The sequence below is a fragment of the Brevibacillus sp. FSL L8-0520 genome, from assembly GCF_037963895.1.
GTDB lineage: Bacteria > Bacillota > Bacilli > Brevibacillales > Brevibacillaceae > Brevibacillus > Brevibacillus borstelensis.
Genome location: NZ_CP150171.1, coordinates 4,762,501 through 4,820,171, shown reverse-complemented (window position 1 = coordinate 4,820,171; position 57,671 = coordinate 4,762,501). Strand labels below are relative to the sequence as shown.

The following is a 57,671-nucleotide window of genomic DNA, read 5'->3' as shown; positions in this document are numbered from 1 at the left end:
TGGCGAAAAGACAATGGCCGAGCTTTCCGCACTGTCGGCAGGAGCCTGGTTCAGTCCCGAGTTCTCGGAACAAAAGGTTCCGGAGCTGGCAGACGTGTTGGCGCTTCTGCCCGAGGGAGCCACTGTGAATGTAGAGATAAAAAACGGTCCTGCATGGTACGAAGGAATCGGCACAGCAGTGGCCGAACAATTATGCATGTGGAAAAACAAGCTCTCGTTGATCGTATCCTCCTTTGACCATCAGGTTCTGGAAGAGGTGCATCGGCGGGAGCCTGCCTTGTATCTGGGGCTGCTGTACGAAGCGAGGCTGTACGACCCGGTTGCCTACGTGCGGTCGCTGCCGTACCCGGTATATTCGCTGCATCTCTGGCATGGTCTGATTACAGCGGAAATCGCCCGGCAGGCACACGCGGCTGGCCTTCGCGTTTTTGCCTACACCGTCGACGAGCCGGAGGATGTGGCCAGGCTGACGGCGTTCGGCATCGATGCGATCATGACCAACAAGCCTCGCGAGGTGCGGCAAATGAGCGGGCATCGGGTTTCACCTCGGATCTAATGCGCTTCTGCATGGAAAGAGACAAGCAAAAGGAAGAAGGAGAAAAAAATGCTCTACGTCGCTATGCTGTCCATCATCGATCAGGATTTGAACGCAAAAGTGCGTCCGGCCCACTTGGACTACATCAACGATTTGTACAAGCAGGGAAAAGTAGTGATGGCCGGCCCATTTACGGACAAGCAGGGAGGTCTGGTCATCTATAAAGCGGATACGCAGGAAGAAGCGCTTCGATTGGCTCAGGCTGATCCGGTGGTGAAGGAAGGAGCTCGAACGCTGGAATTGCGCGAATGGAGTCCTTTAAATTTTCCTCTGGGATAAGTTGACCAAATGGAGAATGAATAGAGCGCAGCAGAGGCATACTTAGCGAAGAAATATTCTTCAATAAGGAGGGAACAGCCATGAAGCGCTTCCCAATATCTGTCCTTACTGTTGCGCTTGTTCTATTTTTGAGTGCTTGTGGCGGAGGAGGCAACCAAGCCCAGCCGCCTGCCAATCAGCCAGCCGGAGAGACGACCCCAACCGCTCCTACTGGCGGGTACGATGCGGCGACGGCTGAAACGCTGTTTAAAAACAATTGCGCCAGCTGCCATGGACAGGATTTGTCCGGCTCAGTCGGTCCGAATTTGACCCAGGTTGGCGGCAAGTACACCAAGGAGCAGATTCTGGAGATCCTGAAAAACGGAAAAGGCGGCATGCCCGGCGGCCTAGTCAAGGATCAAGACGCCGAGACGGTGGCTGCTTGGCTCGCCGACAAGAAATAGCTGTCATATCAATCAGAACGTGCGCTTCACTCGGCACACGTTGTAGCGCTGCATGGCGGTAGTCGAACATATGCATCGCTCGGGACCTGCAAAAACATGCATGGAACAAAGCGTCCGATAAATTGTCGGGCGCTTTTTCTATGGCAAGGGTTGTTTTTTGGATGAATGTTTATTATTATTTTTGTATAAAAATACAGATAGGGAGAGGGACTATGATCCGGGTCGGAATTGTCGGGGCAACTGGTTACAGCGGTGTCGAGCTGATACGTCTTTTGGCCGGCCATCCTCACGTGAAGGTGGCCAATTTATATTCCAGCACGTCAGAAGGAGAATCGCTTGCAAGCGTGTTCCCCCACGTGCAGGCGCTTGAGCTTCCCGTCCTGGCAAAAATAGATGCCGGGCAAATGGGAGCGGACAACGATGTCATTTTTCTCGCTACCCCTGCGGGTGTCAGTGCTGAGCTTTCGCCAGAGCTGGTCAAGAACGGCGCGAAAGTGATTGACCTGTCCGGTGATTTCCGTTTGAAGGACGGTGCTGCCTATACGCAATGGTATAAGCGGCAGCCGGCGGCGGACGAATGGCTGCAGAAAGCAGTCTACGGCTTGTCCGAATGGAAAAAGGAAGAGATTGCGGGAGCAGAGCTGATCGCCAATCCGGGCTGCTATCCGACTGCTGCATTGCTGGGAATGATTCCGCTGGCAAAATCGGGCTGGGTCAACCCGAAAAGCTGGATCATCGACGCCAAATCAGGTGTTTCCGGGGCAGGACGGGGTGTTTCGCTCGGGGTTCACTACAGTGAAATCAATGAAAGCATCCATGCATACAAGGTCTCGTCCCACCAGCATACGCCCGAGATTGAGCAGGAGTTGACGGGGCAGGCAGAGCTGGAGCAGCTCATCCAGTTCACACCCCATCTCGTGCCGATGACGCGGGGAATCCTGGTGACGGCCTATGGACAACTGGAGAAGGCAGCCGCTCTTTCCGAGCTTCAGGAGCTTTACCAGTCCGCCTATGCGGGAAAGCCGTTTGTCCGCCTTCGTCAGCCGGGCAGTCATCCGCGCACCAAAGAGGTGTATGGTTCCAACTATTGCGACATCGCGCTGCATGTAGATGATAGAACCGGCCGGGTCATTGTGCTTTCCGTAATCGATAACGTCGTCAAAGGAGCGGCAGGTCAGGCGGTGCAAAACATGAACATCATGCTTGGGCTGCCGGAGACAGCCGGTTTGCCGCTCGTACCGCTTTTCCCGTAGAGGAGGTATAAAATGCAGGGCATTGTCGTCATAAAATGCGGGGGCAGCACGATGGAGCAGCTACCCGGGAGCTTTTTTCAAACAATTGCACGGCTTCAGAAAATGGGGAAGCAGCTCGTGATCGTCCATGGAGGGGGACCCGCCATCAACAGCATGCTGGAGCGGCTGGCGATATCTTCCGTATTCGTGGACGGCCTCCGCGTGACCTGCGAGGATACACTGGAGGTTGTGGAAATGGTGCTCTGTGGCCAGATCAACAAATGGCTGGTCAGACGCCTGACAGAACACGGAGCGAGAGCGTGGGGCGTGAGCGGGATGGATGGAAGCATGCTCACGGCGGTACGGACGGAAAAGCCGCTGGGCTGGGTAGGCGAAGTGAAGGCGGTAGATGCCGCGATCCCGCGGACCATTCTCGGTCAGGGGTACGTGCCGGTGATAGCTCCGCTTGCCGCAGGAATTGACGGGGCAGAGAGGTACAATGTAAACGCCGATGTGTCGGCAGGAGCGATTGCCGCTGCATTGAGAGCTGAAAGCCTGATCATGGTGACGGACGTTCCGGGCATTTTAAAGCCGGAGGCGGATGGCACCAAAGCGCTTGTTTCCAAAACGGATGAGGCTGAAATCGGACGCATGATCAGCGAGGGAATGATCACAGGCGGAATGATCCCCAAGGTGCAGGCTGCGCTCGATGCGCTTTCCGCCGGGGTAGCGCAGGTCGTCATATGCCGCGGCACAGCGGAAGATTTGCTTAAGGTTTGTCAGGGTGAACCGGCCGGCACGGCAATCGTGGCTGCCGCAGCCGAAAAAAATCAAGCAGCACGTTGAGGAGGAGAAACCATGAGTACGACGACTGCTCCACTCCATTTGATGAATAACTATGCAAGATGGCCGATACACCTCGTAAAAGGGAAGGGAAACCGGGTCTGGGACGAGGCGGGCAAGGAATATTTGGACTTCATCTCGGGGATTGCCGTTACGTCCTTGGGACATGTGCCGACAAAAGTAGCCGGCAAGCTGCATGAACAGCTGGATATGCTCTGGCATTGCTCCAATCTGTTCCACGTTCCCGGCCAGGAGAAGCTGGCGGCAAAGCTGAGCGAGCTGTCGGGTCTTTCACGGACACTATTTTGCAACAGCGGCGCCGAGGCGAACGAAGGCCTGATCAAGCTGGCACGCCGCTATGCACAGAAGGTGAAAGGGACAGACCGCTACGAAATCATTACGTTTGGCCAGTCGTTTCACGGGAGGACGCTGGCGACCCTGACCGCCACAGGCCAGGAGAAGGTAAAAGACGGCTTCCTGCCGCTTCCCGAGGGATTCGTAACTATTCCCTACAATGATCTGGCGGCGGTGCATGAAGCCGTAAATGAAAAGACATGCGCCATCATGCTTGAGCTGGTGCAAGGGGAAGGCGGCGTGCATCCTGCAGATGAGAAATTTGTCAAAGGGCTCCGCCAGATTTGCGACGAACACGGCCTGCTGCTTTTGATCGATGAGGTGCAGACCGGCATCGGACGGACCGGCACCTGGTTTGCTTTTCAGCAATACGGCATTTTGCCCGATGCGATTTCGCTTGCAAAGGGACTTGGCAGCGGATTCCCGATCGGCGCCGTTCTGGCTACCGAGGAAGCGGCTCAGGCATTTGCCCCCGGCACCCACGGGACGACCTTCGGCGGCAATCCGCTCGCTATGGCTGCAGGTTTGGCCACGCTGGAAACCATCGAGGAAGACGCAATGCTGGAGCGGGTGAACGAGCTGCATCAGCTGCTGGTAAGCAGCTTGCAGCAAATCAAGGCAGCCTTTCCGGACAAAGTGGTCGAAATCAGAGGCAAGGGCCTGCTTTTGGGGATGGAGCTTTCGATCCCGGCAGCTCCTGTACTGGATTACGCGCGGGAAAAAGGGCTGCTGCTGTTGCTCGCGGGACCTCAGGTCATACGGATGCTGCCGTCGTTTATTACAACGGAAAATGAAGTGGCACAGGCAGCAGCGGTGCTAAAGGAAGCGATCGCCCAAACGTAGCTTTCAAATAGAGGGGACGGTGGGTAAGACGTGTACGCGTGCCAGTGAAGAGAAGCTTTATGGCCACGCAAAAGACAGCAGGAAAATAGTTGCAACGAGTAGGAAAAGATAAAAAACTCGTTGCATTTTTATAATCATAAATGTATATTAATACAGTAAGTTGCATAAATTTTCGCAAGTGAGTGCCCTTTGGAGAGGAGTGGCTTTCATAGATGGATAAAGAGAAACAGGGATTGGGACCAGGTTATTTGACGCTGGAGACAGGTGAAGTATTCGCCGGAACGCTGTATGGAGCGCCGCTGGAAGGAATCGGGGAAGTGGTTTTTCATACAGGAATGACAGGGTATCAGGAAGTGATGAGCGACCCGTCCTTCGCCGGTCAGATCGTCACGTTTACGTATCCGCTGATCGGCAATTACGGAGTCAACGACAACGATTACGAGGCAGCCAAGCCCGCTTTGGCCGGGATGGTCGTCAGTGAGCTGTGCATGGAGCCCAGCCACTATCAATCGGTTCGCACACTGGCGGAAACGGCAGAGGATTTCGGCTTTCCGATCCTGGCGGGTATCGATACGCGGACGATTACGAAGCGAGTGCGCCAGGACGGGCCGCTGTGGGGAGCCATTTCCGATCAACCCCTGGCAGCGGAAGAAGTAGCCGCACTCAAGACCAAACACATCAAAAAGTCGCTGGTCGCAGAAGTATCCTGCCAAGAGATAAAACGCTACCCGGGCTCGCAGGAGCATGTGGTGCTGGTCGATTTGGGGATGAAGCAATCGATTCTGGACGCGCTGCTGGAGCTTGGCTGCCGGGTGACGGCGGTGCCGTTCGACACGCCGTACGCCCAGATTCAAGCGCTGCAGCCGGACGGACTGCTCTTTTCCAATGGACCCGGCGATCCGGAAGATCTGCTTGCCTATTGCAGTGAATGGAGAAAAGCGGCTGAGCAGTATCCGACGCTCGGTATCTGCCTTGGTCATCAGGTTCTCGCGCTGGCGTTCGGAGGAAAGACGGAGAAACTGAAATACGGCCACCGCGGAGGAAACCATCCGGTCAAGGAGCTTGCGACCGGCAAAGTATACATGACCTCGCAAAATCACGGCTATGTCGTAAAGGAAGAGTCGCTGGACAAACGGCTGCTCACGGTTACCTACCGCAATGTAAACGACGGATCGGTAGAGGGCATTCGCCATCAATTGCTGCCGGTCATGAGCGTCCAGTTCCATCCGGAAGCCCATCCGGGGCCAAGCGACACCTCACATATTTTTCAACAATTCTTGCAGTCGATGCGTGTAGTGGGAGCGAAGAGATATGCCTAAATTGCCGCACATTCAAAAAGTGTTAGTCATCGGGTCGGGACCGATCGTGATCGGTCAGGCGGCGGAGTTTGATTATGCCGGAGCACAGGCCTGCCTTTCCCTGAAGGAAGCGGGGGTCAAGGTCGTGCTTGTGAACAACAACCCGGCCACGATCATGACAGATGAACAAGTTGCCGACAAAGTCTATTTGGAGCCGCTGACGGTAGAGTCCGTGACAGCAATTATCGCCAAGGAGCGTCCGGACGGCCTTTTGCCAACGCTGGGCGGTCAGACGGGATTGAACCTAGCCGTGTCCCTGGCGGAAGCGGGCGTATTGGAAAAGTACGATGTAGAGCTGCTGGGAACTCCTTTGGAAGCGATCCAAAATGGTGAAGACCGCGAGCTGTTCAAGAAGCTGATGCAAAAAATCGGCGAGCCTGTGCCGGAGAGCGCCACTGTCGAATCTGTCGAGGCTGCGGTCGCCTTTGCCGACTCCATCGGCTATCCCGTTATCGTCCGTCCTGCCTATACGCTGGGTGGAGCGGGCGGCGGCATCGCGGACAGCGAGCAATCCCTCCGGACAGTAGCGGCAAACGGAATCGCCGCAAGCCCGATCGGTCAGGTGCTGATCGAACGCAGCGTCAAAGGCTGGAAAGAAATCGAATACGAAGTGATGCGGGATGCGAGCGATACGTGCATCATCGTCTGCAACATGGAAAATCTGGACCCGGTGGGTATCCACACGGGAGACAGCATCGTTGTCGCGCCTTCCCAGACGCTGACCGACAGGCAGTACCAGATGCTCCGCAGTGTATCCACCAAGGTGATCCGCTCGCTGGGCGTGGTAGGCGGCTGCAATATCCAGTTCGCCCTCGACCCGAACTCGGACAGCTACTACCTGATCGAGGTCAACCCGAGAGTGAGCCGCTCCAGTGCGCTCGCATCCAAAGCGACCGGCTATCCGATCGCCCGGATCGCGGCCAAACTGGCGCTTGGCTACAATCTCGACGAAGTGTTGAATCCGATTACCGGCTATACGTATGCCAGCTTTGAGCCGACGCTGGACTATATTGTAGTGAAAATCCCGCGCTGGCCGTTTGACAAATTTCCGCTGGCGGACCGGCAGCTGGGGACCCAGATGAAAGCGACCGGTGAAGTGATGTCGATCGCCCGCAATCTGGAAGCGGGACTGCTCAAGGCTGTGCGCTCCCTGGAGCAGGGCTGCACGCATCTGAGCCGTCCCGATCTGGCAGCGTGTGATCGGGAGACATTGGTCCAGCTCGTTCAGGAAGCGACCGATGTGCGGCTGTTTGCACTAGCCGAAGCGATCCGAAAAGGCTTTACGGAAAGCGAGCTGCATGGATTGACAGGGATTGATCCGTTTTTCCTGCGAAGCCTCGCAAAGATCGTGTCGTTGGAAAAAGAGCTGGCTGCATGCGAAACGCTGACCCCCGAACTGCTGACGGAAGCGAAGCGACGCGGATTTGCCGACGAGACGATCGCCGGGCTGATCGGCTGCACGGCAGCGGAAGTAAAGCAGCTCAGAGTGCAGTACAACATCAAGCCGACGTATAAAATCGTCGATACCTGCGCCGCAGAGTTCGATGCGCAAACGCCGTACTACTATTCTGATTGGCAGGGTGCCGATGAGGTCGAGGAGCTGACCGGCAAAAAAGTGCTGGTGCTCGGCTCAGGGCCGATCCGGATCGGACAGGGGATTGAATTTGACTACTGCTCGGTACACGCCGCAAAAGCACTGCAGGCAAAGGGGATCGCGGCCATCGTCGTCAACAACAACCCGGAGACGGTGAGCACCGATTACGAGACAGCGAACCATCTCTACTTCGAGCCGCTTCACGCGGAAGACGTGCTGCACGTAGCGGAGCGGGAGCAGGTGGACGGAGTCATGGTGCAGTTCGGCGGACAAACGGCGATCAATCTGGCCGCCAAGCTGGAAGCAGCAGGTTTGACTGTGATGGGAACGAAGCTCGAAGCGATTGAGCGGGCAGAGGATCGCGAGCTCTTTTACGCCATGCTCAGAGGGCTGGATATTCCGCATATCCCGGGGCAGGGTGTATCCACGCTGGAGGAAGCGGCTGCAGCAGCGTCTACCGTAGGGTACCCGGTCCTGCTGCGTCCTTCCTACGTCATCGGCGGGCAGGGCATGGTCGTGGCACATGACATCGATGAGCTATCCGCCACGATTGAGGGATGGTTGAGCCAGCCAAACAGCCAGGACTTTTTCCCGCTTCTCGTCGACAAATACGTACCGGGCATGGAAGCGGAAGTAGATGCCGTCTGTGACGGCCAATCGGTATTGATCCCGGGCGTCTACCAGCACGTGGAGAAGGCCGGGATTCACTCAGGCGACAGCGTTGCCCTTTTCCCGGCACCGTACCTGACTGACGAAGTCAAAGCCACGATCGCACGCTACACCGAAGCCATTGCCCGCGAGATGGGAGCGGTAGGCCTGATCAACATTCAATTTGTCATCAGCGGCGATACGGTATACGTGCTGGAGGTAAACCCTCGCGCTTCCCGTACCGTGCCGATTACGAGCAAGGTGACGGGCGTTCCGATGGTCGAGCTGGCCGTCCGCGCCCAGTTGGGAGAGAAGCTGGCGGAGATGGGGTACAAAGCAGGTCTTTTGCCTGACATTCCGTTTGCCGTAGTGAAAGCGCCTGTTTTCTCGACCGTAAAGCTGACCGGTGTGGACCCTGCGCTCGGCCCGGAAATGAAGTCGACGGGAGAGGTGCTCGGTCTGGGCCATAGTTTCGCTGAAGCGGCAGGAAAGGCGTTTGCTTATAAAGACAGCATTTTTTCAAGCTGGCAAGCAGGACAGATTTGCCTGGTATCTTTGGCGGACGGAGACAAAACGGCAGAGGTGCTGCCTGCGCTGAAGCGATTGCAGGAGCAAGGCGGCGTATTGGCAGGAACGCCAGGAACGGCCGCATGGCTCAAGGAAAACGGCTTGAGCGTCGCTCACGTGATCGGGGATGAGCAGGAGCTTGTGGAGCTGGTTCAGACCGAGGGTGTGGCCTTTGCCCTGATTACGGCGACCAAAGGAAACAGTCGCGGGCGCAGCGGTTTTGCCCTCCGCAGCCGGGCCGTCCAACAAGGATTACCGTTGTTTACTTCCAGTGAGACATTCGCTTTGTATGTGCAAGCCATTTCGGAGAAAAGAGGTGACGGGCATGCAGCCTGTGAAGATATTGGATCGCTTTCCAAACGCACAGTGGGCCAAATTTAAGGGGAAAGACCTTTTGCGGGTCGATGAATTCAGTGGAGAAGAGCTGATGCAGCTTTTGGAGCTGGCGGCTCACATCAAAAAGCTGCAGAAGAACGGTCAGCCGTACCAGCCCCTGCAAGGGAAAACGCTGGGAATGATTTTTGACAAGTCATCCACCCGCACCCGCGTTTCCTTTGAAGTCGGCATGTACCAGCTCGGCGGCATGGCGATGTTTTTGAGCGGCAAAGAACTGCAGCTCGGACGGGGGGAGCCGATCAGCGATACGGCGAAAGTCATGTCGCGCTATGTTGACGCGATCATGATTCGGACGTTTTCCCATGCCGGTGTGGAGGAATTGGCGGAGCACGCCTCGATCCCGATCATCAACGGACTCACGGATGACTTCCACCCGTGTCAGGCATTGGCCGACATGCTCACGATCTGGGAGCACAAGGGCAAGCTGAAGGGGATCAAGCTGGCTTACGTAGGAGACGGAAACAACGTGGCCAATTCGCTCGTGCTGGCGGCTGTGCTGCTGGGTATGGACGTTCGCGTCGCCACGCCGCCGGGATATGAAATGAATGCGGCCATCGTCGAGCAGGCAAAAGGATATGCGCAGGCAAACGGTGGAAAGCTGCTCGTGACCCACGATCCCGTCGAGGCAGTCAAAGACGCTGATGCCGTGTACACCGATGTCTGGACCAGCATGGGCTTCGAGGCGGAAAACGAGCAGCGGCTGCAAGCGTTCGCTGCTTATCAGGTGAACGAAAAGCTGGTCAGCCACGCCAGCCCGGAATACCTCTTCCTGCACTGCCTGCCTGCTCACAGAGGGGAAGAAGTATCTGCCGGCGTGATCGACGGTGCAAACTCCGTCGTCTTTGATCAGGCGGAAAACAGGCTGCATGCGCAGAAAGCAGTGTTGGCTGCTGTTGTGTGAATATAGTTCTAGGTACAAATTCCTATTTATAATTGAAGCTTATAGACTATGAATCTATTATTGCCGAATTTTGTCACTTATGTGTAAAATATAGGCATGAAAGCGCGAAGAAGTACAGACTGTATCTGGTCGCTTGGTCTGTATGGAGCCAGTAGCGAATCCGCCTTTTCCCTCGGGAAAAGGGAAGCTGTACAGGCTGTATTTGGTCGCTTGGCCTGTACGTTAGAGCTAAGTAGCGAAACTAGCTTTCTCCACTATTTATTTAAGGAGGGGAATGGCATGAAAAAATGGTTTGGAGCACTTCTGTTGGTAGCAGGTATCGTTGCTGCAACTTCTGCTAACTGGTACGTTGGCTAAAGGTAGGAAAACTAGAGAAACACCGCTTGTTCAAAGTGGTGTTTTTCATTGCTTTTTCGGAGGTAACGAAACATGCTGCTTGACGTGATAGCCTTCTCGTTTTTAATCGCTTTCCTCAGGGGCGGACGGGTAAAGAGCATTCCTGCCTTTAACGGATTGGCCTTTCTGGTGATTTGTATTTTGCTCCAGATTACATCAGGCTTTTTCCCGTCGATTGGTGGAATATTTGTATCCGTTGCCTATCTGGCACTGCTGCTCTTTTTTTACTTCAACAGGGAGCATGAAGACATCAGGATTTTTATGATCGGGTGGTTTTTGAACGCGCTGGTCATCTGGCTGAATGGAGGGCGCATGCCTGTCGATATCGAGCAGGCAAAACAGCTTCCTTACCCGATAGAGCCTTTGTTGAATGGCACGGATTTCAAGCACTCGCTTTTGACGGATCAAACGGTGTTCCCTTTCCTTGCAGATATTATGCATATGCCGTTCCCTATTCCGAGGCTGATCAGTATTGGCGACCTGTTTATTATGTTGGGGACGTTCCTTCTTGTTCAGCGCATTACAAACAAGCCTATCTCTTTAATACGATTGCGCGAAGGTAAAAATTATGCAGAAAAATATTGACCTCACCCGTTTTTTCAAACATCTGTTTATTCAGTTTTTTCTCCCTCTTGCAGCGATCGCCGTATTTGTTTCGGTGCTGCCGGATTGGGAGCCACGCAATCACTGGAGCGTCTTGTTCATCTTTACGCTTTTGACCATCGTAGGGGCTTTTGCCCCTATTAGCACATTTAACGCGAGACTGACTGTCAATAATGCATTGTTTTTTTCGGGAATTCTCTTGTATGGCACATGGGTTGCGGTCTGGGCCGCAGTCGTTGAATTATTGATTGTGACCGTACTGAGCCGTTCTTCCTTGAAGAAGGCCATGTTTAACTGCGGGCAAATCCTGCTGACTCTGTGGCTGGTAGGATTTTTACATCATGCCGCCGACTCGGCCGGTATCCCGTGGATGTTTTCGGACCTGTTGCTGATTCTTGTTTATTGGTTTGTCAACACGTCACTGGTGGCTTCGGGAATCTCCTATTTCTTTCATGTAAAGTGGCTGGACACCTTTGCGAGCATGGTCAAAGGTGGGTCAAACACGTACATTATGCTCATGATTATCGGCGGTATTGGAGCCAGGCTGGTAGCACAATACGGATGGCTTTCGCTCATTCCGTTGCTGGCTGCGTTTATCTCCTTGAATATTGTATTCCGCCAATATTTTCGCAACATTAACAAGCTCCAACAAAAAATGGACGAAATCCAAACCTTTAACCACAGCTTTCTGACGACAATGGCAGCTTCGATCGATGCCCGTGACCACTACACGAGCGGCCATTCGCAGCGTGTGGCCCACTGGGGACGGGAAATTGCGCGTGCTATCGGGATGCCACCGGATAAAGTGGATGAAGTCTATTTTGGCGGCATCTTGCATGACATCGGAAAAATCGGTATCGAGGATCACATTCTCAATAAAAAAGGAAAATTAACACCGGAAGAGTACGACAAGATCAAGCAGCATACGGTGATTGGATATGAAATTATCTTGCAGGCAGGGATGTTTCACGAACTGCTGCCCGCCATTCGCTCCCACCACGAACGGATCGACGGGAAGGGCTACCCGGATGGCTTGAAGGGGGACGAGATCCCGCTGATGGCCCGTATTTTGGCCATCTCCGACGCATTTGACGCCATGGTTGCGGATCGTCCCTACCGGAAAGGACTCCCGGTCGAAGACGCACTTCAGGAGATCAGGAAAGGGGCAGGGACACAGTTTGATGCAGAACTGGCCTACCAATTCATTCGCGTGGTCAGTCAGTTGTCCCGGGAAGAGCTTGAAAAAATAATCCAGCAAGATAACCAAACGCAGTTACAGGAGGTGCTTCAGTAAGAACACCTCGCTGTAACTGTTTTTATTTTCCCGCGTTGCCATCCGGTAACGGTCAGCCGGCAAGCTCGTTCCAGATTCGTTTGATCGTCCACACGCCTTCCTGGCAAGAAATCCGGTAGACGTCCGGGTTGGTCAGGGCTTCCCAGTCGGCAAAGCCGTATGTATCGTCGAGCTGCTTCAGGAGGAGGGCCATCAGACAGCCATGGGTGACCAGTACGGTATGAGAGAAGGGAGCGGAAAGCGCATCACGGAGCAAGGATAACCCGCGATTCATGGCTTCCTGGCTGCTTTCACCGCCTTCGTAGCACAGCGTCAGATCAGAAAACGTGTCTCGCAGGCGCTCGTACCAGTCAGGCATCGAATATGCGGAAAGGACTCTCTCTTCGAGCCGGCTGTCAGTCTCGATCTCCAGTCCGAAATGCCGGGCAAGCGGCTCCGCAGTAGCTTGTGCACGCAAATAAGGACTTGCGATGATCCGTTCAACCGGTATGTCCGTAAAAAAGGCAGCCAGCGCGGCAGCTTGCTGGCAGCCCAAAGGCGTGAGTGCCGCGTCAGGGTCCTGGCCCTCTGCTTTACAGTGTCTGACGAGGTAAAAATGTTTCATAGAGAAACCTCCCGTTGCGAGTGAAGTGGACAAAAGCGCAAAGCCGAGTGTAAAAAAGCTTGGACAAGAACATGTGTTTTCTAGATAATAGTGGGAATGGAAAATTCTTTTCCCCGAATCCAAACAGGAGTGTGAAAGTTGATGATTCCTACCTACCAGGACGCCGACATTATTTTGAAGCTGTACCAGCAGTACGAATCGGAGCGAATGCAAGAAGCGAAAAAGTGGTTCTCCCATACGATCGCAAATAAAGAATGGAGCTACGATACGTTCATCGGGCGCTATCCCCGCGGGAGCGAGGAATTTGCCCGTTTTGTCACGCTGTATGGCTTTTTCGAGATGATCGGTGTTCTCCACAAAAATGGTCTCGTCCACCCCGATCTGCTGTTTGACATGTGGTATATCAACGGTTTTTATGTGCCGATGTACCCGATCATCGCAGGGTGGAGAGCGGAGGGCGATATTCACATAGCTGAAAATTTCGAGCGCCTGGCCGCAGCCGAGCTGGCATGGATCAGAGAGCACAAGGGAGAGGAATACGTCCCGCAGGTTCCATACAAAATTCATGCATAACGATGTTGAAACAATTAACCGGAATAGTCTGGACCAGTTGGCGGAACCTCCTCCAGGGTGTATTTGACCTCGGAAAAGTTGCGGATCGCCAGTTCTTCTCTGGTCCGCTTTCCGGTTTTTTTGTCGATCACGAGCCTCCAGATTTCATTGCGTCTGTAATTTTTTCCACCCCGGCGCATAAACTTGTGATTCCGCTCTTCGAGATGATAGGAGAGCGGCCACTCGCGATCTGTGTAAATCGCTCCCTTGAGATGCTTATCTGTCAGATTGACGCGCAATTGAAAGGTTTGCTTTGTCGGGTTGTAGAGGCGAAGATCGACATAGTTGTAAAAAACGCTGGCACCGCTGCCAAAAGGCAGGACGCGCTGATCGTCCGGAAAAGGATCAAACTGATGGTGGTGCCGTTCCGCAATCTCGAGCGGCGTGTGAAGCGCCATCCAGAAGAGCAGGTTGGCAAGCTGGCACAGGCCGCCGCCAACACCTGTTCGCACCTCTCCTTGTGACAAAAGCAGTCCTTCCACGTAGCCTTTTTCCTTTGTCGTCTTGCCTACCCGGTTCCAGAAGGAGAAGGTTTCCCCGGGCCTGATCAGCAGTCCGTCAATGGACGGAATCGCAATCCGCAAATTGATGATTTTGTTTTCCTGCAGCTGCGGGTCGGAGCTCCCCAGCTTTCTCCGAAGCAAGGACTGATGCTTTTTGCACGTGAATGAAAAAGAGGGGGCTTGCTGCTGGCGGGCAAAGCGAACCCCGGAAACGCGGTCAGACAGCATTCGGCCGATTCTCTTTTGGCTGACCCGCAGGTGATAGAACAAGGGATGAAGGCGAGACAGTGTCAGGGAAGTCACATCCTTTACTCAAGAGATAGTCAAAGCGAGAAGGCAGGAGAGCAGGTAAATCCATTGCCAGCTTCAAACAGGCACCGCTTAGCGGGGCGCGGCGGGAGAGGCATGCGTTCAAACATCGGAAGCCGGTCAATTCAGAATCGTCTGATATGATCATACACGAGTGATTCACATTTTAAAAATGAACAGATAAAAACGGGCTGTACCTGGTCTTGCCCCTTGGTACAACCCGTTTTTCAGCCTTTCGCACTACCGCGGCATTCGGCTAAGTCTATTGTTTCATGCCTGTGGCACTTTTCAGCAGGTTTACTGTTTTATGCCTGTGGCACTTTTTGGCAAGACCTACTGTTTCATGCCTGTATAGATGTGGATCGCGTCTCTCAAAAATTCGGCCATGCCTGGCTGATTCTGATCGTAGTACGCTTTGAACCGCTCGTCATCTACATACATTTGAGCAAGCCCTGCATGTGCCTCTTTGCTGTACTCGCTCCAGGAGTGCATCAGCCACTGCTTATGCAAATCCGCCGCTTTTTGGGCGAGAGCGCTTCCCGGATCGCCGGTTTTGAACGCCTCAGCCAATGTGGTGGCAACTTCACTCTCCAGGCGCTTTACTTCCCCAAGCTGCTCCTGTGTCATGTTCTTCAGCTTTTGATTGGATTTGTCTACAACGTCGTCTCCGTACTTTTTGCGAATTTCTTCTCCGTACGTTTTCTCGTTATCGTCAATCAGCTTTTGTTTAAACCCTTCGAACTTCTCTTGATCGGTCATGGTCATTCTCCCTTCCATAGAAGCGATTGTCTTTTCAACATTTTTGATCAGCAGATCGAGCTGCTTTCTTCTGTCGAGGAGCTGCTCACGATGTTCTTTTAGCGCCTGGGCCCGGCTGAAGGACGGGGAGGTCACGATCTCCTTGATCACGTCCAGCGTAATCCCCAATTCTCTGTAAAACAGAATTTGCTGCAACCGATCGACCTCCGCCTGACCGTAAATCCGGTACCCTGACGAGTTGATTCTCGCCGGCTTAAGAATCCCGATCTCGTCATAATACCGCAGCGTTCTCGTACTGACTCCCGCCAATTGGCCCAGCTTCTGCACCGTATATTCCATGTGCTCACCTCCTGACACCATCACTGTACACCTTTACGTATGCGTCAAAGTCAACGGGATTTGTAAAAAAAATTTCCGGAAAAGCTTGTCTGCTTCTCAAAAACGTCAGGGCGACCTCCGCTTGCCTTGATATGGCTAGGGAGAGAAGCGAAAGGACCAGGCTCTGACGAACACGGAGTATCTTCTCGGATCGGCAAACCCCAACGGCCTGTATGCATTTTCATGAAAGGAAAAAGCATATCTATGCAATTGGCGGATCATGTACCTGTTATGAACGGAGTAGGCTAAGGCGGGGTACACTTCTTTGCCTCTTCTTTATATTCATTACTTCCAACAGGTTGGCATGCGTCTGCTTTATCTATAGTCCTCTCATTTGTTGAAGACCTCGCCTGACCGTGGCAGCAGCTTTGACCGTTTGGCTTCGCGGATGATAGACTCCGCTTCACCGAAGGAATCAAAGCTGTGCAGGTCCAGGCAGCCCGTGCTCGATCGCTTGAAGGCTTCGGGGAAACCTCTGCCTAGGATCGAGGCTGCTGCTCTAGTTGTAACATGAAAAAAAGAAGGAGGAAACAAAAAAGGCGTTGTATTTTTATAAGTTAGTATGTATAATTACTCATAAATAATTTTTCTACACGGGGAGAGAAAGAACGATGGCAAAAGATAAAATTGTTTTGGCCTATTCAGGCGGTTTAGATACATCTGTAGCGATCAAATGGCTGCAAGACACATACAATTACGACGTCATTGCGGTAGCGCTGGACGTAGGAGAAGGAAAGGACCTTGATTTTGTCCAGAAAAAAGCGCTGCAGGTCGGTGCACTGAAGTCGATCGTCGTCGACGCGAAAGAAGCTTTTGCCCAGGAATACGTGCTTCCGGCGCTGCAGGCAAACGCCATGTACGAAGGCAAATATCCGCTCGTGTCCGCTTTGTCCCGCTACCTGATCTCTCGCGTTCTGGTAGAGATTGCTGAAAAAGAAGGCGCTGTCGCTGTCGCGCACGGCTGCACAGGCAAAGGAAACGACCAGGTTCGCTTTGACGTTTCCTTTACGGCTCTGAATCCGAATCTCAAAATCGTAGCGCCTGTCCGCGAGTGGGGCTGGACGCGTGACGAAGAGATTGAATATGCGAAAAAGAACAACATCCCGATCCCGATCGATCTGGACAATCCATACAGCATCGACCAAAACCTGTGGGGCAGAAGCTGCGAGTGCGGCGTTCTGGAAGATCCTTGGGCCGCACCGCCGGAGGGCGCGTACGATCTGACCAAATCCATCGCCGATGCGCCTGATCAGCCGGAGGAAATCGAGATCACCTTTGTCAAAGGAGTGCCGACTGCGCTGAACGGCGAAGAGCTGCCACTCTCCGAGCTGATTCTGAAGCTGAACAAAATCGCCGGAAACCACGGCGTCGGCCGCATCGACCATGTGGAAAACCGTCTGGTCGGCATCAAGTCCCGGGAAGTGTATGAGACTCCTGCCGCGACGACATTGATCCTGGCGCACCGTGAGCTGGAGTTCCTGACCCAGCCGCGTGAGGTGGCCCAGTTCAAGCCGATCATCGAGCAAAAAGTAGCGCAGGTCATCTACGAAGGACTCTGGTATTCGCCGATCCGCAACGCCCTGCAAGCCTTCATCGAAGAAACCCAAAAATACGTCACCGGCGTAGTACGCGTGAAGCTGCACAAGGGGCATGCCATCGTCGTCGGCCGAAAATCGGATTCGACCCTCTATAGCCACGAGCTGGCTACGTATGCGGCGGGTGACCAATTCGATCACAAAGCGGCGATCGGCTTTATCAAGCTGTGGGGCCTGCCGACCAAGGTATACGCTCAGGTGAACGAGGGCGTGCTGCATGAAAATATGAAAACGCCGATCAAGATTTTGGACGAAAAGGATGCGATTGTGCAATGAAACTGTGGGGAGGACGCTTCACGAAGCCGACGAATCAGCTTGTAGAAGAATATACAGCTTCCATCTCTTTCGACCAGCAGATGTGGCGGCAAGATATCGTCGGCAGCCTGGCTCACGTGGCGATGCTGGGAAAGTGCGGCATCCTGCCGATGGATGAGGTCAGGCAGATTATTGCCGGCCTGAAGAAGGTAAAGGAAAAAATCGAACGGGGCCAGGTGCAATTTCTCGTGGCCCACGAAGATGTGCATATGAACATAGAAAAGATGCTGATCGAAGAGATCGGTCCGGTCGGCGGCAAGCTGCACACGGGACGGAGCCGCAATGATCAGGTAGCTCTCGATATGCACTTGTATTTGCGGGAAAAGCTGATGGAGATCATCCAGCTTTCCATGTATCTGCAAGAGGCGCTGTTGGAGCAGGCGAGCAGCCACCTGGATACGGTGATGCCGGGCTACACACATCTGCAGCGGGCCCAGCCGGTCCTCTTCGGCTACCATATGATGGCGTATGTGTCCATGCTGCAGCGCGACATCGAGCGGATGCGCGACTGCTGGAAACGGGTAAACGTGCTGCCGCTCGGGGCGGGTGCGCTGGCTGGCACCACATTCCCGATCGACCGCGCTTTCGTCGCCGAGCTGCTGCAGTTTGACGGCATTTACCTGAACAGCATGGACGCCGTGAGCGATCGCGACTTCATCGTGGAGTTCCTGGCAAGCGCCTCCCTTTTGATGGCGCATCTCTCCCGCTTGTGTGAGGAGCTGGTGATCTGGAGCAGCCAGGAATTTTCCTTTGTGGAGCTGGACGATGCATTCTGCACCGGCTCCAGCATCATGCCGCAGAAGAAGAACCCGGATGTGGCGGAGCTGGTCCGCGGAAAGACGGGGCGGGTGTACGGCAACCTGTTTGGTCTTTTGACCGTGCTGAAAGGACTGCCGCTCGCGTACAACAAAGACATGCAGGAAGACAAGGAAGGCATGTTCGATACGGTTGCGACTTTGCATGGTGCGCTGGCTCTGCTCACGCCGATGATCCAGACGATGCAGGTCAAGACGGACCGGATGCGCCAGGCCGTGACGCAGGACTTTTCCAACGCCACGGACCTCGCCGACTATTTGGTTCGCAAGGAAATGCCGTTCCGCCAGGCGCATGAAGTGGTGGGACGCGCCGTGCTCTACTGCATCGAGCAGCAGAAATACTTGTTGGACCTGTCGCTCGACGAGTTTCGGATGTTCTCCGCTGACATTGACAGCGACGTGTATGAAGCACTGGCAGTGGAGACTGTCGTCAATGCCCGCAATGTTCTCGGGGGAACAGCGCGTGGCCAGGTGGAAGCGCAAATCTCCGCATACCGCGAGCTGCTCAAGGAGACACACGCTTGGGTCGACAAGAACAGCCAAAAGGTTATGATCGAATCATTGATTGATGTAGGGTCGCCGGCGTAAGTCCGGATGAACAACCTCCAAGTCCGCTATTACAGTGGCACTTGGAGGTTTTTTGACGTTTCCGTCAAGGCTTCCAACAGTTTTTCCGGATTGTCCGAGCTGACTACGGCCTGCTCTTGCAGCTTCCTATAAAATAGCAGGGAAGGATGCGTTATACAAATTGAAAAAAACACAAATTTTTTTTGAACCAAATTTGGTTGAGCGGTGAATATAGAGCAAAAGAACCTGCGAGGAGGACAAGTTGTGAAGGAAGCGGAGTTATCCGTCAAGTACCGAAAAGGCGATAGTGCCGGCTTCGAAGAGCTGGTACGGCCTCACTTGGCGATGGCATATCGTACAGCCTTGCTGATCATCCACGATCGGCAGCTGGCTCAGGATGCTGTACAGGAGGCCTTGTTTGAGCTGTATCAGTCTCTGGATCGCTTTGATCCCGACAGAGGCGTGTCGTTTCGGACCTGGTTTGCCAAAATCGTCACGCATCGGGCACTCAACGCCGTTCGCAGACACAAACCTGTCAGCGAATATCAGGAATGGGCCGATGAGTCGACCAATCCTCTGAATAGCGTGATCGAAAGAGAGGAGCAGCAGCAGATTTGGAAGGCCATTTGCGAGATGAAGGTAAAACACCGCACCGTCGTGATTTTGTACTACTACGGAGATTTCAGCGTTGCGGAGATTGCCGAGATGCTTGGCGTATTTGAGGGAACCGTGAAATCCCGGCTGCACCACGCCCGGAAGCTGATTGCCGCCAAACTGCAAGGGCGAGATGACGCACCCCATTTGTCAAAGATAGGAGTGAGTGCAAATGAGTAAGCACGATCAGGAGATTGCTGCCGTATTGCATCGCGTGGCTGAGCAGGAGAAGATTCCGGATTTTGTGATGCCGACAGCAGCGATCCGCCCCAGACCGCGCCAAAGCAAGCGGCATTGGTATCGCTGGGCCTCCATGTCAATCGCCACAGCGGGGGCGGTCTTGTTTGCAGCGGGAGTCGGCACGTATGTGTCACCGGATTTTTCCGCCCAGGTAAAGTCATTGATCGGACAGGGAGTTTCGAACAAGACGCATCCGGAGGGAGCTGCACAAGCGGCGCAAGAGAAGGTTCGAGCATTGTTTGGACAGGGAAGCCTGGACAAGGGTATCGAGAGGGCAACGATTGAGGGGCATGCCCGATCGGCCAATGCCTCTGTTACCGACCAAGGCATTACGATTGAAGTCCAGGCGATTATGGCTGATCCTACCCGGGTGTTCGTATCCTACCAAATCAAAAAGACGGACGGGACTCTGATCGATCCACAGGAGATTTGGAAGAACCTTGAGAAAGTCATCGCACTGACGGACGAGAAAAATCAGCGGCTGACCAGCGGAGTCGGTGGAGGAGGGGACAGGGAGAGACATCTCGGTTACCTCAGTTTTACCTTGGAGGATTTGGATAAGCGGCCGGTTCCTGATCAGATGAAGCTGCTCATCGATGTGCGGAAAATCGGAACAATAAAAGGCCACTGGAAGCTGGAGGTGCCGTTTTCCATGAAGGAAGCGATCGCCGCCACCCGCATTATTCCCGTCGATGGCCGGTACACAACGCCGCAAGGGCTGCAAATCTCGCTTCACACGGTAACAGAAGCTCCCTCGTCTACAGTGCTGGGGATTGAAACCAAATGGGATGAAGGAGCGAAAAAGAGGCTTTCACAATATGCCCGGGAGATGACGGGAAAAACGCAAAACCCGGATTACGCTCCTTATGTCCCGTATCAGCAGTATCGCCTGGAGTATCGGATACTGGACAAAAACGGCAATGACGTAACTGCCTATAAAAATGAAGGCCAGGGTCTCGAGCAGGGAATGCTGACGGAGGGACGGGGTTCCGGCGACCGATACGGACACTTTACGTGGAATACTGCCTACGTGCCATTTGGAGAAAGCGGTCCGTTTACGTTTGTGTTGGACGCCGTACATGTGACAGAACCGGCAGACCTGACGTTTTCATTCCAGCCGGAGAAGCTGGCGGCTGAGCCGAAGAGCGTCGAGTACAAGGGAAGTCTGTTTACGGTGAAAAGCTTGAAAGCGGAAGACCCTCGGGTCCGCGAAAACAGTACGGTTCTTACGGTGGAAGCAGCTCTCCGGGACATTTCCTCCATTGAGTATGTCTGGTGGGTAATTACGGATGAGAGCGGGAAGTCCTATCCGATTAACGGCGCTTCCTACGACAGCATCGGGAAAGATGCCCAAGGCAGAGAAATTATGAGGTTCGGTCTGGATGTGGGAGAGATGGAGCAAATCCCGAAACAGCTGACGATTTCCTTATCGGCCGTGACCAAAAGGTATGCGGATGTCGACTGGAGCGTCGAATTGCCGGTCAAGCAAACGAGCAAGACACCGGAGAAATGAGCCTTTTCTGACATGGGGGCATACGTCTTCCCGCAGCCCAAAAAAGCAAAAAAGGGATAGAAGCCCGTGTAATGGCTCCTATCCCCTTTTTTTGTTCCTGAATGCTTAGAGGCACATCCGCAAAATCTCGGCCACATCTTCGCTAGCCAGCTTTTTAAAGCGTCCAATCGGCCCGAACGGCGTTGCCTTCTCGGCCATCAGTTGAAGCTTTTCATCACCGATCTGATAGTCAGCCAGCCTGGTAGGCGCACCGATGCGGGCGAAGAATGCCTCTGTCGCCTCAATCCCGGCGAGGGCAATTTCGTCATCCGTTTTGCCTGCCGGATCGACGCCCCATACCTCTGTCGCGTAGCGCTTGAAGCGCTCCACATTTTCGCGGTAGACATAACGCATCCATTTCGGGAAAATAATCGCCAGACCGCCGCCATGCGGAATGTCGTAGACGGCGCTGACCGCGTGCTCGATGGAGTGGGTAGCCCAGTCGGTTTCCACTCCGACCGGCAGTGTGCCGTTTAATGCCATCGTTCCGCAGTAGAGGATGTTGGCGCGGGCGTCGTAATCTTCCGGATTGGCCAGCACGCGCTCGGCATTTTCGATGACTGTCTTCAGGATGGCTTCCGCAAAGCGCGTTTGCAGCGGGATTTCCGGGGTGTGGCTGAAATACTGTTCAAATACGTGGGACATGATGTCGCACATGCCGTAGATCGTCTGGTCCCGTGGTACGGAGAAGGTATTCTCCGGATCGAGGATCGAGAAGGTCGGGAACGTGGTAGTGCCGCCAAACTTCTCTTGCGTCTCCCAGTTCGTCACCACGCTGCCGCGGTTCATTTCGGAGCCCGTTGCGGCGAGTGTCAGAACGGTGCCGAGCGGGAGCGCTTTTTGCGGTGTAGCCTTGCGGGTGTAGAAATCCCAGACGTCCCCTTGGTACGGTACGCCGACAGCGATTGCTTTGGATGCGTCGATCACGCTTCCGCCGCCGACAGCCAAAATCCAATTGACACCCTGCTCTCGGCAAATGCCGATGCCTTTTTTTACAGTCGACAGGCGAGGGTTCGGCTCTACGCCTGCTAGCTCATGAACCTGGCAGCCTGCCTCCTGAAGCAGGGAGATAATTTTGTCGTACAGACCGGTGCGCTTGATGCTGCCGCCTCCGTAAACGAGCAGGACGGAAGCTCCGAGCTTGGCGGCCTTATCCTTCAAATGAGACAATTGTCCCTTTCCGAAAATCAATTCGGTCGGGTTATGGTAAATAAAATTATTCAACGCAAAAAGCCTCCTTTACGAGTCGTACTCTTTTATTGTAGCCAAGGGAAATCAAACAAACCAGGTGACGATGGGCAGCAAAGTGCAGGGAAAAACCGCAAATCCAGCCGAAGGAAACCGATCAAAAACAAAAAGAGATATCGATTCGACAAGAAATGAGAGATTTAGTGGATACCATCCTCGAAACACGGTGGTATAATAGAACGGATGGCTATATGCGCTGTCGTATTTTACCATCTCGCGGCAGCATAAGACGGATGGATGCAAGCTTTGTCGGATAAGGACGGTTATTCATTTATTTGCGTGTGTACATAAAAACGAGGATCTAGAGAGCATAGACATATGGATCTGACAATGTAGGATGTGATTTGCTTGATCGAGATGTTTGACGTCTGGAAAACCTATCCCAATGGCACGAATGCCTTGAAAGGGATCAATATTCGCATCGAAAAGGGCGAATTCGTGTATGTAGTAGGACCGAGCGGTGCGGGAAAATCGACCTTCATCAAGCTGATGTACCGCGAGGAAAAGCCGACGAAGGGGCAGATTTTTCTCGGGGGATTCAATGTTAGCCGGATCAAGGAGCGCCAAATTCCGATGGTGCGGCGCAGTATCGGCGTCGTATTCCAGGATTTCAAGCTGCTCCCGACCTTGAGCGTTTTCGAAAACGTGGCCTTCGCCATGGAAGTCATCGAAGCTTCGCCGAAACAGATCAAGCCGCGCGTCATGGATGTACTGGGGCTTGTCAAGCTGAAGCACAAGGCAAAAATGCTGCCGAGCGAGCTGTCCGGCGGCGAACAGCAGCGTGTCGCGTTGGCGCGGGCGCTGGTAAACAACCCGGGGATCATCATCGCGGACGAACCGACGGGCAACCTGGACCCGGAAACCTCGTGGGAGATCATGAAGCTGTTTGAAGAGATCAACCAGCGGGGAACGACGGTCGTCATGGCTACGCATAACCGGGAGATTGTAAACACCATGAGAAAGCGGGTAGTTGCCATCGAGGCGGGACAAATTGCCCGCGACGAGCAGAGAGGGGAATACGGTTATGAAGATTAGAACGCTGGGACGCCACGCCCGTGAAGGGGTTAAAAACCTCGTCAGAAACGGCTGGATGACCTTCGCTTCCATCAGCGCCGTGACCATTACCCTGCTGATTTTGGGCGTGTTTCTGATTTTGGCGATGAACGTCAACTTCTTCGCCCAAAACGTCGAAAAGCAAGTCGAGATTCGCGTATTTATCGACACCCTTGCGACAAAAGACAACATCGCGTCGCTGGAACAAAATATTAAGTCGATTCCCAAAGTGGCGTCCGTTCAGTTTATTCCGAAAGACGAGGGACTGAAGCAACTGAGGGAGAGCATGGGCGAAAAGGCGTACCTGTTCGAGGGAATGGACAAGGAGAATCCTTTGCCTGACGCCTTTGTCGTCAAGACCAAGCTGCCGCAGGAAACGGCCGCTGTCGCGAGCGAGCTCAAGAAGCTGGAGTTCGTCAGCAGCATCAACTACGGCGAAGGAACGGTGGAAAAGCTGTTTGCCGCCACCGGGGCCGTCCGCAACGTGGGGATCGGCTTCATCATCGGCCTGGGCTTCACCGCGATGTTCCTGATCGCCAATACGATCAAGCTGACGATTGTAGCTCGTCGCAGGGAGATCGAGATCATGAAGCTGGTCGGTGCGACCAACTGGTTTATCCGTTGGCCGTTCTTTGTCGAAGGACTTCTGATGGGCATCATGGGCGCCCTGATTCCGATCGTCATTCTGATTATCAGCTATCACTATCTGGTAGACGCGATCAATGGAAGCCTGATCGCATCGCAAATGTTCCAACTGCTGCCGCTGTTCCCGCTCGTCTATCAAGTGGCATTGGCGCTGCTGGCCATCGGGGCCTTCATCGGCATTTGGGGCAGTCTGGTGTCCGTACGCCGCTTTTTGCGGGTGTAATCACTTACTAGGGAGGAGAACTATGAGGAAGAAGATACTGCTATCCATACTGGTGACAGGCCTTCTGGCTGTCTCCGCCGCACCTTCAACCGTCAGTTGGGCAGCAAGCAAGTCATCCCTAGACAAAATCAATCAGGAATTGAAAGCTATTCAACAAAAAACGAGAGCACAGAAAAAGAAGGTAGAGGCGACCAAGCAACAAATCGCTTCGGTCCAGAAGCAGACAAAAGACCTGGAAACAGAGCTGATGGCGATTGACCTTCGCCGCAACGAAACCCAGAAAAAGCTGGACAAGCTCGAAAACGAGATGGAAGTGACCAAGGTAAAGGCAGCAGAAGCACAGGACCAGCTCGACGAGGCCATCGACCGGGTCGCCAAGCGGGATGCCCTGCTGAAGACGCGTGTCAAGGTTATGTATGAGCGCGGCAACGTCTCTTATCTGGACGTATTGCTGGGCGCGTCCGATTTTGGCGATTTTCTGACCCGCATGCAGGGATTGAAGCTGATTTTGGAGCAGGATACCAAAATTCTCGAAGACAACAAGCGGGACAAAGACACGATTGAAAAGAAGAAAAAAGAGATCGACCACCAGCTCACCGTGTACGCAGGAATGTACGAAGAGGCGGAAGATTTGAAAGCCGAATTGGACAAGCAGTACAAGCGGAGCGTTGTCGTGAAGGCCGAACTGCAAAAGCAAGAAGAGCAGCTGAATGAGAGCCTGGAAGAATACGGCCAGCAATTATTGGCCCTTGTAAAACAGGAAGAGGCAAAGTACGCTGAAAGAGTACGTGCGCTCAGCTCCAGCAGCAACGGCTACAAGGGCGGGCAGCTTGGACTGCCGATCGACGATGGGCTGTTCCGCTGGTCCTCCGGCTTCGGAGTGCGCAGAGACCCGTTTACCGGCCGCTCTGCTGGGCATAATGGAGTAGATATGGCAGCCCCGAAAGGAACTCCGATCAAGGCAGCTGCTCCGGGCATTGTCGTCTTCGCCGGCTACTACGGAGGCTTCGGCAACGCGGTGATGATCAAGCACAGTCCCGAGATTACCACGCTTTACGGGCACATCCGTGAGGGCGGCATCAAGGTGTCGGTGGGACAAAAAGTAGATAAAGGCCAGAAAATTGCCGAGGTCGGATCGACCGGCCGTTCTACAGGCAACCATTTGCATTTCACCGTGTACAAAAACGAAGTGGCTGTCGATCCGATGCCGTACCTTCGCTAGCGCGTTCCGGAGACGTTCAGGCAAATATTGCCTGACAGATTTGCATACACTAGCTGCATACCTTTTCCACCGGGGAGCACAAAGGATGGTGTCGTGACGATGAAATGGAATGGACGTTCCGTGTTTGCCCTCGTGATCGTCACCATGGTCGCGAGCAGCTTTTTGACCATGGGTTTGATGAAGACGTCCGCCGGTTCGAGTAACGCTACGGCTGTTACCGCAGCGGCAGGCTCTCTGTTCACCGGGAGCCAGGAATACCCGAAAGAATTCAAAAAGCTGCTTGATGCGTTTTCGGCCATCAAGCAGGAGTACATTCAGGATGTGACGACGGATCAATTGGTTGAAGGGGCTATCGGCGGCATGGTCGGTTCCCTGAAAGATCCGTACAGCGATTACATGGACCCGACATCGGCGGAAGAATTCAACTCTACGCTGCATTCGACGTTCCAGGGAATCGGTACGGAGGTGACGATGCAGAACGGACGTGTGACCGTGGTATCGCCCTTTAAGGGCTCCCCGGCCGAACGTGCGGGCTTGCGTCCCAACGACCAGATTCTCAGCGTAAACGGCGAGTCGCTCGAAGGGCTTGATCTCCATCAGGCCGTTACCAAAATCCGCGGTCCGAAAGGTACGAAAGCGGTCCTGAAGATCGCCCGTCCGGGAGTAGCAGAGCCGCTCACGGTCGTCTGCGTCCGCGACGATATTCCGATTGAGACAGTGACGAGTCAAATCATGGAGAAGAACGGAGTCAAGGTGGGAGTCATCAGCCTGACGCAATTCTCCTCCGACACATCCAAGCATTTTACGGATCAGTTGACTGATCTGGAGAAAAAGGGAATCGGCGGTTTGATCATTGACGTCCGCGGAAATCCTGGCGGCTATTTGCTGGCTGTGAAGGAAATCGGCGAAACGTTGATACCAAACAAGGGCAAGATCGTCGAAATTGAATACGGTTCTGCCAACAAACAGCGCGAAGAGTATTTTTCCAAGACAGACGCTGCCAAGCCGTACCCGATCGCGGTCCTGATCAACGGCGGCAGCGCGAGCGCGTCGGAGATTCTTGCCGGAGCGATGAGCGAAAGCGGAGGCTACAAGCTCGTCGGGGAGAAATCCTTTGGCAAAGGAACCGTCCAAAGTACGATGGAAATGGCCGACAAGAGCCAGTTGAAGCTGACCATCGCCAAGTGGCTGACGCCAAAAGGCAATTGGATTCACGAAAAAGGCATCGAACCTGACGTGAAAGTAGAGCAGCCTGCGTACTTCAACGCGACTCAATTGCCGACAGACAAAGTGCTTTCTAGGGACATGGCGGGCAGCGATGTCAAGAACCTGCAGTTGATCCTGACCGGGCTGAAGCTCTCTCCGGGCCGTGACGACGGTTACTTTGACGAGAAGACGGAGCAGGCCGTGAAGAAATTCCAGACTGCCCACAAGCTGCCGGCGACCGGAAAGGTTGATCAGGCGACGCGGACAGCGATGGAAGACAGTCTGCGTGAAGAAATACGCAAACCGGAAAATGACCTTCAACTGCAAAAGGCGCTCGAAGTAGTTGCTCAGCAGAACAAGGCAAAATAATCCAGGCGGAAAAGGCAGGGAATCTCCTGCCTTCCGTAGAAATGGTTACCACGGCTATGAATGGCCGTGGTTTCTTTTTTGACTGAAGCTGACAAGAAGAGTGCTGCGATGACGTTGCCAATAGCTTGGCACCGTCACGTTTTCGAAAGCTGTTTATGCGAGGTGAGGCATATGGCGTTGCAAGGTGATGTTCTATCGGTGCTGGCCGGGTTTGGCGGTTTTCTTTTTAACCCTGTTTTTTACGTGTTTCTGCTGTTTATTTATTTGCACTACCGGCGCCAGATGCTGCTGGAAAGACAACTGTTTGCCGTTCGCATTCAATTCCCCCTCCAGCAGACGATTCGCTCTCTCGGCATGGGCATCGTGGGAGGATTGCTGATTTCTCTTTTGGCGGCCGTACTTGGGGTTGCCGTACAAATACAGGATCTCTGGCTGCTGTGGGGCTTTGCGGCAGTTTTGGCCCTAATCCGGCTGCGCTTTCTCTGTTTTGCCTATGGTGCAGGGCTGTTGACGCTTTTTCACGCAGTTGCCAAGGTCTTTCCAGACGTCTCTTCCGTACCCGGGATCGGGCTGCTCTGGGGCATGCTCGTCCAGGCTAAGCCGGTGCCGCTTTTGGCGCTCGTAGCCATCATGCACTTGATTGAGGCCTTTCTGGTCCGTTGGAACAGGGGGCGGGATGCGTCGCCGTTATTCGTGGAGGGACAGCGTGGACGGATTGTCGGGGCTTATCTGCTGCACTCGTTTTGGGTGACGCCGCTTGCGCTGTTCGTGCCTGTAGAGGCGGGAAGCTTTAGCGGATCGCTGTATCCGGGCTGGCCGTTTTTTGCCCCCGGCGCTGCATCCTTTGCGTTGCTGCTGCTCCCTTCGGTCACCGGTTTTTCTGCTTTGACGCAGACGGAGACGCCAGCTCAGCGGGCGGGGCAAATATCCAGGCAATTGGCGCTGTATGCGGTTGTGCTGCTCGGATTGACTGCGCTGGCAGCATTGTGGATGCCGCTGATCCTTCTGGCTGCAGTGTTTGCACTCATCGGCCACGAAGGTCTATTCTGGCTGAGCCAGTGGCAGGAGCGGCAAAAGGCTCCATATTTTATCCAATCCACGCGGGGAATCAAGGTAATGGCAGTTCTTCCGGGGACTCCCGCAGAGGAGATCGGGATCAGGCCGGGAGAAATTATCGTCAAGGTAAATGGCGTATCCGTGCGAAACAAAGAGGATTTGTACCCTGCCTTGCAAGTCAATCCCGCCTTCTGCAAGATGGAAGTGCTCACCCTGGATGGCGAGGTCAAATTCGTCCAGTGCGCCGTATACGCCGGCAACCACCATCAGTTGGGGATTATCGTGGTGCCGGATGCAAATACGAGAGTGTTTGTCGATATGCAGCAAGCAAGCGTTGTTCAACTAGTGAAGCAGAAGCTGGAAAAGATCAATCTCGGAGCGTAAAGGCAGCTTCCAAGGGAAGGCTTATTATCCAACAAAAAAAGCGCGGGAAAAGGCTCTGCGCTTTTTCTATTGGGAGAAAGCAAAAGTGAGCAGACTTCCCGGTTTTTTTATACACTCGCTTTGTAACAAGACAGCCCCTTCACGCGTCTTTTTAGAATAGTGGATAAAGGGGGATACAATCTGCATGAACCGATATAGAAAACATGCGCTGCGCTTATGCGCCGGAACTGTCATAACAGCCAGTCTGCTTTCATTCCCGTTCGCCTCTCCAGGCCAAGCGTCAGCAGCAAAAGCGGCGGCAGCGGTCACTCCTGTACCGGTAGCGATATCCAAGGGGATTCAAAATGTAACCCGGCTGATTCCTGAGCTGCGAAACGGCTCAGTCGTTTACGATGGTCCGGTTGACGGTCCCGGCGTCAGCGGCGATCGAGTCTCGTTTATCATGGCAGGAAATAAAGATGGGGAGCCGCAAGATCAGGCGATATTTGACAGTCAATCAGGAAATCTGCTGGTGCTGGAGCTGAAGCCGTCGGGTGCTTCAACCCACCAAACAGGGCTGCTGACCGAGGAGGTCGTCAGGTCGAGGGCTGCCGCCTTTCTGTATGGCCTTCATCCTTTTGGAAAATCATACGAAGCACGAGACGTCACCCGTCAGGACGGAACTCGCCAAGGCGGAATTCGCCAAGACGAAATGGATCAAGACGGTACGTTTACGGTTCGGTTTGTCCGCAAGCATAACCAAGTAGCGCTGAATGATGCGTACGACTGTTTGGTCACGGTCGATGCGACAGGGCGGATCATTGGCTTTCGCACGCTCAACGGTGCCCTTTATGAACCGATCGATCACAAGGAAATGCCGTCGCCGCAGCGCGTGCTGTCAATGACCACGGCTCACCAGCGCTTTGCAGAAAGCAAGCCGCTGGAGCTGATGTACATGCTGCCGGACCAAGCTGCGCCAGTGTCAGAAGCAGAAGCTCGCCAACCTCAGGCTAGGCTGGTTTATGCCATCAAGGGAGGAATCGTGGAAGGCCCGCATACCGGCAGTGCCATCGATGCCTTTACGGGAAAACGAATGCAGGCCCCTCAGAAAAAGCCGCAAATGGTCTCCTTAGCAGGAAAAGGCCGCTACGCCGCTTTGAAGACTGAGGCGGAGGTAAAAGCATTCGCCAAGGAAATCGCCCGCGCAGACGTAGATAAATGGCCGTTGTCGGTTATTTCAAAGAACATGGAAAACGGAGAACAGCACCGTATCTATATCTGGGGGATGTTTGCCAAAGATGTCGCTGATCAGGAGAAGCCGTACCACCTGGGGAATTTTCCGGACGATGCAAAGGGAGAGAACAGATATCATCTGCTCGTAGAGGTTGAGGCCAAGACGGGCAAGCTGATCAGCATGAAACAAAACGATGGGACGTCTCCCCGGAAAAAAACAGACAAGAGCAGAGATCTCAAATCAGCTCTCTCCTTGATCGAAAAGCTGCTGCCAGCAGGAACTCGGCAGTTCCGGGTTGTTGATGCGGGGAACGAAGAACGGAGCATTTGGCTGGCAGATCCGGTGGTTGGGGGACTGCCTGTGGCAAAAAGCGGGCAAACCGCAGAAGAAGGAGCATACGTCGTTGAGGTCAATCCTTTGGACGGCTCCATCCGCGAGCTGAGAACAGAACCTTACGATCAGGTGAAATTTCCCGAGCGGACCCAAGCCATCTCCGAACAGGCAGCTTTAAATGCCCTGCTGCAAGCATATCCGCTGGAGCTTGTGTATGTGAAGCAGCAGTCAAAGCGGGAGGACAAACCGGAGTGGAAGCTGGTGTATGATCTGTCGTTCCGACAATCGCGTGCCCACTGCTTCTGTGGACCGGACCTCCGGGTGGATACGACCGTATACGTTGACGCTTTGACCGGAAAAGTAATCGTGGATGAATAAAAGCAGGGTGCACAAAAGGAAAAGCCGTTCGGAAATGGAATCCGAACGGCTTTTGGCTTGTTGCTTGCAACGGTTCGCTGATGCGTTTGCTAGCATCCACAGTTTGCTTGCATCCACACAATAATCTGTTTACGCATATGCCTGCGCTTCGTACCCGATGATTTGGTTCAGCTTTACCTTCTTGTCGTCGTCGAGAACGAATTCGATCAGGCCATTTTTCATGCTGACCGCTTTGATCACACCTGTGAGCTCGCTGGTCGATGCCGTTCCGTCTGGTTGGGTGGACGAGTCCGTATAGGTGATTGTATAGCCGATCATCTGGGCATATTGGAGGGTATTGTCCATTCGCGCATTGTCCGGCTTGACCGACATGCCCTTGATGTTTTCCAGCTTGATCGAGGTTCCGTTGTCCAGCTGGAATTGCACGGCATTGTCCTTCATCGTGAATCCGACAATGACTCCGTTTTTGACTTCATCGACGGAAGTGACGTCGTCCGTGGTGTCAGGGTTTCCATCCTTGTCCACCTGCTTCGACTCCGTATAGGACACTTCTTTTCCGATCATCTCGGCGTACTTCAGGCTGTTGTCCAGACTGTTTCCGGACAAGCCTTTCGATTCCAGACCCTCGATCCATTCGCGGGGGACTGGCGTTTGTTCGCCCTGGATGCGGAAGTAGATTTTTCCTTGATCGAGGTATACGGCGTCGATGACTCCCGATTTTTTCTCATGGGTCACTTCGCCCGTCATTTCGTCCTTTTTCTGCATGTCGTAGCTGGCTGTTCTGCCGACCAGCGCTTCGTATTCCCGCAGGGTCAGCATGCTGTTGTTGGACTGCTCCATCAGGCTGGCCATCTTGGTCAGCTTCTCAACCATGGTCATCATGCTCGTTTGCTGCAGGAATTGCGAATTGTCCATCGGAGAGAGCGGGTCCTGCTGTTTCAACTGCTCCAGCATCAGCTTCATAAAGGCATTCTGGTCCAGCTCGGTGGAAAACTCCTTTTTGCCTTTATAGCTCAAATGGGGCTGTATGTGAGTGCTGTTATTGACGGTGTTTGTATCTGACATGGCTGTCCTCCCTGTCTCTGACGGGTACTTCAGTACGTTCACATTCTTCTTTACAATGTATCGGTAAAATCTGCTTGAGAGTAAAGACAAACATTTGTTCGAATTTGCGGCTTATTTTTTGAATGATTGTGTTATAATGGAAATGAGATGTGACAAGGAGATGAACGAGGGAATGGACCGTTTTGAATTGGTATCGGAGTTTCAGCCGTCCGGAGACCAGCCGACAGCCATTGCCGGACTGGTGGAGGGTGTGCTCGCCGGAAAGCGGCACCAGACATTGCTGGGCGCGACCGGTACGGGAAAGACCTTTACGATTGCTCAGGTAATTGCCCAGGTAAACAAGCCGACGCTGGTAATGGCCCACAACAAGACGTTGGCTGCCCAGCTTTGTGCCGAGTTCAAGGAGTTTTTCCCGAACAACGCGGTGGAATACTTCGTCAGCTACTACGATTACTATCAACCGGAAGCGTACATTCCCCAATCGGATACGTATATCGAAAAAGATTCCAGCATCAACGACGAGATCGACAAGTTGCGCCACTCCGCGACCAGCGCGTTGTTTGAGCGGCGTGACGTGATTATCGTGGCGTCGGTGTCGTGCATTTACGGCTTGGGTTCGCCCGAGGAATACAGAGAGCTGCTGCTGTCGCTTCGGGTCGGGATGGAAAAAAGCCGCGACGAAATCCTTCATCGCCTGGTGGACATCCAGTACGACCGCAACGATATCAACTTCGTTCGCGGGACGTTCCGCGTACGGGGAGACGTCGTGGAAATCTTCCCGGCTTCGCAAAGCGAGCAGGCGATCCGCGTCGAGTTTTTCGGCGATGAAATCGAACGGATCACAGAGATTGATGTCCTGACCGGGGAAATCCTCGGGCAGCGCGATCATGTAGCGATTTTCCCAGCTTCCCACTACGTAACGCGCGAAGAAAAAATGAAGCGCGCCGTCCAAAGCATCGAGATGGAGCTGGAGGCGAGGCTCGCGGAGTTTCGCGCGGCAGGCAAGCTGCTGGAAGCGCAGCGTCTGGAGCAGCGCACCCGCTACGACATCGAGATGATGATGGAGATGGGCTTCTGCTCCGGGATTGAAAACTACTCCCGCCATCTGACCGGCTTGCCGGAAGGACACGCGCCGTATACACTGATCGATTATTTTCCCGACGACTTTCTCGTCGTTATGGACGAGTCGCATATGACCCTGCCCCAGGTACGTGCCATGTACAACGGTGACCGGGCACGCAAGGATGTTCTCGTAGAGCACGGCTTCCGTCTGCCGTCAGCGAGAGACAACAGACCGCTGAAATTCGAGGAATTCGAAGCGAAGCTGAAGCAGGCGATCTACATTTCCGCGACCCCGGGTCCCTACGAGCTTGAGCACTGTCCGGAAGTCGTCCAACAGGTTATTCGCCCGACGGGTCTGGTGGACCCGACTGTGACCGTCCGCCCGATCAAGGGGCAAATCGACGATCTGATCGGCGAGATTCAGGCCACCATCGCCAAGGACGAACGGGTTTTGGTGACGACCTTGACGAAAAAGATGGCGGAAGATCTGACCGATTACCTGAAGGATATCGGCATCAAGGTTCGCTATTTGCACTCCGACATCAAGACGATCGAGCGGATGCAAATTTTGCGTTCCTTGCGTCTGGGGGAATTTGACGTGCTGATCGGGATCAACCTGCTGCGGGAGGGGCTCGACTTGCCGGAAGTTTCGCTCGTCGCCATCCTCGACGCGGACAAAGAGGGCTTCCTGCGCAACGAGCGCTCCCTGATCCAGACGATCGGACGCGCTGCCCGGAACGCCGAGGGACGCGTCATCATGTACGCCGACCGAATAACCGATTCGATGAAGGCGGCGATCAGCGAGACGGAACGGCGCCGCAAAATCCAGACAGAATACAACGAAAAGAACGGAATTACCCCGCAAACGGTCAAGAAGGCTGTCCGCGAAGTCATCGAAGCGACCAAGGTAGCGGAAGAGAAGGCAGATTACCTGCCGCATGCCGACTTTAAAAAGATGCCGAAGAAGGATCGCATCCAGGTGATTGAGCGAATGGAAGAAGAAATGAAGGAAGCGGCGCGCAACCTCATGTTTGAGCGAGCAGCCGAATTGCGTGATTTGATTCTTGAGCTGAAGGCAGAGCTCTAAGGAGAGGGAATTGCATGCCATTGGAACATATTGTGGTGAAAGGTGCCCGTGCCCACAACCTGAAAAACGTCGATGTCGTCATTCCTCGCGACAAGTTTGTCGTGCTGACGGGGTTGTCGGGATCAGGGAAGTCATCGCTTGCATTTGATACGATTTACGCCGAAGGACAGCGGCGGTATGTGGAGTCGCTGTCCGCCTATGCCCGTCAATTTCTCGGGCAGATGGACAAGCCGGACGTCGACTCCATCGAAGGCTTGTCCCCTGCCATTTCGATCGACCAGAAGACGACGAGCCGCAACCCGCGATCTACAGTAGGGACTGTTACCGAGATTTACGATTACCTGCGCCTTTTGTACGCGCGCATCGGGAGAGCGATCTGTCCCGAACACGGCATCGAGATTCAGTCCCAGACGGTTGAGCAGATGGTCGACCGCGTGATGGAGTACCCTGAGCGTACCCGGCTGCAAATCTTGGCCCCGATGGTTCAGGGACGCAAAGGAGAGCACGTCAAGCTCCTGGAGGACATCCGCAAGCAGGGCTTTGTCCGCGTGCGGGTAGATGGCGAGATTCGCGATTTGTCCGAGGAGATCAAGCTGGAGAAAAACAAAAAGCACAGCATTGAGGTCGTCGTGGACCGGATTGTCGTCAAGCCGGACGTTCAGGCGCGGCTGGCCGATTCGCTGGAGACCGCGCTTCGTCTGGCCGATGGAAAGGTGATCGTCGATGTCATGGAGCAGGAAGAGCTGTTGTTCAGTGAAAAGCACTCCTGCCCGATCTGCGGATTTTCCATCGGCGAGCTGGAGCCGCGCATGTTTTCGTTCAACAGCCCATTCGGCGCCTGCCCGGAGTGCGATGGTCTGGGCGTCAAACTGGAAGTGGACCCGGACATGGTTGTACCCGACGTCACCAAGTCGCTTGCCGACGGTGCCATCGGAGCCTGGGAGCCGAAGTCCTCGACGTACTATCAGCAGCTTCTGGAGTCCGCTTGCCGTCATTTTGACATTCGGATGGACATTCCGTACGAGGAGCTTCCAGAGGAGCACAAGCAAATCCTGATGTACGGCAGCCAGGGAGAAAAAATCCAGTTCCGCTACGAAAACGAGTTTGGCCAGGTCAGAGAGGCGACCGTTCCTTTCGAGGGAGTCGTGATCAATTTGCAGCGCCGCCATCTGGAGACCAGCTCCGACTATATTCGCGAACAAATCGAAGGCTTCATGAGCCAGAAGCATTGTCCTGTCTGCAAAGGACATCGCCTTCGTCAGGAAAGTCTGGCCGTCCGGGTGGGCGGTCGCAGCATTTCCGAACTGACCGATTTGTCCATCACCGACGCGTACGAGTTTATCGACACACTGGATCTGACTGAGAAGGAAATGAAGATCGCCAACCTGATCGTCAAGGAAATCAAGGCGCGCCTCAACTTCCTGATCGACGTCGGACTGGACTACCTGACGCTGAGCCGTGCGGCGGGAACCCTTTCCGGAGGGGAGGCGCAGCGCATCCGGCTTGCTACCCAGATCGGTTCCAGTCTGATGGGCGTTCTCTATATCCTGGACGAGCCGAGCATCGGTCTCCATCAGCGCGACAACGCCCGCCTGATCAAGACGCTGGAGCATATGACCAAGCTGGGCAATACGCTGATCGTCGTAGAGCACGACGAGGATACGATGATGGCTTGCGACTACATCATCGACATTGGACCAGGTGCCGGTATTCACGGCGGCAAAGTCATCGCTGCAGGTACACCGCAGGAAGTGATGGAGAACCCCGATTCTTTGACGGGCGCTTACTTGAGCGGACGCAAGTTCATTCCGGTTCCGATGGAGCGCCGCAAGCCAAACGGCAAATGGCTAACCATCGAGGGAGCAAAGGAAAACAACCTGAAAAACGTCACCGTGAAAATTCCGCTCGGCCTGTTTGTCGCTGTCACAGGCGTTTCCGGTTCTGGAAAGAGCACGTTGATCAACGAGATTTTGCACAAGGCGCTGGCACGCGAGCTCAACCGGGCCAAGGCAAAGCCGGGCGAGCACCGTCGGATCACGGGTCTGGAGCACCTCGACAAGGTGATCGATATCGACCAGTCGCCGATCGGACGCACGCCGCGATCCAACCCTGCCACGTATACCGGCGTGTTTGACGATATCCGCGACCTGTTTGCCTCGACCAACGAAGCGAAGGTCCGCGGCTACAAAAAGGGCCGCTTCAGCTTCAACGTAAAGGGCGGCCGCTGCGAAGCGTGCAGCGGTGACGGGATCATCAAGATTGAAATGCATTTCCTGCCCGACGTCTACGTACCCTGCGAGGTTTGCCACGGCAAGCGCTACAATCGGGAGACGCTGGAAGTGAAGTACAAAGGGAAAAGCATTGCCGACGTCCTGGAAATGACGATTGAGGATTCGCTGGAGTACTTCCGCAACCTGCCGAGGATCGAGCGGAAGCTGCAAACCTTGCTCGACGTGGGGCTGGGCTACATGAAGCTGGGACAGCCGGCCACTACGCTCTCGGGCGGGGAAGCGCAGCGCGTCAAGCTGGCGTCGGAGTTGTACCGCCGCAGCTCCGGCCGTACCCTTTATATCCTGGATGAACCGACGACCGGGCTGCACACTGACGATATTGACCGCTTGCTGAAAGTGCTTCAGCGGTTGGTGGAAAACGGGGATACGGTGCTGGTAATCGAGCACAACCTGGACGTTATCAAGACAGTGGATCACATCATCGATTTGGGACCTGAAGGCGGTACCCGCGGCGGACAAATCGTAGGGACGGGAACGCCTGAGGAGTTGGCGGAGGTACAGGGCTCTTACACGGGCCAGTTCCTGAAGCCCATCCTGGCACGCGACCGCGCTCGTACAGTCGCAAGATGGGAGGAGCTCGTCTCCAAGTAAGCGCAACTGACATGAGCGGGAGTGCTTGTGAGTATAATGGACTATAGGTGCGTCATCCAAATTTGCACAAAGATATCAACAAAATGTGTTTATATTTCCAAGCAGGCACATACAGGCGAAAACGAAATAAGAACGCTCTTCAAGAGATGCACGATACAGCCCGGAGTTAATCGCTCCGGGTTTTCTTTCCGATGAAGTAAAGAGGATTCCATTCAAATGATCGATTGTTTTGTCACTGGTCAAAACACTCAACCAGTTGATGGATGTAAAGGGAGAGTGCAAAGAGATGGAGCTCGTGAAAGAAGCGCTGGCTTCCTTGCCAGAGGGCCTGGTAAAAAAAGCGGAGCGATTTTTCGACGGCCAGGACCCGGCCCATGATTGGCAGCATAACTTGCGCGTCATCGGGCTTTGTGAGCGGATCGGACGCGAGGAAGGCGCGGATATGCAAATTCTTCGGCTGGCTGCCTTGCTCCACGACATTGGACGTGCGGAAGAGAGGCGGACGGGAGAGTGCCATGCGGAAATCAGCGCACGCCTCGTGCCGGAGCTGCTGACTGAGTACGGTTATTCCGAAGAACAAGCAGTGCTTGTCCAGCAGGTGATTCTTGCACACCGTTTTCGCAAGGAGCGGCCTCCGACTTCGCTAGAGGACAAGATTTTATTCGATGCCGACAAACTGGACTCAATCGGCGCGATCGGGATTGCCCGTGCCTTCGCCTACTCGGGAGTAATCGGACAGCCGATTGTCTCCGATGACCCTTCCGTGCACACTCCAGCCAGGGAGTACGAGTGGAAGCTCAGCCGCATACAAGAACGACTGATGACGAGCACGGCTCGTCGTATAGCAGAAGAGCGACACACCTTTATGGAGCTTTTTTTTGCACAATGGAAGAAAGAACTGCATGGGATGCTTTAGGGACAAATTTGCCAGCTTCTGAATCAAGAGGGAAGGAGGGGAGACGGATGATTCGGTGGATAGTCAAGCTTTTGTTAAACGGTGCAGCCCTGCTGCTGATTAGCCAGTGGTTTGAGGCGATTACCCTCTCCAGTTTTGGTGTAGCGGTGTGGGCAGCTTTCATTTTGGGATTGGTCAACACGTTTATCAGGCCGATCCTGGTTTTCTTTTCCTTGCCGCTCCACTTTTTGACGCTGGGGCTGTTTTGGTTTGTGATAAATACGCTCACCTTTGCGCTGACGGCCTATTTGATCGATGGCTTTGAGGTGGGGAACTGGCCGGGATCATTCTGGACGGTTCTGATGGCAGCGGTGCTGATGAGCTTGTTTGGATGGATCATTGAAGGTGTCCTCAGCAAAAAGAAGTAGGCAGCGTTGAAAGAGAGGACACGACGGCTTATCGCCAGTTGACTGGAAAAACCGGAAGACTGGCTGAACGATATCAGGAAAAAGAAAGCGGCTGTCTTCATTTGAAAGTCTTTCCGAAGTGACAGCCGCTTTTTCATGTAAAAAAGGGGCCCCGCTTGCTTCGGGAACACCCTCTTGCATTTTTAAGATCGTAATAAAATCGTAAGAGACTACTGCTGTTTTTCCCGCTGAGAAGGAGGAATCGGTTCGTAGAGGAACCCCCCCTTTAATACACCGGCAACATGCAAGGCAGACAAGGATGCAAAGAAATCTGACGTCAGTTTACGCAATTTCTTCATAACATACCACCCTTTCTTAACATTTGTTCCAGGCCGGCCACCATACGATACGAAACCGGATGGAGGTGCAGCGACTGCAGAAAAACAGCAAGCGAATATATCAATGCTATTTTCTGGTAATATACTACCAGAAAAAGTATGAAAGTGCAACCTATCGTAATCAGAAATAGGATCACTTTTTTGCTGATTTGTCTGACTCTTTCATTGGTAGGCAAATAAGTGTGGGCGGCAGGAGCATATTTCACATTGATCAGAAAGGCTGCCCCCATAGAAATGACAATCCAGAAATAGGCCAAAGATGTGGTAAGTACGGGGAGATGAGCCATCACATATCCTGCTCCTGACAAAGTTGCTGTCCCGACGATGAGACAAGACCCGGGTGTGCTCATGTGAACACCCCCGGTAAAGAGACGATGCAGAAAGTAGATAGTGGTTAGGAGAAAAACTTCCCCGACGATGCCAAGAAGGATTGAGACAAGGAACAGAAACATCACGTTTAATAGATTTAGAAGAAAGATTTCAATTCCGTGTGACAGCTCCTCCTCTGTATGAATCGTATCTTCAGACATGATTTTTCTTGCGATCCGCTTCGATGTCTTTTCCATCCATCCCATGGAAACACTCCTTTTTACAAGCCAAAGGAAATTCGAAAGCTGGTGACGCCTTGTTCCGATTGAACCTGAATCTTGCCGCCATATCGTTCGGTCACGGATTTGACGACAGCGAGCCCGACCCCTCCTTCTCCATTGGTTTTCGTTGTATATCCCAGTTGGAAAATAGCCTGCAGCTTCTCTTTTGGAATCGTAGGTCCGCTATTTTCGATATAAAGGTATTGCTCACCCTCGGAATAACCCCATTCCAGCTTTATGTAACGGTTCTCCTCGAGCTCGTAGGAGGAGGCTCGGATAGCATTGTCGAAAAGGTTGCCGATAATCTTGATCAGGTCATACGTTCGAATGAAAGAAAACTGATGAGTCCCGAAGATTTTGATGTCGCACGATATTCGTTCGGCGATGCAAATAGCCATTTTGGATTGAAACAGAGCAGAGATGGCCGGGTTTTGAATGCCCTCCAAAACTTGGACACTGTTTTCTACTGCTTGCTCGATGGACACCGTTTCCTGCAGAAGCTGCTGCACGTATTCTTTGCCCATATCATGCATGCCTTCCTTCAGGAAGCCATTGATAGCCGTGTAGTGGTTGAGAGAATCGTGCTTGATGGACCGGATCGCGGTCAAAAGGTCGTTGATGCTTTGCAGATAAGGAGTCTCCGTTTCGGTCTCAACGCGGTTAATCGTCAGGTTGACGTAAATTCGGAACAGGTAGACGATCACAATAAACAAGAACAGAATGACAAGTTGAAAGAATAGCTGATATTGTGTCGTGTAGAATTGAAGCAATGGAGAATTGTTTCCCCTGATAAAAAATGAAGTATTCATAAACAAGATCAACAAAAATTCAATACTACCAATCAAAATCAGCATGAACAGGTAACGGTTATGACGGTTTTGCGGAACCATCCTGCGCAAATCGATCTTGAGCATTCGCAGAAAAAAGGCCAAAAGAGCCAAGACAAATAAATAAAGAAATCCTGCAAAATGCTGTAGAAATGATGTGGTAAGAATGTCAAATCCGTAAATCTGCTGGCTGTTTAACAGCATCAAAATTACGAATTCTGCGAGGATCATGCTACCAATTGAGGCAATCGTCATGGAAACCGCCATAAATATCTTTGCTCTAAAGAGAAAAAGAATAAACAGATAGGTAAAAAGAAGCATCGTGACAATTTTTGGTTGATAGGGGACGTTGAGAAAGCTGAGCGACTCCCCTGCAATAGCGAACAGCATACAAAAAACGACAGTTTTCTTCAGATGGGCAACCGGAGATTGATTGAATATGGCAAAACCGATTGTCAGAAGCAAGAAGGCTTCAGGTACATCTATTAGGAAGAAACGGAGCAGGAAATCCAATTGCCTTGCCTCCTCTCAATCTGTAACACACATACGAAAAACGGGGGCAATTATGTAACTATAGTATAGCAGAGAGTATGTAACAAAGATGAAACACTAATTCTATCTTATGAAATAAGTCGATTAATGTAAATGATGTTAGAAGAGTTTGAATAGTCCGATGTTGAGAGCTGCCGGCTCTTTCGATACAATGAGGATACAAAATCGGGACGAGCGCAATAGACTTGGAGGGGAAGACGAGTGAGAAAAACAAAAGTAAGTCACCTGATGGATCATTTCAACATGAAGCTGCTAAGCGGTGAAGAAGGACTGGGAAGAGAGATAACGGTAACAGACCTAAGCCGTCCTGGTCTTCAGCTAGCTGGCTATTACTCGTATTACGCCGCAGAACGCATTCAACTGTTCGGGTTGACCGAAATTAACTTTTTCGAGACGCTCACCAGGGAAGAACGGCTGGAACGCATGCGATTTCTCATGCAAGAGGAAACCCCTTGTTTCTGTGTGACCCGCAACCTGCAGGTGCCGGAAGAAATACTGGAGATATCCAATGAACGCGGTCTTCCTGTCCTCCAATCCTCGCTCGCGACCACTACGTTGGTAGGCAAAGTCACCAATTACCTGGAGAACCGGCTGGCTCCGACGACCACCATTCACGGTGTATTGACGGACATCTACGGGGTAGGCGTACTGATTATGGGTTCGAGCGGGATTGGAAAAAGCGAGGCCGCCCTGGAGCTGGTAAAGCGGGGGCATCGTCTCGTGGCTGATGACGCGGTGGAAATTCGCCAGACTCAGGGTGAACAGTTGGTCGGAAGCGCTCCTGAACTGATTCAGCATTTGCTTGAAATCCGCGGCGTGGGCATTATCAATGTGATGACGATGTTTGGAGCGGGTGCTGTACGGAATGTAAAAAATATCGCCATGGTGGTCCAACTGGAGCTGTGGGAGCCGCATAAGCAATACGAACGACTCGGACTGGACGAAGAGACGATCAAGATTATGGACACGGAAATCCCGATCATCACGGTGCCTGTCCGCCCTGGCCGCAACTTGGCGGTCATCATCGAAGTGGCCGCGATGAACTTCAGGCTGAAGCGGATGGGGTACAACGCCGCGGTCCATTTTTCCAAAAAGCAGTCCGATATGATTTTGGAGGACACCGATTCCGACTTGTAAGAGAGCTTGTGCGAGAGACTTTTTTCAAACATCTTGTGGAAGGCACACGCGAAAGGGACGAGCAGATGAGCAGAAAGACCAAACGATTTCCCGTCCACGGGGCGAATCCGTTGTGGCAGTTGTACCAAACCGTTAGCTTTTGGAAAGTGGTCAAGAGTTTTGTCGTCATCCAGATTGCCCGATACACGCCGTTTCTCTCCTGGAAAAACTGGCTCTACCGGACTTTTCTGCGTATGGAAATCGGAGAAAAGACAGCGGTAGCCTTGATGGTCATGATGGATATTATGTTTCCGGAGCTGATCAAGATCGGCCGCAATTGTGTGATCGGCTACAATACGACCATTCTTGCTCACGAGTACCTGGTAGATGAGTACCGCTTGGGAGAGGTCCGAATCGAAGACCGAGTGCTGATCGGAGCGAACAGCACCATTTTGCCGGGAGTGACCATCGGCGAAGGGGCGATCGTGGCTGCCGGTACGGTCGTTCACAAGGATGTTCCTCCCGGAGCGTTTGTGGGCGGCAATCCGATGCAGATCATTCGGGAAGGGATTGAGCAGCAAACCGTGGAGCAGACAACAACATAGCAGAGCTGTAAGCATTCGAACCGCCGGGTAATCGGCGGTTTTGTTTTGTTTGTAATCGTCACTTGTTATTAAAGCGGGGCTTTCGTTTGCACTTCGTTGCGGGTTTTATGTTGGCGGTTGGACAGGCTGTAGTGGAAGAGATGAAAAAGGAGAAAACCGCTCAAGGTTCGGTGGGACACTGCGAGGGGGCTGGACTGGCCGGCTCCATTCCAAAAGCAAAACCGCGTCCAAAAGCAGCCTGTTCGAGGGGGCGTCTCAGAGTTGGACGCTAAAAGCGTGTTTTGCTTTTTCCATTCCGCCTGGGAGGTGTCCCAAAGACCTTCGCGGTTTTCTCCATTTTCATCTCTACAGCTGTTGGTTTTCTTTACGAAAACCAGTTCGGGCTAATGGCCGAACTGGTTTGAAAGAGGTTGGTTTGAAAGAGCTTCGTTCGAAAAAAGGTTCGTTTGAAAAGAGTTTTCGTCTCAAAGAGCCCCCTTCAGCTTACCTGGATCAGGTTTGTTGTGAGCCTTTAGACAATCTGCAGGCACCAACTGACAAAGCTTGCCATGAACCTTAGCCAACCTGAACGACCCTGCATGCTTTTCAAAGCTCGGGGAAGCAGTTCTGCTCGCTAGAGAAGCCTGTTTCCAGTCGGAGCGACTAGCGAAGTCCAGCCCAGTGGAGCAATGGTCCCGAGGAAACAGAATCGCAACCTATGAATTCACTCTGCAGTTGCGCGTCGTTTTGCGATTCCCTCGGGACCATTGCGGAGCGGACAGTCATAGCTTCCTTGCGGGACGTAGACCGGAGCGCAGAATGGAAACAGGCTTCTCTTCGCCACAGCCGCTTTAGAGGAAGCCGTACATACAAAGCAATAAGGGAAGGACTGTTGATTCAGATTAAGACTGCCAACAACAAACAGAATATTCAGACTATAACTGCCGCAGTTGACCGACAGATGGCAACATGTTAATCTTCTACTAATACTTTAGTTTGCTACCATATTAGCAGAGTAAAGCGAATGGATTCGGAGGGACATGCGATGACAAAGCCGTTGGGATTTGAAAAGCCTTTGGGCATGCGGGACATATTGCCGGAATCACTGGCCAAACAACGGCATTTGGAGCGCGAGCTGCGGGATTGCATCGAGCGCTGGGGGTACAGAGAGATCATGACCCCGTCACTGGAGTACTACGATACGGTAGGTGCCGCAAGTGTTACGCTCACTGACAGAATGTTTCGGCTGTTGGATAAACAGGGGCATACGGTTGTGCTCCGCCCCGATATGACATCGCCTATAGCGCGGGTCGTTTCGTCCTTATATAAAGACGTTCCACTGCCGATTCGGCTGTTTTACCAGACCAATGTTTTTCGGGCCCAGGAAAAAGAGGCGGGGCGCAATGCTGAATTTTTCCAGACGGGAATCGAACTGATCGGCGATGCTTCCGTAGATGCTGACGCCGAGGCGATTGCGTTGGCAGTCTTTTGCTTGCAGGTGTCAGGGGTTGAAACGTTTCGGATCGCGATCGGCCATGTTGACTTTGTGGAAGGTCTTCTGGAGGAGACGGTCGCTGACGAGGAAGACCGGTCCCAATTCCGCCGCTTTCTGTACGAGCGGGATTTCGTCGGCTTTCGTCAGTTGACGGAGCGTCTTAACCTTTCAGCAGAGGAAAAGAAACGGCTGGAGGCGCTTTTACGTCTGCGCGGGGGCAAAGGGAAGATCGAAGAGGCCCGCCAGCTGACGGTAAACGGAAGGGCTCGCCGGGCCGTTGAGACGGTTGCTTCGCTTTGGGCTGCACTGGAGGCATACGGAGTAACAGAGGCGCTGCTGCTTGATTTCAACCTGATCAGCAACATGAATTACTACACGGGTGTCGTGTTTGAAGGATATGCGGCCGACCTGGGCTCGCCGCTGCTGGGAGGCGGCAGATACGACCGGCTGCTTGAACAATTTGGGCGTCCTGCGCCAGCGACCGGATTCGCAATCAAAATGGATCGGCTGTTGCAGGTGACGCCTGCGTTGGCCTCGCCGGAAAAACAGCATGTGCTATTGTTCTATACGGATGAATACCGGGCCAAGGCTTTCGCAGAAGCTCAGCGAATGCGCCGGGAGGGGCAGATCGTAGAGACGAGACGGGTAAAGGACCGGACAGAAGCATTGGTGTGGAGCGAGCATGCGGAATACAGCGTGATCAGCCTGACGGAACAGGAGGAATGAGAGATGAGTCTGTCTGACAACGAGCGCAAACTGACGATTGCCATGCCGAAGGGCAGGATTTTTGAAGAAGCGGTTGCCTTTTTGCAGCAGGCGGGCATGGAGGTGACAGCCGAGCTGCAGGATTCGCGAAAATTGATTATCCCTGTGAAGAACACGAGTCTGGAGTTTATTCTCGCAAAGCCGACAGACGTGCCTACCTATGTGGAGTACGGGGTGGCAGACGTCGGCGTCGCGGGCAAGGACGTCCTGCTGGAAGAGGAGCGTGACGTCTACGAGCTGTTGAATTTGCAGATCGGCTACTGCCGGATGGTGGTCGCGGGGCTTGAGGACTGGACACCCACTGAGGCGCCGCGGGTAGCGACCAAGTACCCGCGGATCGCATCCCGGTATTTCCGTGAGCAGGGGCAGCAGGTAGAAGTAATCAAGCTGAACGGTTCCGTCGAGCTCGCCCCGTTGATCGGCCTGGCCGACCGGATCGTCGATATTGTCTCTACCGGCCGGACCTTGAAGGAAAACGGGCTGGTCGAGCTGGAGCATATATGCGAGATTACGACGCGGTTGATCGCCAATCGGGCGAGCTACCGGATGAAAAGTGAAGCCGTTGACGACATTGCCCAAAAATTTCTGGAAGTGATCCCCCGGTAATGATGCGGGAAAGGGAGAGGGGAGCAAAATGATTCGAATCGTGCGAGCAGACAAATACGATGCCAGGCGTTCCGTCGAAGCAGGGACCGAGGAACAGCGGCAAGCCGTCCAATCCATTCTGGCGGAGGTACGGAAAAAGGGCGACGAAGCTGTCCGCGCTTATACAGAGCGTTTTGACAAAGTACGATTGGAGCAGTTTCGCGTCAGCGAGTCGGAGTTGCGGGAAGCGGAGGAGCTGGTCTGTGCCGAAGTGAAAGCGGCACTGGAAGAAGCGGCGGAAAACATTCGCGACTACCACCAGCGGCAGGTCCGCCAATCCTGGTTTGCCATGAGGGACAGCGGAACGCTTCTGGGTCAGATCGTGCGGCCGTTGCAGCGAGTCGGGCTTTACGTTCCGGGCGGTACGGCTGCCTACCCTTCCAGCGTACTGATGAATGCAGTCCCGGCCAAAATCGCCGGTGTGCCCGAAGTCGTTATCACCACCCCTCCGGGTGCGGATGGAAAAGTAAATCCGGCGATTCTCGTAGCGGCGCGCATTGCCGGTGTCAACGAAATCTACAAGGTGGGCGGTGCCCAGGCCATTGCCGCCCTCACCTACGGGACGGAGCAAATCAAGCCGGCAGATAAAATTGTCGGTCCGGGCAACATTTATGTTGCACTCGCGAAGCGGGAAGTCTTTGGTCTCGTCAGCATTGACATGGTTGCCGGCCCGAGCGAGATTGTGGTACTCGCTGACGATACGGCCAATCCTCGCTATGTTGCGGCTGACCTGCTGTCACAGGCGGAGCACGATCCGATGTCGGCGGCCGTGCTGGTTACCCCGTCGCCGTCGCTGGCAGAGGCCACGGCCCGCGAATTGGAGCGGCAGCTGGAAGATCTGCCCCGCCGTTCCATCGCGGAAGCGGCGTTGCGGGACTTTGGCGCGATTTTGCTCGTGCAGGACTTGGATGAAGGCTTTGCCGTCGTCAACCGATTGGCCCCCGAGCATTTGGAGCTGATGGTGGAAAACCCGTTTGACCAGTTGGGCAGGGTGGAGAACGCCGGAGCGATTTTTCTCGGGCCTTACTCATCGGAGCCGGTCGGCGATTATTTTGCAGGCACGAATCACGTCATCCCGACCAATGGTACGGCCCGCTTTTCCTCGCCGCTGTCCGTGGATGACTTTATCAAAAAATCGAGCGTCGTTTCCTACAGCAGACAGGATTTGCAGGCAAACGGCCGAAAAATCGTCGCGCTGGCTTGGCAGGAGGGCTTGCATGCCCACGGACGTGCGATCCAGGAGCGGCTTTATGATTTCGCCAAAGAAGACGGGGAGCGTGAACAGTCATGATCGAGATAATCAAGCGAAACGCGCAGATCGCGCGGACAACCAACGAAACCGATATTGCGCTGGCATTTGCGGTCGACGGGAGCGGAGAGAGCAAACAGGATTCCGGCGTGCCGTTCCTCGACCATATGCTGGACTTGTTTGCCCGGCACGGCCATTTTGACCTCACCGTCAAGGCGAAGGGAGACATCGAGATCGACTACCACCATACCGTAGAGGATATCGGCATTTGTCTCGGGCAAGCACTGCGGGAAGCGCTTGGCGACAAAAAGGGGATCAAGCGCTACGGCAACGCCTTTGTCCCGATGGACGACGCTTTGGCGCAGGTGGTCATCGATATCAGCAACCGTCCCCATCTGGAATACCGGGCTGCATATCCGTCTCCTGTCGTGGGGCAATTCCCGACGGAGCTAGTGCATGAATTTCTTTGGAAGTTTGCCCTGGAAGCGCGGATCAATCTGCACGTCATCCTGCATTATGGCCACAATACCCACCACATGATCGAAGCGATTTTCAAAGCGCTGGCGCGAGCATTGGATGAAGCGACGAGTATCGACCCGCGGGTCAAAGGAGTCCCGTCTACAAAAGGAGTTTTGTAAGATGATCGGAATCATCGACTACGGCATGGGCAATTTGTACAGCTTGGGAAAAGCGCTGGAAAGGCTCGGCTGCTCCTATGAATTTGTCTCCAGACCGGAGCGGCTAGAAGGCCTTTCGGGAGCCATCCTTCCAGGAGTCGGGGCCTTCGGGGATGCCATGAAAAACATTCGTGAGCTGGAGCTGGAAGAGGGCATTCGCTCGTACGCGGCTTCCGGACGTCCCATCCTGGGAATTTGCCTTGGCATGCAGCTTTTGTTCGAACAAAGCACAGAACACGGAGTCGCAGCAGGACTGGGACTGATTGGCGGAGAGGCCGTACGCTTTGAAGGAGATTACAAGGTGCCGCATATGGGCTGGAACCAGCTTCATATGCGAGCGGAGCATCCACTGCTCAGCGGAGTGAAAAGCGGCGATTACGTCTACTTCGTCCACTCCTACCATGTCCGGGTAAGCGATGAGAAGGTCCTGCTGGCAACGACGGAGTACCATCAGCAGGTGACAGCCATCGTCGGGCAAGATCAGGTGTACGGCATGCAATTCCACCCGGAAAAGAGCGGCGAGACGGGGATGAGGCTGCTGGCCAATTTTGCTGAACTGTGTAAGGGGGAAAAGGCATGAGTACGAGCTTTACGATCTATCCGGCTATCGATATTCGCGGCGGCAAATGCGTCCGTCTGTTTCAGGGAGACTACGCGCAGGAGACCGTTTATGCCGACTCGCCTCTGGAAATGGCCAGGGAGTGGGTGGCCCAAGGCGCTTCCTGGATTCACCTGGTTGACCTCGATGGAGCCAAGGAAGGGCTGCCGGTCAATGGAGAGCTGATCAAAACAATCGCCCGGTCTGTGAGTGTTCCTGTGCAGGTAGGCGGAGGGATTCGCACGGAAGAACATATCAATGACTATCTGGAGGCAGGAGTTTCCCGCGTCATCCTCGGGACAGCGGCGATCGAAGACGAGCCATTTACCGAGAGGATTCTCCGACGCTACAGAGAAAAGATTGCCATCGGGCTTGACTGCAGGGGCGGCATGGTGGCGACGCGAGGCTGGCTGACGACGACCGACGTGAGTGCTACTGAACTGGCAAACCGGCTCGCCCAATACGGAGCGGAGACCTTTATTTACACGGATATCGCCCGCGATGGCACCCTCACAGGCCCGAATGTGGAGGAGATTTTCGCACTGACCCGTGCCACTGGAAAAACAGTGATCGCCTCCGGCGGGGTGAGCGTGCTCGATGATTTGACTGCCCTGCATCGTTATGCCGGGGAAGGTGTCGGCGGGGCTATCGTCGGCAAGGCCCTGTATACGAAAGCCTTTACGCTGACCGAGGCTGTATCTCGGCTGAGGGAGTGTGAATAGCATGCTGGCCAAGCGAATCATTCCCTGCCTCGACGTCAAGGACGGACGGGTCGTCAAAGGTATACAGTTTCTCGGGCTGCGCGACGCCGGAGATCCGGTGGAGCTGGCCAAAAAGTACAGCGAGGAAGGAGCCGACGAGCTCGTTTTCCTGGACATTTCGGCCTCCCATGAAGGGCGCAAAACGATGGTGGACGTAATCGAACAGACGGCAGCCAACATTACGATCCCTTTCACGGTCGGCGGCGGGATCAACAGTGTGGACGACATGAGGCGCATTCTGCGGGCAGGAGCCGATAAAATTTCGTTGAATACGGCAGCGGTGCTGCGTCCGGAGCTGATCCGCGAGGGGGCACAGGTCTTTGGCACCCAGTGTGTGGTCGTCGCTATCGACGCACGGCAGGTCGGAGAGAACAAGTGGGAAGTGTACACCCACGGCGGACGAAATGCTGCAGGCAAGGATTTGATCGAGTGGGCGCAGGAAGCCGAGGCTCTGGGAGCGGGCGAAATTCTCTTGACCAGCATGGATGCCGACGGAGAAAAGAAAGGCTTTGACATCGAGCTGAACCGGCTTGTATCGGAAGCGGTAGGGATTCCCGTTATAGCTTCTGGAGGCGCCGGTAGTCGGGAGCATTTTTTGGAGGTGCTGACTGCAGGTAAGGCTGATGCTGCTCTGGCCGCCTCCATTTTCCACTATGAGGAGACCTCGATCCAGGCGGTAAAAGAGTATCTGCTCGCGAAAGGAGTCGACATACGACCATGACATTGACTGTAAACATCGAGGCGCTCCGTTTTGACGAAAACGGCCTGATCCCCGCCATTGTACAGGATGCCGTGAGCAAGGAAGTGCTGACGCTCGCCTACATGAACAAAGAGTCTTTGGCCAAGTCGCTGGAAACAAAGGAGACGTGGTTTTGGAGCCGTTCCCGGCAGGAGCTGTGGCACAAAGGAGCGACCTCCGGCCACACGCAGCGAATTGTTTCGATCAAATACGATTGCGATAAAGACGCCCTAGTCGTGCTGGTTGTTCCACAAGGACCGGCTTGCCACACCGGGTCGTACAGTTGTTTTGCCGGACAGTTGACAACCGTCGGAATCACGGCAAGCGATGAAGCGAGTGCCGCAACTGAAGCGAACGCAAGCACTGCAACTGAAACGGACGCAAGAGCAGCGGCTGGTTCTGGCATTGCTGCGGCAACTGAATCTAGCATTTTAGCGAAAGAAAAAATACCATCGGCTGTCTCTTCCGACCGTTTCTCCATTTTGAACGAGCTGGAGCAGTTGATCGCCTCACGCGAAGCGGAGCGCCCGGAAGGCGCCTACACCACCTATCTGTTTGAAAAAGGCGTAGACAAGATTTTGAAAAAGGTCGGCGAGGAAGCGGCCGAAGTGATCATCGCGGCGAAGAATCGCAGTCATGACGAGCTCCGTTACGAAGCGGCTGATCTCCTGTATCACCTGCTTGTGCTGCTGCGGGAACAAAAGCTTCCGCTCGACGACGTGCTGGCAGAACTGCAAAAGCGGCGGTAACGGCAGTCGGGATGGTATAATGCCGATAGATTTTCGCCATTCTCATCCTAGCTAGATCGCACATTGCATGCTGTTAATTTGACGCCAGCCCTCCTATCATTGTGGTATTATTATCCAAATGGAATGCGAGGAGGAAGCTGTTTGGAAATCATTCGCAAAAACCCTGAAAATGTAGCACCTCCAATAAGCTCCTATTCACATCTGACCATTGTGCCAAGAGAGGCAGACATACTTGTGCTATCAGGGCAAGTAGGAACAGATCGGGATGGAAACCTGCCCGAAGGAGTCGAAGAACAACTTAGAAACGCTCTAAACAATGTAACCAGCATTTTGAGCAGTGAAGGCGTTACGTCAGAAGGTATACTAAAAATAAACATCTGGTTAACAGAGATGATCAATCGGGATCAGTTTACTGCCATTTGGAAAGAATTCCACGGTGGCAACCCCCCCTCTACAACGATGGCTTATGTTTCTGCTTTGGCGCAGCCCAAACTGAAGGTTGAAGTAGAGGCCTGGGCAGCCAGATGTTAAAGTGGCGGCTTATAGCCGCTTTTTTGTTTGGGGATGGATTAGCCGCTACTGTTTAAAGAAAAGGGGTGAGAGGAAATGAAAGCGTTGCTAATTTTCGTCACTACCTATCTCATCATCAGCTTGCCTGATTTTTTCGGGTTTTCCTTTGCCGTTCAATGGGTACCCGGAGTTTCCGATTTATACAAAGCGTGGACCTATTTTTCAATGGGCTTGTCTGAAAAAGCTGTTCTCAAATTGATCGTTTCTGCGGCCTCAAGCGTGTTTTTCGCAGTCATCTTGAAAAGGAGATCCTGTTTGAGCAAGTGACGGTGTTTTTCCAAGCCACGCGTAATATAATCGGGATGACTATTATTTGGCATGATTGATCCGCTATAATGTAGAGGGAAAATTGCCAATCGCGGAAAAATGTAATTGTAATTAGGGTATGTTGTGTGAAGAGTATTAGGCGGCAATGAAGAGAAAGCCCCCGGACAGACAATCAGAAATAAAAGACCAGCAGACTGACAGACCGAAGACGACAGCGCCTTGCCGTCAGTTGCAAGATAATTGAGGCTCCTGTCCAGGCAGGGGCTTTTTCCATGCTGATCCAGCCGGAAAAGCATGCGGCAAACAAACGAGAGGGAGGGGACAGTGTGAGGAATCACTGCTTGTGGGCAGCCGTTTTGTTTATGTGCTTATCGTTGTTTCCTGAACCGGCGGGTGCCAGTGACAAGGTGCTTCGCGTCGCCTTCGACAAGGAGCTCCCTCCTTTTGCGTATATGGACGAAAACGGCAAGGCCAGCGGATTCAACATTGATCTGATAAAGGCCATTGCCGAAGAGAACGGCTATGAGCTGGAGTATGTGCCGCTGGAATGGGAGGACGCCCTTTCCTATCTGAAGGACGGAAAGGTGGATGTGCTTCTCGGCATCAAGTATACGAACCGCTACGATCTTGTCTTCGACTTTAGCGAATCGTTTTTTACCATGTCCGAGGTGCTTTTGGTTCCCAAGCAGGACAGTGAGATTTTTACCCTGAATCAATTGCGGGAAAAAGTCGTTGCTGTACAGCGTGGCAATGTCGGCATGGACTTGCTGGAAAGTGTCCGAAGAGTCAAAATGCTCGTATCCTTCAACCAGCGGGATGCCCTGGACAATTTGATAAGGGGAAGAGCCGATGCGTTTATCGGAAATCGCTGGACAGCGGAGTACCTTCTGGAGAAGGCGAACAAACAAGACGAGTTCGTGATGCGCTCCGGTCTGATCAATCCGACCGATTACGCCTTTGCCGTTCGGGAAGGCAATTATGAACTGCTCGACAAGATTAACGAAGGGTTGAACAAGCTCTATCGGGACGGAACCTATACCCGGCTGTACAGCCATTACTTTGAACCGTACGCAACGCATGCGACGGACCGGTATCGCAAAGTAGTGATCGGCCTTTTGGTCGTCATGGCACTCGTGTCGATTACCTTGGTGACGATCTTTTTCTGGAACAAACGGCTAAAAGCAGAGGTGAGACGCCAGACGGCTGCACTGGCCGACGTGATGGCGTTCCAAAGGCAGGTTCTGGACAATACGGAGAGCGCGATCCTCTCCCTGGACGTTTTCGGACATATTACGCTGGTCAACCAGGTGACGCGGCGGCTGCTTTTGACAGACGATGATGCGATCGGACGGCATATCAGTGCCCTGCTTCCGCAACTGCCTGTGGAACAAGCTCTCGCGGCGGACAAGCCTTCCTTTTATGAAGGAGAGTTTCAGTTGGAACAATCTTCTGTCCGCGTCTTTCACTACTATATGGCTCCCTTTGGCAACGCTGTCTCCGAGCATGTCGGGTGGATCGTCAGCTTGCAGGATAGGACCGAGCAAAAGCGGCTGCAGGCGAGGCTGATTTCGCAGGAAAAAATGCATGCACTCGGCCAATTGGCAGCAGGGATGGCTCACGAACTGAGAAACCCGCTCACAGCGATCAAAACCTTTATCGATATGCTGCCAAAGAAGCTGGATGACGAGCGTTTTCGCTCCGAGCTGCTGCATTATGTACCGGAAGAAATGGAGCGAATGAATCGAATCCTGGAGGACCTGCTGGACTACTCCCGTTCCAAGCCGTTGGAAATAGAGGAGACGGACCTCAAAATGCTGGTGGATTCTGTCCTGGGGCTGTTTGCAAAACGGGCGGTAAACGAGCAAGTCGAAATGCATATTGAAGTGCCTCAGGGAATCAAGGTATGCCTCGACCGCAGAAGGCTGAAACAAGTGCTGATCAACTTGATGATAAATGCGCTGGAAGCCATGTCGACAAGTTCCGTAAAACGGCTTCATATCAAGGCTCGGGAAAGTGCGGACGGCGTGGAGCTGACGGTCAGCGATACGGGAGAAGGGATGAGCGCGGAACAGCTGCCCCATTTGTTTGAACCCTTTTTTACGACCAAGACGCAAGGGATCGGTCTGGGACTGTATGTCAGCGACAAAATCATGCGGGAACACGGAGGCCGGATTGATGTCAGCAGTACAAAAGGAGAGGGCACGACGTTCACCCTGTTTTTTCAGTAGGGAATAGAAGGAGGACAGCCATGACACGCTTGCTGATTGTGGACGACGAACCGGCAATCTGCGCCTCTCTGTCGTTTGCGTTAGAGGATGATTTCGATGTATTTACAGCCAAGGACGAGCAGACGGCACTCGCTGTCCTTGAGCAAGAGGAGATCGACTGTGTGCTGCTCGATCTCAATCTCGGCTCTACCAGCGGACTGGAGCTGCTTCCGAAGCTAAAAAAACTGCGTCCGGACCTGACGGTTATCATGATGACTGCCTTTGGAACGATTGAATCGTCTGTAGCGGCGATGAAAGCGGGGGCGTACCACTACCTGACCAAGCCGCTTCATCTGGACGAGGTGAAGCTCTTGATAAACAAAGCGCTGGAATTTCAAAAGCTGCACAAGAGGGTAAAGGTATTGAGCGCCGCTGTCAAGCAGCAGCAGTCCTACGCCGGGATGATCGGGAAGAGCCAGCAAATGCAGCGAATTTATCAGTTGATTGAAAAGGTCAAGGACATTCCCTCAAATATCCTGATCACAGGAGAAAGCGGGACGGGCAAAGAGCTGGTTGCCAGGGCCATTCACTATCAGGGGGTTCGGAGCCAAGCTGCGTTCTCCGTAATAAACTGCGCCGCGATACCCGAGACTTTGCTGGAGAGCGAGTTATTCGGGTATGCAAAAGGGGCGTTTACCGGGGCTGTGCAGCAAAAAACCGGGCTGTTTGAGCGTTCGCACGGAGGCACGGTCTTTCTCGATGAGATCGGGGAGATGCCGCTTGCTCTGCAAGCCAAGCTGCTGCGGGTCATTCAGGAGCGCACCGTGACTCCCTTGGGCAGTTATTCTACAAAAGAGATAGATATCCGTCTCATCGCGGCGACCAATCGGAATTTGGAAGAGGAAGTGGCCAAGGGTACCTTTCGCGAGGATTTGTACTACCGTCTGAATGTGATTCCAATCCGTACCCCTGCGTTGCGTGAACGGCCGGAGGATGTGCCTCTCCTGGTTGACTATTTTCTCGATCTTTATGCAGCCAACATGGGCAGGGAAAAGAAAGAATGCAGCCCGGATGTAAAAAAGAAGCTGTTCGCCTATTCATTTCCGGGCAACGTGAGGGAACTGGCCAATATTATCGAATATGCGGTAGCCCTCTCCGCGGGAGAGATCATTACCATGGAAGACTTGCCCGCTTCCCTGGTCAGCCAGCCGACAGGAAAACGCCTTTTTCCGAAGAGTCAGGAGGGCGTATTCGTGCCGGCGAATGCGACACTGGAGGAGGCCGAGCGGCTGGTAATTCTGCACACCCTGGAAAAGAACGGCGGACATCGCAAAAAGACAGCCGATCAGCTGGGGATTAGTGAGCGGGGATTGCGTCAAAAACTCAAGCAATATCTCGAGTCGTAAATAATCGCTGGCCCCATAACCGGAAAAAAATTCCGCCCGATTCGGACATTTTTTCCGGTTTTTCTCTTTTGTCGCCGAAGCAGAACGGCAAAAAGCGTCATTTTCGTGTAATCATGATGTGGCACGGCTCTTGCTTTATTTTGTTGTAAACGGTTTCAAAAAAGAAAAGGGGGAATCACAATGTTGAAGAAAATGCTCACGATCTTATCATCCACGCTGCTTGTCCTTACTGTCGCAGCTTGTGGAAACCAATCCGCGCCTTCGACCGGATCTGGCGGAGAAGCTTCAGGAGGAGGCGGTGGGGGAGCCGAGCAGAAGTTCCTCACAATCGCTACCGGCGGAAGCTCGGGGCCTTACTACACCATTGGCGGCGCCATGTCGAAAATCTACAAAGAGAAGCTGGGCTACAATGCGTCCGTCCAATCTACCGGCGCCTCTGTTGAAAACATCAATCTGTTGAAGACGAAAAAGGCCGATCTTGCCTTTGTCATGTCAGACGTTACTTCCTTTGCATACGAAGGACAAGAAAACTTCAAGGAAAGCGGCGCTATCAAGGACTTGAGAGCAATGGCCGGTCTGTACCTGAACTACGTGCAGGTCGTTACATTGAAAGACCGCAATATTAAATCGATTGCCGACCTGAAAGGCAAACGCGTCGGTGTAGGGGCACCCAACTCCGGTGTCGAAGTGAACGCCCGCATGGTGCTGGCTGGTCACGGTATTACCTACAACGACATCAAGGCGGACTACCTGTCTTACGCCGAGGCGATCGAGCAGTTGAAAAACAACGCCATTGACGCAGCATTCGTAACGTCCGGACTGCCGAACTCTACCGTGATCGATCTGATGACGACCAAAGACGTGGAGATTGTCCCGATCAAAAAAGAAGATGTCGACAGGATGGCGGAAAAATTCCCGTTCTTCGTTTCTGCGGAAATCCCGGCAGGTCTCTATAAAAACGATCAGCCTGTCCAAACAGCCGCAATTCGCAACATCATGCTCGTTCGGAGCGACTTTTCCGATGAACAGGTGTACAAGCTGACCAAAGCCTTCTTTGAAAATATCGATGCATTAAAAGAGGCGCACAACGCAGCCAAGGACATTGACGTAAAAGAAGCGGGCAAGAACCTCGTGGTACCGCTCCATCCGGGTGCAGAAAAATACTATAAGGAAGTTGGCGCTATCAACTAATCGATGTAATCGCACGACCTGATAAAAAGGGAGGAGACATCATGAAGAAATGGATATTCAGGCTGCTTCTCCTCTTTGTGGGCCTCACGGCGCTGGGGCCCCAACCCTTTTTATTTCTAAACGATTTTCACCAGCAAGAGACAATCGGCGCAGTGCCTCTTGGAATGACCGATCAATTTGAAGTGGAGTGGGTGCATTCTGTCGAGCTTACTCCTTGGAGAGAGACGTACAGCGTGCATTGGCTGTATGGGATGGAGCTGGCAGAGACCTCCTTTCGTTCCTTCGGAGCAGGAGTTCCCACAGAGTTTGCAGATGCGAAAGTGACTGTTCAAGACGGCTGGATCAAGGTATCCGATCTGCATGATCGACGCGAGTCCATTCTCTATTTGATTACCCGGGACGATTACGTATTGCGAGTCAGTGGTCAACAGTGGAAATTATCCGATGTATTGCCATTGGGTACGTCGTTGGAGCTTTCCGTCAAGTGGTTTCCTTGGTGGTACCGGTTTGTATACAAGCTTGAAAAGAAAGGGAGTGACGAGTAGATGAGTGCTTCGAACCAGATGCTTACGGATGAAGAAGTGCGCCAAAATGAAAGCAAGGCGCAGGCTATCTTGCAGGAGTACGACAAGGAAGCGGGTTATCGGGTTTTTGACAAAAAGTGGATAGGCCTGCTCGTTTCTGTCATTGCCATCTGCTTTGCCCTCTATCATCTCTACGCTGCCTATGCCATCCCATTTGTAACGCTAAAGCACCGTTCTCTCCATGTGGCGGTTGTACTTTGCCTGATCTATCTGTTATATCCGGGGTGGAAGAAAGCGTCGCGCAAAAAGCTGTCTCTTTTGGATGTCGTTTTGGCGCTAGCCTCGCTGGGAACGGCAGGCTATATATTTATTTATTATCTCGATATCGTCAATCGAGGCGGCATCCCTTCGACGCTTGACGTGACTTTTGCGACCATCACCTGCCTGCTTGTCCTGGAGGCTTCGCGCCGAGTGGCAGGGTGGGAGCTTACAGCGATGGCCAGCATTTTTGTCGCGTATGCGTATCTGGGCCCGTATTTGCCGGGAGACTTTGCGCATCGAGGCTATACGTTTAGCGACATCTTCAACTATATGTATGTCACCACTGAAGGTATTTTTGGCGATGCTACGGCCGTTTCTGCTTCCTTCATTATCCTCTTTATTATTTTCGGCGCCTTCTTGTCCAAATCAGGCATGGGGACGCTGTTTAATGATCTGTCGCTCGCGCTGGCGGGAAGCAGCAAGGGCGGACCTGCCAAGGTAGGAGTCATCGCCAGTGCGGTACACGGCTCGATCAACGGCTCGGCAGTAGCCAGTGTTGTCACTACCGGATCGTTTACCATCCCGATGATGAAACGTGTCGGCTACAAGCCGGATTTTGCAGCAGGTGTTGAGGCGACTGCAGCCGTTGGCGGACAGATATTGCCTCCGATCATGGGGGCGGCTGCTTTTATTATGGCGGAGACACTCGGTGTTCCATACATTACGATTGCCGTCGCCGCATTGATACCGGCGATCATGTACTATTTCGGTCTGCTGGTACAGGTTCATCTCCGGGCTGACCGCGACAATTTGCAAGGGCTGACCAAGGAAGAGCTCCCCAAAGTAAAGGACGTTTTGAAAGAACGGGGGCACTTGCTGCTGCCTTTGATTCTGCTAGTCCTCCTGTTGATGATGGGGTATACGCCAACTCTTGTCGCTGTGGCTACCATTATAGCTACGATTGTAATTGCTGCGCTTCGTCCTTCCAGCCGCATGGGCTTTCGCGATGTTTTGCAAGCGCTGGAAACCGGCGTGAGGGACACGCTGGGGGTAGCAGCGGCGTGCGCCGCCGTCGGAATTACGGTTGGTGTCTTCAGCTTGACTGGTTTAGGTTTGAAGCTGGCTAATATCATTTTGATGATGGGATCAGGCAGTTTGTTTATGACACTGCTGTTTACCATGATCGCTTCCATTATTCTCGGACTGGGGCTGCCGTCTATCCCTTGCTACATCATTACCGCTACTATGGCGGCACCGGCCCTTTCCACCTTTGGGGTCGATCCTTTGGCAGCGCATTTGTTTGTCTTCTACTTTGGTGCGATTGCCAATTTGACGCCCCCGATTGCCCTGGCAGCCTTTGCCGGAGCTGGTATCGCCGGTTCAGATCCACAGCGGACCGGATGGATTTCGTGTAAGCTGGCGTTGGCCGGATTTATTGTTCCGTTTATCTTTATTTACAAGCCTGGCTTGTTGATTCTTGAATCCAGTGTTGCTGATATTGCCTTTGCAGCCTTGGCTACGCT

General features: G+C 53.4%; 51 protein-coding genes (2 of these 51 only partly in view). 43 read left to right on the top strand and 8 right to left on the bottom strand.

The genetic code is table 11. The features are described 5' to 3' along the window. From NSQ24_RS23605 to NSQ24_RS23555, 11 genes are all read left to right on the top strand, one after another. Nucleotides 1–556, top strand: the 3' portion of a protein-coding gene (locus tag NSQ24_RS23605) for a glycerophosphodiester phosphodiesterase family protein (protein ID WP_039070252.1). It extends 197 nt beyond the left edge of the window; 556 of the gene's 753 nt are visible here — the last part of the coding sequence; its start codon lies beyond the left edge, outside the window; its stop codon occupies nucleotides 554–556. A 48-nt stretch (nucleotides 557–604) separates the two neighbouring features. Beyond that, the gene (locus NSQ24_RS23600; protein WP_024984017.1) at nucleotides 605–874 is read left to right on the top strand and encodes a YciI family protein; all 270 of its coding nucleotides are present in this window, start codon (nucleotides 605–607) and stop codon (nucleotides 872–874) included. A gap of 80 nt (nucleotides 875–954) precedes the next feature. Further along, nucleotides 955–1,317, top strand: coding sequence for a cytochrome c551 (gene cccB / locus NSQ24_RS23595; RefSeq protein WP_003388288.1), 363 nt, complete (start codon nucleotides 955–957; stop codon nucleotides 1,315–1,317). A 212-nt stretch (nucleotides 1,318–1,529) separates the two neighbouring features. Next, nucleotides 1,530–2,570, top strand: coding sequence for an N-acetyl-gamma-glutamyl-phosphate reductase (argC, locus tag NSQ24_RS23590; RefSeq protein WP_171506928.1), 1,041 nt, complete (start codon nucleotides 1,530–1,532; stop codon nucleotides 2,568–2,570). A gap of 12 nt (nucleotides 2,571–2,582) precedes the next feature. Next, nucleotides 2,583–3,395, top strand: coding sequence for an acetylglutamate kinase (gene argB, locus NSQ24_RS23585; RefSeq protein ID WP_003388286.1), 813 nt, complete (start codon nucleotides 2,583–2,585; stop codon nucleotides 3,393–3,395). 12 nt (nucleotides 3,396–3,407) lie between these two features. Next, a complete protein-coding gene (locus tag NSQ24_RS23580; protein WP_243014479.1) occupies nucleotides 3,408–4,589 on the top strand; it encodes an aspartate aminotransferase family protein in 1,182 nt (393 codons plus the stop codon). 212 nt (nucleotides 4,590–4,801) lie between these two features. Beyond that, nucleotides 4,802–5,908: a carbamoyl phosphate synthase small subunit gene (locus NSQ24_RS23575; protein ID WP_339166726.1), complete on the top strand. Its 1,107-nt coding sequence runs from the start codon at nucleotides 4,802–4,804 to the stop codon at nucleotides 5,906–5,908. Beyond that, the gene (carB, locus tag NSQ24_RS23570) at nucleotides 5,901–9,137 is read left to right on the top strand and encodes a carbamoyl-phosphate synthase (glutamine-hydrolyzing) large subunit (protein ID WP_122958880.1); all 3,237 of its coding nucleotides are present in this window, start codon (nucleotides 5,901–5,903) and stop codon (nucleotides 9,135–9,137) included. Before NSQ24_RS23575 ends, carB begins: the two co-directional genes overlap by 8 nt. Beyond that, nucleotides 9,082–10,053, top strand: a complete 972-nt coding sequence (gene argF / locus NSQ24_RS23565) for an ornithine carbamoyltransferase (RefSeq protein ID WP_003388282.1) — start codon at nucleotides 9,082–9,084, stop codon at nucleotides 10,051–10,053. The genes carB and argF overlap by 56 nt, the downstream gene beginning before the upstream one ends. A gap of 429 nt (nucleotides 10,054–10,482) precedes the next feature. Beyond that, nucleotides 10,483–11,034: a DUF5317 domain-containing protein gene (locus tag NSQ24_RS23560; RefSeq protein ID WP_243014478.1), complete on the top strand. Its 552-nt coding sequence runs from the start codon at nucleotides 10,483–10,485 to the stop codon at nucleotides 11,032–11,034. Further along, on the top strand, nucleotides 11,018–12,346 hold the full coding sequence (locus tag NSQ24_RS23555) for an HD-GYP domain-containing protein (protein ID WP_003388278.1): 1,329 nt from the start codon (nucleotides 11,018–11,020) through the stop codon (nucleotides 12,344–12,346). Before NSQ24_RS23560 ends, NSQ24_RS23555 begins: the two co-directional genes overlap by 17 nt. 52 nt (nucleotides 12,347–12,398) lie before the next feature. On the opposite strand, the gene NSQ24_RS23550 is transcribed toward NSQ24_RS23555, so the two are convergent. Beyond that, complete coding sequence (locus NSQ24_RS23550) at nucleotides 12,399–12,950, bottom strand: histidine phosphatase family protein (protein WP_122958881.1); 552 nt, start codon at nucleotides 12,948–12,950, stop codon at nucleotides 12,399–12,401. 141 nt (nucleotides 12,951–13,091) lie between these two features. Here NSQ24_RS23550 and NSQ24_RS23545 point away from each other — a divergent pair, with 141 nt between their 5' ends. Next, entirely contained in the window at nucleotides 13,092–13,523 is a 432-nt protein-coding gene (locus NSQ24_RS23545; protein WP_003388275.1) for a hypothetical protein, read from the top strand. 14 nt (nucleotides 13,524–13,537) lie between these two features. Here NSQ24_RS23545 and NSQ24_RS23540 read toward each other — a convergent pair whose 3' ends face one another. Further along, on the bottom strand, nucleotides 13,538–14,293 hold the full coding sequence (locus tag NSQ24_RS23540; RefSeq protein ID WP_155808051.1) for a VanW family protein: 756 nt from the start codon (nucleotides 14,291–14,293) through the stop codon (nucleotides 13,538–13,540). A gap of 414 nt (nucleotides 14,294–14,707) precedes the next feature. Beyond that, the gene (locus tag NSQ24_RS23535; RefSeq protein WP_039070245.1) at nucleotides 14,708–15,472 is read right to left on the bottom strand and encodes a MerR family transcriptional regulator; all 765 of its coding nucleotides are present in this window, start codon (nucleotides 15,470–15,472) and stop codon (nucleotides 14,708–14,710) included. Nucleotides 15,473–16,122: 650 nt separating this feature from the next. Between NSQ24_RS23535 and NSQ24_RS23530 the strand changes: the two genes are divergently transcribed. From NSQ24_RS23530 to NSQ24_RS23515, 4 genes are all read left to right on the top strand, one after another. Then, entirely contained in the window at nucleotides 16,123–17,382 is a 1,260-nt protein-coding gene (locus NSQ24_RS23530; RefSeq protein ID WP_024985321.1) for an argininosuccinate synthase, read from the top strand. Beyond that, nucleotides 17,379–18,824, top strand: coding sequence for an argininosuccinate lyase (gene argH, locus NSQ24_RS23525; RefSeq protein ID WP_172920878.1), 1,446 nt, complete (start codon nucleotides 17,379–17,381; stop codon nucleotides 18,822–18,824). Before NSQ24_RS23530 ends, argH begins: the two co-directional genes overlap by 4 nt. 243 nt (nucleotides 18,825–19,067) lie before the next feature. After that, nucleotides 19,068–19,637, top strand: a complete 570-nt coding sequence (locus NSQ24_RS23520) for an RNA polymerase sigma factor (RefSeq protein ID WP_031932636.1) — start codon at nucleotides 19,068–19,070, stop codon at nucleotides 19,635–19,637. Further along, a complete protein-coding gene (locus NSQ24_RS23515; protein ID WP_339166719.1) occupies nucleotides 19,630–21,210 on the top strand; it encodes a DUF4179 domain-containing protein in 1,581 nt (526 codons plus the stop codon). The genes NSQ24_RS23520 and NSQ24_RS23515 overlap by 8 nt, the downstream gene beginning before the upstream one ends. Nucleotides 21,211–21,315: 105 nt before the next feature. Here the strand turns inward: NSQ24_RS23515 and NSQ24_RS23510 are convergent, their stop codons facing one another. Next, nucleotides 21,316–22,473, bottom strand: coding sequence for an iron-containing alcohol dehydrogenase (locus NSQ24_RS23510; RefSeq protein WP_003388268.1), 1,158 nt, complete (start codon nucleotides 22,471–22,473; stop codon nucleotides 21,316–21,318). 372 nt (nucleotides 22,474–22,845) lie between these two features. On the opposite strand from NSQ24_RS23510, the gene ftsE reads away from it, so the two are divergent. From ftsE to NSQ24_RS23480, 6 genes are all read left to right on the top strand, one after another. Continuing rightward, nucleotides 22,846–23,532, top strand: a complete 687-nt coding sequence (gene ftsE, locus NSQ24_RS23505) for a cell division ATP-binding protein FtsE (protein ID WP_003388266.1) — start codon at nucleotides 22,846–22,848, stop codon at nucleotides 23,530–23,532. Then, nucleotides 23,522–24,418 carry a permease-like cell division protein FtsX gene (ftsX, locus tag NSQ24_RS23500; RefSeq protein WP_003388264.1) on the top strand — a complete coding sequence of 299 codons (897 nt, stop codon included), beginning with the start codon at nucleotides 23,522–23,524 and terminating at the stop codon, nucleotides 24,416–24,418. The genes ftsE and ftsX overlap by 11 nt, the downstream gene beginning before the upstream one ends. 22 nt (nucleotides 24,419–24,440) lie before the next feature. Further along, nucleotides 24,441–25,640 carry a peptidoglycan DD-metalloendopeptidase family protein gene (locus tag NSQ24_RS23495; RefSeq protein ID WP_003388263.1) on the top strand — a complete coding sequence of 400 codons (1,200 nt, stop codon included), beginning with the start codon at nucleotides 24,441–24,443 and terminating at the stop codon, nucleotides 25,638–25,640. Nucleotides 25,641–25,739: 99 nt separating this feature from the next. Continuing rightward, nucleotides 25,740–27,215, top strand: coding sequence for a S41 family peptidase (locus NSQ24_RS23490; RefSeq protein WP_003388262.1), 1,476 nt, complete (start codon nucleotides 25,740–25,742; stop codon nucleotides 27,213–27,215). A 171-nt stretch (nucleotides 27,216–27,386) separates the two neighbouring features. Further along, the gene (locus NSQ24_RS23485; protein WP_003388261.1) at nucleotides 27,387–28,655 is read left to right on the top strand and encodes a PDZ domain-containing protein; all 1,269 of its coding nucleotides are present in this window, start codon (nucleotides 27,387–27,389) and stop codon (nucleotides 28,653–28,655) included. Between the two features lie 184 nt (nucleotides 28,656–28,839). Further along, a complete protein-coding gene (locus tag NSQ24_RS23480) occupies nucleotides 28,840–30,579 on the top strand; it encodes a hypothetical protein (protein WP_339166716.1) in 1,740 nt (579 codons plus the stop codon). A gap of 129 nt (nucleotides 30,580–30,708) precedes the next feature. Here the strand turns inward: NSQ24_RS23480 and NSQ24_RS23475 are convergent, their stop codons facing one another. Then, complete coding sequence (locus NSQ24_RS23475; RefSeq protein ID WP_024985326.1) at nucleotides 30,709–31,644, bottom strand: flagellar hook capping FlgD N-terminal domain-containing protein; 936 nt, start codon at nucleotides 31,642–31,644, stop codon at nucleotides 30,709–30,711. 172 nt (nucleotides 31,645–31,816) lie between these two features. Here NSQ24_RS23475 and uvrB point away from each other — a divergent pair, with 172 nt between their 5' ends. From uvrB to NSQ24_RS23455, 4 genes are all read left to right on the top strand, one after another. Further along, nucleotides 31,817–33,793 carry an excinuclease ABC subunit UvrB gene (gene uvrB, locus NSQ24_RS23470; protein WP_003388258.1) on the top strand — a complete coding sequence of 659 codons (1,977 nt, stop codon included), beginning with the start codon at nucleotides 31,817–31,819 and terminating at the stop codon, nucleotides 33,791–33,793. 14 nt (nucleotides 33,794–33,807) lie between these two features. Continuing rightward, on the top strand, nucleotides 33,808–36,675 hold the full coding sequence (uvrA, locus tag NSQ24_RS23465) for an excinuclease ABC subunit UvrA (protein ID WP_024985327.1): 2,868 nt from the start codon (nucleotides 33,808–33,810) through the stop codon (nucleotides 36,673–36,675). A gap of 286 nt (nucleotides 36,676–36,961) precedes the next feature. Continuing rightward, nucleotides 36,962–37,591, top strand: coding sequence for an HD domain-containing protein (locus NSQ24_RS23460; RefSeq protein ID WP_339168083.1), 630 nt, complete (start codon nucleotides 36,962–36,964; stop codon nucleotides 37,589–37,591). A gap of 47 nt (nucleotides 37,592–37,638) precedes the next feature. Continuing rightward, nucleotides 37,639–37,998 (top strand): phage holin family protein, encoded by a 360-nt coding sequence (locus tag NSQ24_RS23455; RefSeq protein WP_003388254.1) that lies wholly within the window; start codon nucleotides 37,639–37,641, stop codon nucleotides 37,996–37,998. Nucleotides 37,999–38,207: 209 nt separating this feature from the next. Here the strand turns inward: NSQ24_RS23455 and NSQ24_RS23450 are convergent, their stop codons facing one another. From NSQ24_RS23450 to NSQ24_RS23440, 3 genes are read right to left on the bottom strand one after another with little or no spacing between them, the layout of a single operon-like run. Beyond that, nucleotides 38,208–38,336 carry a hypothetical protein gene (locus NSQ24_RS23450; RefSeq protein ID WP_003388253.1) on the bottom strand — a complete coding sequence of 43 codons (129 nt, stop codon included), beginning with the start codon at nucleotides 38,334–38,336 and terminating at the stop codon, nucleotides 38,208–38,210. After that, the gene (locus NSQ24_RS23445; protein ID WP_243014467.1) at nucleotides 38,333–38,950 is read right to left on the bottom strand and encodes an accessory gene regulator B family protein; all 618 of its coding nucleotides are present in this window, start codon (nucleotides 38,948–38,950) and stop codon (nucleotides 38,333–38,335) included. Before NSQ24_RS23445 ends, NSQ24_RS23450 begins: the two co-directional genes overlap by 4 nt. 14 nt (nucleotides 38,951–38,964) lie before the next feature. Continuing rightward, nucleotides 38,965–40,305, bottom strand: a complete 1,341-nt coding sequence (locus NSQ24_RS23440; RefSeq protein ID WP_031932631.1) for an ATP-binding protein — start codon at nucleotides 40,303–40,305, stop codon at nucleotides 38,965–38,967. A 240-nt stretch (nucleotides 40,306–40,545) separates the two neighbouring features. Between NSQ24_RS23440 and hprK the strand changes: the two genes are divergently transcribed. The 17 genes from hprK to NSQ24_RS23355 all read left to right on the top strand — a co-directional run. Further along, on the top strand, nucleotides 40,546–41,481 hold the full coding sequence (gene hprK, locus NSQ24_RS23435) for an HPr(Ser) kinase/phosphatase (RefSeq protein WP_024985330.1): 936 nt from the start codon (nucleotides 40,546–40,548) through the stop codon (nucleotides 41,479–41,481). A gap of 65 nt (nucleotides 41,482–41,546) precedes the next feature. Beyond that, nucleotides 41,547–42,065: an acyltransferase gene (locus tag NSQ24_RS23430; RefSeq protein WP_031932630.1), complete on the top strand. Its 519-nt coding sequence runs from the start codon at nucleotides 41,547–41,549 to the stop codon at nucleotides 42,063–42,065. Nucleotides 42,066–43,089: 1,024 nt separating this feature from the next. After that, nucleotides 43,090–44,265, top strand: a complete 1,176-nt coding sequence (locus NSQ24_RS23425; protein ID WP_339166713.1) for an ATP phosphoribosyltransferase regulatory subunit — start codon at nucleotides 43,090–43,092, stop codon at nucleotides 44,263–44,265. A gap of 3 nt (nucleotides 44,266–44,268) precedes the next feature. Next, nucleotides 44,269–44,910, top strand: coding sequence for an ATP phosphoribosyltransferase (gene hisG / locus NSQ24_RS23420; RefSeq protein WP_227278150.1), 642 nt, complete (start codon nucleotides 44,269–44,271; stop codon nucleotides 44,908–44,910). Nucleotides 44,911–44,938: 28 nt separating this feature from the next. Further along, nucleotides 44,939–46,240 carry a histidinol dehydrogenase gene (gene hisD / locus NSQ24_RS23415; RefSeq protein WP_171506916.1) on the top strand — a complete coding sequence of 434 codons (1,302 nt, stop codon included), beginning with the start codon at nucleotides 44,939–44,941 and terminating at the stop codon, nucleotides 46,238–46,240. Then, the gene (gene hisB / locus NSQ24_RS23410) at nucleotides 46,237–46,836 is read left to right on the top strand and encodes an imidazoleglycerol-phosphate dehydratase HisB (RefSeq protein WP_003388245.1); all 600 of its coding nucleotides are present in this window, start codon (nucleotides 46,237–46,239) and stop codon (nucleotides 46,834–46,836) included. The genes hisD and hisB overlap by 4 nt, the downstream gene beginning before the upstream one ends. A gap of 1 nt (nucleotide 46,837) precedes the next feature. Then, nucleotides 46,838–47,455, top strand: coding sequence for an imidazole glycerol phosphate synthase subunit HisH (hisH, locus tag NSQ24_RS23405; RefSeq protein ID WP_003388244.1), 618 nt, complete (start codon nucleotides 46,838–46,840; stop codon nucleotides 47,453–47,455). Beyond that, the gene (gene hisA, locus NSQ24_RS23400; RefSeq protein ID WP_172920883.1) at nucleotides 47,452–48,195 is read left to right on the top strand and encodes a 1-(5-phosphoribosyl)-5-[(5-phosphoribosylamino)methylideneamino]imidazole-4-carboxamide isomerase; all 744 of its coding nucleotides are present in this window, start codon (nucleotides 47,452–47,454) and stop codon (nucleotides 48,193–48,195) included. The genes hisH and hisA overlap by 4 nt, the downstream gene beginning before the upstream one ends. Before the next feature lies 1 nt (nucleotide 48,196). Beyond that, entirely contained in the window at nucleotides 48,197–48,955 is a 759-nt protein-coding gene (gene hisF / locus NSQ24_RS23395) for an imidazole glycerol phosphate synthase subunit HisF (protein WP_003388240.1), read from the top strand. After that, the gene (hisIE, locus tag NSQ24_RS23390) at nucleotides 48,952–49,722 is read left to right on the top strand and encodes a bifunctional phosphoribosyl-AMP cyclohydrolase/phosphoribosyl-ATP diphosphatase HisIE (protein ID WP_039070233.1); all 771 of its coding nucleotides are present in this window, start codon (nucleotides 48,952–48,954) and stop codon (nucleotides 49,720–49,722) included. The genes hisF and hisIE overlap by 4 nt, the downstream gene beginning before the upstream one ends. Before the next feature lie 141 nt (nucleotides 49,723–49,863). Further along, nucleotides 49,864–50,253 (top strand): RidA family protein, encoded by a 390-nt coding sequence (locus NSQ24_RS23385; protein ID WP_327955808.1) that lies wholly within the window; start codon nucleotides 49,864–49,866, stop codon nucleotides 50,251–50,253. Between the two features lie 75 nt (nucleotides 50,254–50,328). Then, on the top strand, nucleotides 50,329–50,559 hold the full coding sequence (locus tag NSQ24_RS23380) for a hypothetical protein (protein ID WP_039070232.1): 231 nt from the start codon (nucleotides 50,329–50,331) through the stop codon (nucleotides 50,557–50,559). A 272-nt stretch (nucleotides 50,560–50,831) separates the two neighbouring features. Continuing rightward, nucleotides 50,832–52,787 carry a transporter substrate-binding domain-containing protein gene (locus NSQ24_RS23375; protein WP_003388236.1) on the top strand — a complete coding sequence of 652 codons (1,956 nt, stop codon included), beginning with the start codon at nucleotides 50,832–50,834 and terminating at the stop codon, nucleotides 52,785–52,787. Between the two features lie 20 nt (nucleotides 52,788–52,807). Continuing rightward, nucleotides 52,808–54,172 carry a sigma-54 dependent transcriptional regulator gene (locus NSQ24_RS23370; RefSeq protein WP_024985337.1) on the top strand — a complete coding sequence of 455 codons (1,365 nt, stop codon included), beginning with the start codon at nucleotides 52,808–52,810 and terminating at the stop codon, nucleotides 54,170–54,172. A gap of 180 nt (nucleotides 54,173–54,352) precedes the next feature. After that, a complete protein-coding gene (locus NSQ24_RS23365; RefSeq protein ID WP_339166707.1) occupies nucleotides 54,353–55,363 on the top strand; it encodes a TAXI family TRAP transporter solute-binding subunit in 1,011 nt (336 codons plus the stop codon). A 41-nt stretch (nucleotides 55,364–55,404) separates the two neighbouring features. Further along, complete coding sequence (locus NSQ24_RS23360) at nucleotides 55,405–55,908, top strand: DUF1850 domain-containing protein (protein ID WP_003388233.1); 504 nt, start codon at nucleotides 55,405–55,407, stop codon at nucleotides 55,906–55,908. Beyond that, nucleotides 55,909–57,671, top strand: the 5' portion of a protein-coding gene (locus NSQ24_RS23355; protein ID WP_171506915.1) for a TRAP transporter permease. It continues 208 nt past the right edge of the window; the window shows 1,763 of its 1,971 coding nt (coding positions 1–1,763); it begins with the start codon at nucleotides 55,909–55,911; its stop codon lies beyond the right edge, outside the window.

Bases quoted from the DNA above. Each gene is read 5' to 3' on its own strand.
- NSQ24_RS23560 (WP_243014478.1), top strand. From the start codon at position 10,483: ATGCTGCTTGACGTGATAGCCTTCTCGTTTTTAATCGCTTTCCTCAGG.
- NSQ24_RS23580 (WP_243014479.1), top strand. From the start codon at position 3,408: ATGAGTACGACGACTGCTCCACTCCATTTGATGAATAACTATGCAAGA.
- NSQ24_RS23365 (WP_339166707.1), top strand. From the start codon at position 54,353: ATGTTGAAGAAAATGCTCACGATCTTATCATCCACGCTGCTTGTCCTT.
- argC (WP_171506928.1), top strand. From the start codon at position 1,530: ATGATCCGGGTCGGAATTGTCGGGGCAACTGGTTACAGCGGTGTCGAG.
- hisB (WP_003388245.1), top strand. From the start codon at position 46,237: ATGATCGAGATAATCAAGCGAAACGCGCAGATCGCGCGGACAACCAAC.
- argB (WP_003388286.1), top strand. From the start codon at position 2,583: ATGCAGGGCATTGTCGTCATAAAATGCGGGGGCAGCACGATGGAGCAG.
- NSQ24_RS23425 (WP_339166713.1), top strand. From the start codon at position 43,090: ATGACAAAGCCGTTGGGATTTGAAAAGCCTTTGGGCATGCGGGACATA.
- NSQ24_RS23485 (WP_003388261.1), top strand. From the start codon at position 27,387: ATGGCGTTGCAAGGTGATGTTCTATCGGTGCTGGCCGGGTTTGGCGGT.
- hisH (WP_003388244.1), top strand. From the start codon at position 46,838: ATGATCGGAATCATCGACTACGGCATGGGCAATTTGTACAGCTTGGGA.
- cccB (WP_003388288.1), top strand. From the start codon at position 955: ATGAAGCGCTTCCCAATATCTGTCCTTACTGTTGCGCTTGTTCTATTT.
- hisD (WP_171506916.1), top strand. From the start codon at position 44,939: ATGATTCGAATCGTGCGAGCAGACAAATACGATGCCAGGCGTTCCGTC.
- ftsX (WP_003388264.1), top strand. From the start codon at position 23,522: ATGAAGATTAGAACGCTGGGACGCCACGCCCGTGAAGGGGTTAAAAAC.
- NSQ24_RS23490 (WP_003388262.1), top strand. From the start codon at position 25,740: ATGAAATGGAATGGACGTTCCGTGTTTGCCCTCGTGATCGTCACCATG.
- NSQ24_RS23535 (WP_039070245.1), bottom strand. From the start codon at position 15,472: ATGGAATATACGGTGCAGAAGCTGGGCCAATTGGCGGGAGTCAGTACG.
- hisA (WP_172920883.1), top strand. From the start codon at position 47,452: ATGAGTACGAGCTTTACGATCTATCCGGCTATCGATATTCGCGGCGGC.
- NSQ24_RS23555 (WP_003388278.1), top strand. From the start codon at position 11,018: ATGCAGAAAAATATTGACCTCACCCGTTTTTTCAAACATCTGTTTATT.
- NSQ24_RS23475 (WP_024985326.1), bottom strand. From the start codon at position 31,644: ATGTCAGATACAAACACCGTCAATAACAGCACTCACATACAGCCCCAT.
- NSQ24_RS23515 (WP_339166719.1), top strand. From the start codon at position 19,630: ATGAGTAAGCACGATCAGGAGATTGCTGCCGTATTGCATCGCGTGGCT.
- NSQ24_RS23375 (WP_003388236.1), top strand. From the start codon at position 50,832: ATGCTGATCCAGCCGGAAAAGCATGCGGCAAACAAACGAGAGGGAGGG.
- NSQ24_RS23430 (WP_031932630.1), top strand. From the start codon at position 41,547: ATGAGCAGAAAGACCAAACGATTTCCCGTCCACGGGGCGAATCCGTTG.
- uvrB (WP_003388258.1), top strand. From the start codon at position 31,817: ATGGACCGTTTTGAATTGGTATCGGAGTTTCAGCCGTCCGGAGACCAG.
- NSQ24_RS23600 (WP_024984017.1), top strand. From the start codon at position 605: ATGCTCTACGTCGCTATGCTGTCCATCATCGATCAGGATTTGAACGCA.
- NSQ24_RS23455 (WP_003388254.1), top strand. From the start codon at position 37,639: ATGATTCGGTGGATAGTCAAGCTTTTGTTAAACGGTGCAGCCCTGCTG.
- NSQ24_RS23370 (WP_024985337.1), top strand. From the start codon at position 52,808: ATGACACGCTTGCTGATTGTGGACGACGAACCGGCAATCTGCGCCTCT.
- NSQ24_RS23530 (WP_024985321.1), top strand. From the start codon at position 16,123: ATGGCAAAAGATAAAATTGTTTTGGCCTATTCAGGCGGTTTAGATACA.
- argH (WP_172920878.1), top strand. From the start codon at position 17,379: ATGAAACTGTGGGGAGGACGCTTCACGAAGCCGACGAATCAGCTTGTA.
- hisIE (WP_039070233.1), top strand. From the start codon at position 48,952: ATGACATTGACTGTAAACATCGAGGCGCTCCGTTTTGACGAAAACGGC.
- NSQ24_RS23450 (WP_003388253.1), bottom strand. From the start codon at position 38,336: ATGAAGAAATTGCGTAAACTGACGTCAGATTTCTTTGCATCCTTGTCT.
- NSQ24_RS23460 (WP_339168083.1), top strand. From the start codon at position 36,962: ATGGAGCTCGTGAAAGAAGCGCTGGCTTCCTTGCCAGAGGGCCTGGTA.
- argF (WP_003388282.1), top strand. From the start codon at position 9,082: ATGCAGCCTGTGAAGATATTGGATCGCTTTCCAAACGCACAGTGGGCC.
- carB (WP_122958880.1), top strand. From the start codon at position 5,901: ATGCCTAAATTGCCGCACATTCAAAAAGTGTTAGTCATCGGGTCGGGA.
- NSQ24_RS23540 (WP_155808051.1), bottom strand. From the start codon at position 14,293: ATGCTGTCTGACCGCGTTTCCGGGGTTCGCTTTGCCCGCCAGCAGCAA.
- hisF (WP_003388240.1), top strand. From the start codon at position 48,197: ATGCTGGCCAAGCGAATCATTCCCTGCCTCGACGTCAAGGACGGACGG.
- NSQ24_RS23360 (WP_003388233.1), top strand. From the start codon at position 55,405: ATGAAGAAATGGATATTCAGGCTGCTTCTCCTCTTTGTGGGCCTCACG.
- hisG (WP_227278150.1), top strand. From the start codon at position 44,269: ATGAGTCTGTCTGACAACGAGCGCAAACTGACGATTGCCATGCCGAAG.
- NSQ24_RS23380 (WP_039070232.1), top strand. From the start codon at position 50,329: ATGAAAGCGTTGCTAATTTTCGTCACTACCTATCTCATCATCAGCTTG.
- NSQ24_RS23575 (WP_339166726.1), top strand. From the start codon at position 4,802: ATGGATAAAGAGAAACAGGGATTGGGACCAGGTTATTTGACGCTGGAG.
- uvrA (WP_024985327.1), top strand. From the start codon at position 33,808: ATGCCATTGGAACATATTGTGGTGAAAGGTGCCCGTGCCCACAACCTG.
- NSQ24_RS23550 (WP_122958881.1), bottom strand. From the start codon at position 12,950: ATGAAACATTTTTACCTCGTCAGACACTGTAAAGCAGAGGGCCAGGAC.
- NSQ24_RS23480 (WP_339166716.1), top strand. From the start codon at position 28,840: ATGAACCGATATAGAAAACATGCGCTGCGCTTATGCGCCGGAACTGTC.
- NSQ24_RS23445 (WP_243014467.1), bottom strand. From the start codon at position 38,950: ATGGGATGGATGGAAAAGACATCGAAGCGGATCGCAAGAAAAATCATG.
- NSQ24_RS23495 (WP_003388263.1), top strand. From the start codon at position 24,441: ATGAGGAAGAAGATACTGCTATCCATACTGGTGACAGGCCTTCTGGCT.
- NSQ24_RS23545 (WP_003388275.1), top strand. From the start codon at position 13,092: ATGATTCCTACCTACCAGGACGCCGACATTATTTTGAAGCTGTACCAG.